The organism is Solidesulfovibrio sp., assembly GCF_029978005.1.
Lineage (GTDB): Bacteria > Desulfobacterota > Desulfovibrionia > Desulfovibrionales > Desulfovibrionaceae > Solidesulfovibrio.
The window spans coordinates 1-56570 of record NZ_JARKOZ010000084.1 but is presented as its reverse complement, the minus strand read 5'-3'; the positions used below and the strand labels follow the sequence as shown (position 1 = coordinate 56570).

Sequence of the window (56570 nt, the reverse complement as noted above, 5' to 3'; positions counted from 1 at the left end):
CGCCCTCCCCGGCCCCCGTTCGTCCTTGCTCCCCGCAATGCGGGAAAGCCGGCGCAAGCGCCCTCCCGGCCCCCCACCGCTTTCGCCTCGCCACCTTCAGAACCGCCCTTCCTTGCCGTCGCGCCCGGCCGCAAGCCGGCCAGGGTATAACTCATCGCCAGCACCGATTTTTTCGCGCCCCGGAAGCCCCCTGGAACGCCGGCTGGGCCAAGCCCCGCCCAAGCAGTGCCAAATCCGCCCATTCCCGCGCACGCGCCCTGGCCCGGCGCAACAAGGCGGCAGGCCGATACGGTTGGGCCAAGCTTGGCATGACCGGGAACGGCCAGCCGCCCCCATGGACCGGCCCGAGCGAACAAAATCAATCAACATACTGAAAATTAAAAATAATTTGCGAAATAATCTCCAGGCATGCGCCTTGCTCTTCGTCCACTGCACAGGAACCGAGTTCAGGCAGGCAGCGCAAGCAACCGATCGGCTGCCGCCGTGGACCCGGACGCATGAATCATGGCCGTGGCCTCACGAAAGCCACGACGCGACCGTACCGGCCGGCGGCCTTGAAAACAAAAACGGTATCGCTCTCGCCCGATCGCCCGACTGCGTCGTTTCCCCCGGCGACGCAGCGCACGAGGCAGTGGATTTTCTGGAACAACGCAGGTCAGGCTGACAATGCCGGACGCAACATCCCTAACGAGGATCTCCATGAGCAACCCAGACGCAGCGAAACAGCGACTCTACGGCCACCTGGTCGTAGCCGCCTCGTTTCTGGCCGTGTTCGTGCTTTTCGGATACCGTTCCACCTTCGCCATACTGAAGGACCCGATGCTCAAGGACATGGGCTGGACCAACGCCCAGACGACCATCGGTTATTCCATCATGATGACGATCTATGCCATATCGGCGTTTTTCTGCGGCATGATCCTGGACAAATGGGGCACCAAGCCCGTGTTCGCCATCTCGGCCGTCCTGGGAGCCCTGGGCTTTTACGTGACCGGCCAAATCACCAGCATGCCCGCCTACATCCTGGCCTACGGCCTGTTCGGCGGCATCGCCACGGGCATGTTGTGGGTGACGTCCACCATCTCCGTGCGCAAGTGGTACGTCGGCAAGAGCTACGCCACCATGTGGGGCTTCGCCTTCGCCGGCGCCCCGCTGGGCCAGCTCATCCTGACCTACTTCATCAAGAACGCGCTCTCGGAAGGCACCTCGTGGCGGTCCATCTACGAAGGCCTCGGCTATACGACCTTCGTCGTCCTGGCCATCGCCTTCTTCCTGGCCAAGCGCGGCCCCGAGTCCTACGGCCTGCACGCCGACGGCGCCATGCCCGCGGCGGGTGGCGCGGCTCCGGCCAAGGAATACGAGTGGACCATCGGCCAGGCCTTCAGCTCCTACCCCATCTGGGGCGCGATCCTCACCTTCGTGTTCAGCGTGCTGGCCGAGTTCCTGGTCTGGACGCAGGTGGTCAGCTACTGGCGCGTGGACCTCGGCATGGACATCAGCACGGCTTCGTACATGTACATGGTCATCGGCGTGGTCGGCATCTTCAGCATGCCCATCATGGGCATCGTGGCCGACTATACCGTCAAGGTCACGGGCTACGAACCGCTGGGCCGCAAGCGCATGCTCCAGCTCGGCCCCTCCATCGGCATCGTCGCCTGCGTCCTGCTCTTCCTCCAGCGCCAGTCCCTGTGGATCGGCGTGGTGTCCTGCGTGCTCTTCGCCGTCTACTGGGCCATCGTGCCGGGCGGCGTCGTCGGCTACAGCGGCTCGCTCTACGGCCGCAAGACCCTCGGCAAGATCTGGGGCCTGGCCACGCTGATCGTCATGGGCACCGGGCCGTTCACCGGTTCCTTCCTCGGCGGCTACCTCAAGGACGTCACGGGCAGCTACACGGCCTCCCTGGCCGTGGCCCTGGTGTCCTTCCTGCTGTCGCTGATCTTCGCCACCTCCTTGCCGCTGAGGCTCCTCAACCCCGAAGAGCGTCGCCTGGCCGCGCCCGCGGCGGCGACCACCTAGTCCCGCCACCCTCGGGGCTGGGCCGGACGACGCGGAGCCATGCCGCGTCACGGCCACCGGCCCAGCCCATTGCCGGCGGCTTTTCGCACTGCGGGAAGCCGCCTTTTTTGCGCCCCAGCCGCCGGCATCGGCCAACACGGCCGCAACGGCTTCGCACCCGCCAGCGCGCGGGTCAGGGCAGGCGCGCAATGGGACAAACTCGTCAACCGAAAACACATCTTTAATTACGGGATGTTACTGAAAACAGCTTCATTGCGCGGGACGCGGTTGGCCGGAGATCCCTGTAAAAGAGCCCGCTTTCGTCCACCCTCCCCCGCAGCAACGATGATTCGGGCATGGCATGTGACTTGCTTCGACAGCACAATCCCAATCCAACTATGGTCATACGGACGCCACGCTATGAAAATGCTCATCCTCCTCGGACTGCTCAGCGGCCTGCCCGCCCTTTCCACGGACATGTACCTGCCGGCCATCCCGACCCTGCAAACCCTGTGGGGCATTTCACTGGCCGAGGCCAACATCTCCGTGGTGGCCTTCTTCATCTGCTTCAGCCTCTGCCTGCTGGTGCACGGCCCCCTGTCCGACCGCATCGGCCGCAGACCGGTACTGCTCTGGGGGCTTGGCCTGTACGTGGCCAGTTGCTTCGCCTGCGCCTTGGCCGACTCCATCTGGGTGCTCATCGCCGGTCGGGCAACCCAGGCCGTGGGCGCGGCGGCGGCCGCCGCCCTGTCCCTGGCCCTGGCCAAGGACCTGTACAGCGGCGTCAGGCGGCAGCGGGTCCTGGCCTCCATCGGCGTCATCATGCCCCTTTGCCCCATGATCGCGCCCATGATCGGCGGCGAGCTGCTGCTCGTCATGTCCTGGCGGGGCATCTTCGTCTGTCAGGGAGCGACGGGGCTGTTGGTCTTTCTCGGCTGCCTGGGGCTCGAAGAGCCCCTGGACAGTTTCACCTCCGGCGGATTCTGGCCGGTGATCAAGCGCTACGGGGTGCTTTTCCGCAACACCCGCTTCATCATGCTCAACTTCGCCCTCACCTTCATGGGGCTTGGCTATTTCGGCTTCGTGGGCGGCTCGTCGTCGATCTACATCAACGGTTTCGGCGTCAGCGAACAGGCCTACGGCTTCCTGTTCGGGCTCAACGGGTTCGCCATCATGGCCGGTTCGCTCCTGAGCGCCCGCCTGTGCGCCAGCGTCACCGCCACGGCGCTGTTGCGCTGCTCCCTGGCGGGCATGGCGGCGGCCTCCACGGTGCTGGCGGCGACCGGCGGCCCCAACCCCACGGCCGTGGCCCTTTGCATGTTCGGCATCACCGTTTTTTACGGCATGAGCCGTCCGATCAGCAATCACCTGCTCCTGGAACTGGTCCAGCAGGACGTGGGCGCGGCCGCGGCGCTGATGACCTTTTCCCTGTTCGTCTGGGGGGCGGTGGCCATGCTGGTCATTTCCTGCAACTGGGAGTCCAAGGCCGGCATGCTCGGTTGGCTGGGGGTGCTGGGAGCCGGGGTGCCCCTTCTGGCGGTGCTGGCCATGCGCCGTCCCTGCGCGGAGCCGGCTGCGGACGTCGACGGCTAGGGTGACGTCCCTGAAAAGACGATAGTATTTTTGGAAAAACCATGACCGCTGCAGCACGTCATCCATGGAATACAGATGCCTGTATTTCGTGGACGTGACACAAGCGCCGCGCGCCCGGCGAGGGGGCCCGCGCCGCGAGCACCCGGCGGATGCCGGGCGGGCGCAAAAAAGGATGGCAACATAGCCATCCTTTTTTGCGTATGCGAAACCATGCAAGGGGTCCGGCCCGCCTTCCCCGGGGCCTATCCGACCCGGCCGCGAGGCGACCTCCGGCGGACGCGCAACCCTGACGGGGGGATGAGTGACTTAGGGGCTGGAGAGGAAGGGCAGAAGCTACAAGGCCGGGACAGGGCCGGGACAGATTCTGTCCCGGAAGTTTCTTTTGTGAAGGGTGAGAATTGTAAATATGAATGAAATCAGCTTGGTGCGAGAGGGGGGGCTCGAACCCCCATGCCTTGCGGCGCCAGATCCTAAGTCTGGTGCGTCTCCCAGTTCCGCCACTCTCGCACGGTCCGTCGTCGACGGGCGAATTTTCTTACGCGAAAGCGGGCCAGGCCACAATCATGGAAACCGTCGGCTGGCGAAAAACGCCGCCTGACCGGCCCGTTCAGGCTTTTCCCAGAAACGGTGCGAGGTGGTTGACCGGGCCGTCGCCGCCGCCCAGATCCCAGGCCGTTTCCAGGGCCAGCTGCAGATAGTCCCGGCCGGAGGCGACCGCCTCTTCCAGAGGCTCGCCCAGACTCAAGTGGGCCGCGATGGCCGCGGAGAGCGTGCAGCCCGTACCGTGGGTGTTGCGCGTGGCCACCCTCGGCCGAGCGTATTCCCGCACCAGGCCCTGACGGGTGAGGAGCACGTCCACGACCGCCTCGCCCGTCTGCCCCGAATCGGGCTCGAAATGCCCGCCCTTGACGAGCACCGCCCCCGCGCCGAGGTCGAGCAGTCGCCGCCCCGCTTCCATGGCGTCCTCGCGCGTGACGATGGCCATGTCGGCAAGGGCCTCGGCCTCCAGACGGTTGGGGGTGAGCAGGTCGGCCAGGGGCAACATGCAGGAGGTCAGCGCCGCCATGGCCTCGGGCAAAAGGAGCCTGGCCCCGGACTGGGCCACGCACACCGGATCGACCACCAGGGGAAAGTTCTTGCCGGCCAGCCCCCCGGCCACGGCCTCGATGATGGGAGCGGAAAAGAGCATGCCCGTCTTGGCCGCCCGGACGGGGAAATCCGAAAGCACCACGCGCAGTTGCTCGGCCACGAAGCCGGGCGTGGGGGCCTCGATGGCCGTGACGGCCCGGGTGTTCTGGGCGGTCAGGGCGGTGACCACGGAAAGGCCGTAGCAGCCCTGCATCATGAAGGTCTTGAGGTCGGCCTGGATGCCGGCCCCACCGCCGCTGTCGGACCCGGCCACGGTGAGCACACATGGCGGATGCATGGAGGACCTCCTCAGGCTTCTTCCAAGGCCTCTTCGCTGTGGCGTATCTTGCGCAGGCTCAGCCCGCTCTTGCCGAGGACCAAAAGCCCGGCCACGGTCACCGGGATGTACTGCACCATGTGCAGCACCAGCCCGGCGGCCAGGGCCTGGGAGCGGTCCACGCCGAAAAGCCCCAGGGAAAAGACCACCGCCGCCTCGAAGACGCCGAGGGCCCCCGGAGAGGACGGCATGGCCATGCCGAGCGAGGAAATGACGAAGACCGCTGCGGCGTGGCCGAAGGAAATCGGCATCTTGGCCACCCACATGAGCACCAGGAAGGTGGAGCTGGCGTAAAAGACCCAGCAGACCGCGGTGTACAGGCCAAGCAGGATCATAAACGACGGGGTCACGCCGTGGAGCACCTGCAGCTTCAGTTCGGCCAAAAACTCGGCCAGCCGGTTGGACGGCATCTTGTCGATGATGCGGCCGACGAAGTCCGGATAGGTGCGCACGACCCAAAGGGCCGCCCATATGCCGCCCACGGCCGCGGCCAGGGGCACGAAGGCCATCTTGAGCTTGAAGTGGAAAGCCACGACCAGGCCCATGGCCAGGATGGCGTTGAGGTCGAAAAAGCGCTCCCAGAAGACCATGGTGATGCTGCGCGACAGCGAAAAGCGGCATTCCCGGCGCAGGTAGAAGGCCTTGGCCAGCTCGCCGAGCTTGGCCGGCACGATGTTGTTGACGGCCATGGACATCAAAAACGCCTTGAAGCACAGCCAATTGCCCGCCACGAAACCGGAAAGGAAATTGAGCCGCAGGGCCATGACGGCGTAGCCGAAGAAGGAAAAGGCGGTCGTCCAGAAAAGGGCCAGATCATCGTAACGCAGGAGCGTGTCCCACAACTGGCTGAAATCGATGCCCCAGAAGGCGTAGACCAGGCAACCGCCGACGAGGAGGAGGCGCGCCAGCAGACCGGCGGCTTTTTTCATGAGCATGTCGAATCGTCCCGGAAAGCGGCCCCGTCGTGGCCGGCCGTGCAGCTACAGCGCATTGAAGAGCTCCCGAAGCCGATGGTTGAGATGGGTGTAGCGCCTGTCCCCGCCGGCGTTTCGCAGGCCGAGCATGAGGGCCCGCCGGCTGCCTATGATGACGGCCAGGCGTCTGGCCCTGGTCAGGGCGGTGTAGATCAGGTTGCGGCGCAACATGACGTAGTGTTGTGTCAAAATGGGGACGACCACGGCCGGATATTCGCTTCCCTGGGATTTGTGGATGCTCACGGCATAGGCCGGGGCCAGTTCGTCCAGTTCGGTGCGGTCGTAGGCCACGCTTCTGCCGTCGAAGGAGACCACCACCTCGCCCTCGCCGGGGTCGACCTCCACGATGTGGCCGAGATCGCCGTTGAAGACGTCCTTTTCATAATCGTTTTTGGTCTGCAACACCCGGTCGTTCTGGCGAAACCGCACCATGCCGCGCGCGACCTCCGGGCCCTTGGGATTGAGGCGCTCGCGCAGGGCCTCGTTGAGCGACTGGGTGCCGGCCTCGCCCTTGTGCATGGGCGAGAGCACCTGGACGTCGCGCATGGGGTCGAGGCCGTAGACCTCGGGGATGCGTTCGCAGACCAGGGCCGCGATCATGTCGCGCACCGTGGCCGGGTCGTCCTGCTCCACCCAGAAAAAATCCGCCTCCGGGGGCGGCCTGTCCGCGGCCTGGGGAAACTGCCCCTGGTTGACCCGGTGGGCGTTGACCACGATCATGCTCTGCTGGGCCTGGCGGAAGATCCGGCTCAGGCGGGCGCTGGCCACGGCCTGGCTGGCCAGCACGTCGGCCAGGACGTTGCCCGCGCCGACGGACGGCAACTGGTCGGCGTCGCCGACGAGCACGAGCCGGGCCGGGGCCGGCATGGCCCGCAGCATGTGGGCGCAGAGCCTGGCGTCGAGCATGCTGACCTCGTCCACGAGCAGCACGTCGGTCTTGAGTTTGTTGTCCTCGCACAAGGCGAAGCTGCCGTCCGGCGTGGATTGCAGCAGGCGGTGCAGCGTCGCCGCCGGCCAGCCCGTGGCCTCGGCCAGCCGCTTGGCCGCCCGGCCCGTCGGCGCGGCAAGTTTGACTTTTAAGCCCAGCTTGTCAAGGGCGGCCACCACCATGCGGGTGATGGTGGTCTTGCCCGTGCCCGGGCCGCCGGTGATGACGAAGACCTTCTCGGCGCAGGCGTCCACGGCGGCCTGGCGCTGTTCGGGCGAAAGCTGGATGCGCGCCTCGGATTCCAGGGCCGGCAGGAGCTTTTCCACCTTGCCGCGCAGGTCCGCGCCGGGGTGGGTGGCCAGGTCGTGCAGCCGGCGGGCGATCTCCACCTCCAGGGCGTAGTTGTGGCGCAGGTACACGGCGGATTCGACGCCCTGGGCGGGCAAGGCCTCGACCTTGACCCGCTTGAGGGTCTCCAGGTCGCCCAGGGCCTCGTCCAGGCGCTCCGGGGCCACGCCCTCGATCATGGCGGCAGTCTTTTCGAAGAGCACGTCGCGCGGCACGAACATGTGCCCCTGCTCGCCCATGGTGAAGAGCATGTAGACCAGGGCGGCTTGCAGGCGTTCGGGGCTGTCCGGGGCGAACCCCAGGCGCAACGCCATGGCGTCGGCGGTCTTAAACGCGATGCCGCGTATCTCGTAGGCCAACTCGTAGGGATTGGCCCGGATGCGGGCCTCGGCGCTGTTGCCGTAGAGCTTGAAGATCTTGCCGGCGTGGGTGGTGGCGATCTCGTGGGTCTGCAGGAACAGCATGAGCGAACGCACCTCGTGCTGCGCATTCCACGAGGCCACGATCTCCTTGAGCTTCTTTTTGCCGAGCCCTTCCACGGAAAGCAGTTTTTCCGGCTCGCTGTCGAGGATGTCGAGCACCTTCTCGCCGAAGGCGTCCACCATGCGCGTGGCCAGCACCCCGCCCACGCCCTTGATCATGCCCGAGGCCAGGTAGCGGCGGATGCCGTTGACCGTGGCCGGCATCTCCCGGTCGAAGGTGGCCACCTGGAACTGGCGGCCGTACTTGGGATGGGTGGCCCAGGAGCCGGTCAGGCGCAGCATCTCCCCGGGAGTCACCCGGTCCACGTAGCCGACGATGGAAAACGGCCCGGGCTCGTCCTTGGACCGGACCTTGGCGATGAGGTAGTTCGACCCTTCGTTGAAGAAGGTGACGGTCTGCACCTCGGCGGAGATTTCGGTCGTTTTCGCCTCGTCGGCCATGACGCGATGTCGTCCTACAGGTCCTGGCGGTAACGCAGGGATTGGGACAGGGTTTCCTTGTCCACGTATTTGACCTCGGCCCCGAGCGGAATGCCCTGGGCCAGGCGGGTGAGGCGCACGTTCGGGAACTCCCGGGCCAGGAGGTTTTTGATGTGCGAGGCCGTGGCCTCGGCGGCCAGCGTCGCGCCAAGGGCCAGGATGCACTCCGTGACCACGCCCTCGGCGAGCCTCGCGCGCAGGGCGTCCAGGCGCAACTGGCCGGCGGACACGCCTTCCAGGGGATCGAGGAGGCCGCCGAGGACCAGGTAGTAGCCACGAAACTGGGCTGTCTCCTCCAGGAGCATGACGGCGTCCCACTGGGCCACCAGGCACAGCTGCTCCGGAGCGCGGGTCGGGTCGGCGCAGACCGGGCAGACCGGGGTTTCGGAGAGTCCGGCGCAGCGCGAGCACAGGCACAGCCGCTCGCGCAGGCGCAAAATGGCCTCGCCCAGGGTTTCGGCCCGGCCGCGCGGCCATTCGAGCAGGGTCATGGCCGCCTTGAGCGCGGATTTGGGGCCAAGCCCGGGCAACCTGGCCAACTGCTCGACCAGCTCCGCCAGGGGAGCCGGCAATGTCGTCTGCACAGCCATTTATCCGTTCCCTCGTGGCCCCTGCCCCCCTTTGGGGAGGTCCAGGAGGGGCACTGCCCCTCCCGGCCGCCGGAGGCATCTTCCTCTTCGCTCTTAAAACATCCCCGGCATCTTGATGCCGCCGGTGATCTGGCCCATTTCGGCTTCCATCATGGCCTTGGCCTTCTTGAGGCCGTCGTTGACCGCGGCCAGGACCAGGTCCTGGAGCATGTCCACGTCGGCCGGGTCGACCACGGTCTTGTCGATGACGATGGATTTGAGCTCGTTGGCCCCGGACACCACGGCCGTGACCATGCCGCCGCCGGCCGAACCCTCGACGGTGCGAAGCTCAAGCTCTTCTTGAAGTTTCGACATTTTCTTTTGCATGATCTGGGCTTGGCGCACCAGTTCGTTCATTCCCTTCATGCATGGTCCTCCATGACCCGCCTTCAGCGGGGTTTTCGTTCGATGATCTCGGCGTCGAAGGCGGACATGGCCTGCCGCACCTCGGGCCGTTCGTCGATGTAGCGCTTGAGGTCGTCGGGCGACATCCGGTCGCCGCCTCCCCCTTCTGCGGCCTCGACGACGATTTCCACGGGCCGGCCGAAGTATTCGGCGGCCAGGGCCGTCAGCTGGCGCAGCTTGTCCGGGTGGCGCAACTGGTTGACGTGGAAGGCGTTGGCGCACACGAAACGCAGGACACCCGGCTCGGGATCGGGTGCGTAGACGCCCCTGGCCGCCTTGAGGCCCATGACCTCGCCGTTTTTGGAAGCGAACCGCTTGAAGCCGTCGAAGGTACGGGGCCCTGCCGGGATCGGGGCGGACGATGGAGCATGGCCCTGAACCGGCGCGGGCCGGGATGCGGCTGGGGCGGCCTCGGGCGGCCGCCAGCCGCCGGGGCGCGGGGCTCTTGGCGCGGCGGGCGCGGCCTGTGACTGGCCGACGGGCCGGCTCCCCTGGGCCGGGGCAGCCTGGCGCGGGGCGGGAGCCGGGCCGCCGGCCGGCGCGCCCCGGCCCGAAGGCCCGGACGACCCGGCCGGAGCGGAGCCGCCGCCGCCCGGCGGCATGGCGCAGGACGCGAGATTTTGCAGGGGCAGCAGGCGCGGCAGATAGGCGAGGTTTAAGAGCATGAGCTCCAGGGACAGGGCCGGTTCCAGGCTCGTGAGCACCCTTCGCTGGCCTTCCAGGGTCATCTGCCAGCAGGCATGGATGTGGGCCGCGTCGAAACGGCCGGCCCAGTCGAGCCACAGGCCCGTCTCCTCGGCCGGCAGGTCGACCACGGCCAGCCCCTTCTCGCCGGCCTGGCGCAACAGGAACAGGTTGCGCCACATGCCGGCCAGCTCGCGCAGGAAAAAGCCGATGTCCAGGCCCTTGTCCAGGACCTGGCGCAGCACGTCCACCACGGCCGGGCCGTCCTGGGCGTGGATGGCCTCGATGAGGCCGAAAAAGACATCCTGGCCGGCCAGGCCCAGGACGTTTCTGGCGTCGGCCTCGGTGAGGCCCTCGCCGCCCAGGGCCAAAACCTGGGCCAAAAGGGACATGGAGTCGCGCACGCTGCCCGCGCCGCGCCGGGCGATGAGCTTGACCGCGCTCGGCTCGAAGACGAGGTTCTCGCGCGAAAGCACCCCGGTCAGATGGGCTTCCAGTTCGGGCTGGGCCAGGCGCTTGAAGAGGTAGTGCTGGCAGCGGCTGATGATGGTGGCCGGAAACTTGTGGGCCTCGGTGGTGGCCAGGATGAAGGTGACGCGGGCCGGCGGCTCCTCCAGGGTCTTGAGCAGGGCGTTGAAGGCCGCCGTGGAGAGCATGTGGGCTTCGTCGATGATGAAGACCTTGTAGCGGCTGTTGAGCGGCGCGTAGCCCACGTCCTCCTTGAGCCGCCTGGCGTCCTCGACCTTGCCGTGGGTGGCGGCGTCGATCTCGATGACGTCGGGCGAGACCCCGGCGGTGATCTGCCGGCACTGGGAGCAGACGTTGCAGGGTTCGGCCGTGGGCGCGGTCTCGCAGTTGACGGCCTTGGCCAGGATGCGGGCCAGCGTGGTCTTGCCCACGCCCCGGGTGCCGCTGAAAAGATAGGCCGGCGCGATCTTGTCCTCGGCCGCCGCCCGGGACAGGATGCGCTTGACGGCCTCCTGGCCGGCCACGTCGGCGAAGCGTTGGGGCCGGTATTTGGCGGTAAGGCTGGTGGTGCTCATACGCGGTGTCCGGGCGGCCCCGCCTCCGGCCGGAGGGGCCGCCCGGGGCTTGTTACAGGCTGTAGCGGTGCAGCCAGCCGGCGTATTTCGGGTTTTCGCCCTTGACGACCTTGAAGAAGGCCTTCTGGAGCGCCTTGGCCACCGGTCCGGCATGGCCCTCGCCGATGACGCGGCGGTCCAGCGCGCGGATCGGGGTCAGTTCGGCGGCCGTGCCCGTGAAAAACGCCTCGTCGGCCACGTAGACCTCGTCGCGGGTGAAGAACTGCTCCACCACCTCGTACCCCATCTCCTTTGCCAAAGCGATGACGCTGTCGCGGGTGATGCCGGCGAGCACCGTGGTCAGGGGCGGGGTTTTGATCACGCCGTTTTTCACGATGTAGATGTTTTCTCCCGAACCCTCGGCCACGTAGCCGGAGGCGTCGAGCATCATGGCCTCGTCGTAGCCGTCGGCCAGGGCTTCGGTCTTGGCCAGCACGGAGTTGACGTAGTTGCCGGCCGACTTGGCCTTGCTCATCATCGAATTGACATGGAAGCGGGTGTAGCTCGAGGTGCGGATGCTGATGCCCTTTTCCAGCGCCTCGGCGCCGAGGTAGGCGCCCCACGGCCACACGGCGATGGCCACGCGGATGGGGTTGTCGGCGGGATTGACGCCCATGGAGCCGGAGCCCACGAACACCAGCGGCCGGATGTAGCCGGCGGGCATCTTGTTGGCTTGGAGCGTTTCCACGCAAGCGTCCGCAACCTGCTGTTGCGTGAAGGGAATGGCGATGCCCAGGATTTTCGCGGAACCGAACAGCCGGTCCACATGCTCCTTGAGCCGAAAGACCGCCGAGGAGCCGTCGACGCACTCGTATGCCCGGATGCCCTCGAACACGGCGTACCCGTAATGCAGGCCGTGGGTCAGGACATGCACGTTGGCCTGATCCCAAGGCGTGAGCGTACCATCCATCCAGATAAAGTCAGTACGTAACCCCATCTTCCTTCCCCCGTTGCTTATAACCGCGAGCGGACCCATCCCGGCGGCGGCGTTGTGTCGTACTTGCGTGACGTTTGGAACGTAAACGCAGCAGTGTAGGCGCTTCGGGGATGATGGTCAAGATGCCCGGGCAAAACACCGTGACAGGCCGCACCGCGGATCAGGCCGAAATCGCCGGACGACCCGAGCCGCCCAACTCCTCGATGAGCGCCCCGAGCTCCCGGGTCTGGCCGGCCAGACCGGCCACGGTCCGCGTGGAGAGTTCCATGGACCGGGCCGTGTCCTCGGACAGGCGGTTCACGGCGGCGACCGATCTCTCGATGGCCTCGGCCGCGGCCGACTGTTGCTGCGAGGCGGCGGCGATGGAGCGCACCTGGTCCGCGGCCGCCTCGACGAGGGACACGATGGCGGCAAGGGCCCGGCCGGACTCGTCGGCCAGGGCGGTGGCGGATTCGATGACGTCCACGGCCTCGCGCACGCCCGAGGCGCTTTGCCGCGTGCCTTCCTGGACGTCGCCGATGGCCCTGGCCACCTCGGAGGTGGCGGACATGGTCTTTTCGGCCAGCTTTCTCACCTCGTCGGCCACCACGGCGAAACCCCGGCCGGCCTCGCCGGCCCGGGCCGCCTCGATGGCGGCGTTTAAGGCCAGCAGGTTGGTCTGGTCGGCGATGTCCGTGATGACGCCGAGGATGCGGCCGATGCCGTCGGCCTTGCCGCCAAGGGCCGTCATGTCGTCGCTTAAGCGCATGGCCTTGTCCCTGGCCTGGCCGATGCCGGCCACGGCCCGGCGCACCACGTCCGCTCCGGAGGCGGCGCGCTCCCGGGCGGCGGCGGCCGTTTCCGAGGCCGTGGCGGCGTTTTGGGCCACATCCAGGACCGTGGCCCGCATCTGGCCCATGGAGGTCACGGTTTCGGACAGGCGCGACGACTGCTCGTCCGCGTCCCGGGCGGCCTGCTCGGCCCGGGAGGTCAGCTCGCCGGCGGCCCCAGTCAGGGCCTCGACCACGGCCGTGAGGCGCGTGGCGGCGTGGAGCATGCCCTCCTGCCGGGCCGATTCGGCGGCCTGCCGGTGTTCCTCGGCCGCGGCCTGGGCCTGGCGGGCCTTTTGGGCCTCGGCCGCGGCCTCCTCGCCGCGCTTCTCGGCGGCGGCGATGTTCTCCTTGAGCGCGGCCAGCATCTTGCGCAGGGCGTCGGCCAGTTCGCCGATCTCATCGCGGCTTTTGACGTCGAGCCTGGCCTGCATGTCCCCGTCGGCCACGGCCCTGGCGAAGGCCACGCCCCGGCGCAGGGGCCGCACGATGGACAGGGCCACGGCCGTGCCCAGCCCCAGGGACACGAGCAGGCAGACCCCGGCGGCCGCGACGAGGGTCAGGCCGCGTCTGTCGGCCTGCGCCCGCGCGTCGGCGGCCAGGGCCTCGGCCCGGGCGCGGCTCTCTTCCAGTAAAAAATTCACGGCGGCCGTGGCCGTGCGCAGGGAAATCATGGAGGTGCCGATGGACAGGGTCAAGGCGTTGCTGCGCTTGTTCTGGGAAACGAGTTCCAGCACCTTGGCGTTGGTCTTGCGCCAGTCCTCCAGGGCGGCGTCGAACTTCCGCCACTGCCCGACTTCCTCCTCGCCGGAAAAGCGCCCCTCCACCATGGCGCGCCCCTGGTCCACCAGGGCCAGGCCCTTTTCCAGGTTCTCGCGCTGGCGCTCGAACTCCTTGGAATTGGCCAGCTCCGGCACGAGGATGGTGCGCTCGGCCGACTGGGCGGCCAGCAGCCCCTCCTTGACCATGCCGAGCCCGGCCACCCGCGGCAGCGTGGCCCCGGCCACCTCGGCGGCGGCCGCGCCCGTGTCGCGCAGGCCCCGGTAGCCCACCACGGCGATGAGGATGGCGACAAGAGAGGCGACGCACACGGAAGCGAACAGCTTCACGCCGACCTTGAGACTGGGCATGGCACGACTCCTTGCTGACGCCGCGACGACGGGCCGGCTCGATGCGTCCAGCCCACTGCGTCCTTGGTCGGCGTTTTTCACCGGGAAAGGCACGATGTCAAACCCTGAAGGAACATACAAAGGGAAAAAACGGAAAAGTCCAGCAATACTGGATAGCACGAAAGAAGCGACGCCCGTGACATCGCCTCGTCCGGCGTCACTGCGGGGGCAATTCCGGCACGTCCTCGCCACGCAAGCGGGATTCGAGATAGGCCATGAAGGTCTTTCCTTCGGGGAAATCGGGGTTGAGCCGCAGGGCGCGAGCCAGCATCATCCTGGCGCTTTTCAAACGCCCCTTCTCGTACTGGGTCCGGGCGATGTTGTAGAGGAGGTGCTCGTCGGTGCGGCACAGCCGATAGGCCCGGGCGTAATAGCGCATGGCCTCGTCGAACATGCCGAGCTTGCGCATCTGGATGCCGAAGTCGTTGAAGAGGTGCTTGTGCTCCTCGGTGAAGGCCGCCTCGATGCGCATGATCTTGCGGAACACGATGTCGGCGTTTTGCTTCTCCTGGCGCTCCAGATAGGTCAGGCCCAGGCCGAACGTCGCCTTGACGTGGTCCTCGTCCAGCCGCAGTACGTTTTGGTATTCGAACTCGGCGGCGAAAAGCTCCCGGTTGGCCCGGTGCCTGTCGGCCACGGCCAGGGCGTCGTCGAGGCGGCGCATCACCGGCATCACCTTGTTGATGTAAATGCCCGGCTCGGGCACGTATTCGGCGAAGAGCCTCTCCTTTTGCAGAAACCGCTTCTGGCCGGTGGGGATGAAGTTGCGGCTTAAGCGCCACACAGCCACCCGGCCGTCCTCCTGCTCCTCGGCGTAGACGAACAGGCGCTGGGCGACGCGGCCGAGGCGGTGCTTGCCGAGGAACTGCTGGGCGTCGGTGGAGAACACGCCCTTGACGGGCCTGATTCCGGAGGAGGACTTGCTATGCGGCGTGGCGTGCGGTGCCATGGAATACCATTGTCGTCTTCCGACCTAGATAGCGACTGGGCGCGCCCAGGGCAAGACGGAAGGCGAAAAGAGATGGCAAAGGAACTGTCGGCGCGTGTTGACAGGCTTTTTCCCGGCCGCGTATGCTGAGGGTCGCCGCGGCGACAGGCCCGCCGCTCCTCGCGGCCGGCCCCCGGCGGCCAGCCCGGGATGACGCCCCATGCACATCGACGAATACCCCATCCTGATCGAACAGCTCTGCCCGGGGCTTTTCATCCGCATCGACGAACCGGGACTGCGCCATCCCTTTCCGCAAAAGGGCTTCAAGCTCGCAAGCGACGCCGACGTGGCCAAGGTCGTCGCCCTCGGCCTTTCCCACGTCCTTTGCCTGCCGGAGAAATCCGACCGCCTGCCCATCTCCCTGGAGGAGATCGACGGCACGGCCGGCAAGCGCCAGAAAGGGCCGTGGAGCACGGCCAAGACGCCGGTCTCGGCCGAACTGTCGTCGCTCAAGCGCGAGACCATCGAGCGCAACAAGGACCGCCTGGAGCGCTTCGCCGCCTGCGAACGCCGCTACGAGAAGGCCATGGACCAGGTGGTCGAGGCCATCAAGAAGGTCTCCTCGCCGAGCCCCGAAGTTCTCGAGGCGGCCGGCGAGGTGGTCGGCCCCATGGCCGAGACCTTCCTGTCCGACCTCGACGTGCTCATCAACGTCATGACCGCCAAGATGCGGGAGGAGGCCAGGCACTATCACGCCCTCAACGTGGCCGTGCTCTCCATGATGCTGGCCAAGGAGATGGGGCTGCAAAAGTCCGACATCGAGGAGGTCGGCCTGGGGTCGCTGTTTCACGACGTGGGCAAGGGACGCGTGCCCATCCAGCGGTTCACCAAGGGCAACATGGTGACCATGAACAAGGTGCTCAAGGAGTACTACATGGAGCACCCCAAGATCGGCGCGCGCATGCTCTCCGCAGTGCCCGGCTTTCCCCCGTCCGCCCAGGCGCTGGTCCTGCAGCACCACGAATACATCGACGGCTCGGGCTTTCCCGGCCGCCTGAGGGGCGAGGCCATCACCCTCGGCGGGCGCATCGCCGCCGTGGCCAACCTCTACGACCGCGTGCTCAATCCCAAGGAAGGGGCCGAGCCTCCCACCCCCCACGAGGCCATGAAGGCCCTCTACAAGCGCCGGGCGCTCTTCGACCCCAAGGCCGCGACCATGTTCATCCGCAAGCTCGGCGTCTACCCGCCGGGCTCCCTGGTGGCGCTCTCCAACGGCATGCAGGGCATGGTGGTCTCGGCCAACCTGCGCGACTCCATGCGCCCGAGCGTCAAGGTCTACCACCCGGACATCCCCAAGCGCGAAGCGCTCATCATCGACCTGTGCATCGAGACCGAACTGACCGTGGCCAAGGCGCTGAGGCCCTCGGAACTGGCCCCGGAGGTGCTCCAATACCTGAACCCCGGCAAGCAGGTCGCCTACTATGTCGACGTCGCGCCCAGGCCCTGACGTCCACCCCGCGTCGCGCCCCTTGAAGCCAGCGGCTCCATTCTTCAAGGACAAGCCCGGCCACGCAGCCATGTCGCCTTTGACGTCCTCCTCCGGCGCTTTCCGGGTCCGGGCACGGGGAAACGCCCGAGGCCTGCCGTGAAGCGGCCGGGCTCTCCGGCCCGGGCCATCATGCGGACCCTGCGCACGGGGCTGTCCCAGCCGCCCGGGTCCGATCTCACGTCCCTGGTCCCCCTGGCCAGGCAGACCCTGGCCTTCATCGACCGGGGCGCGGCCGACGACCCGGCCACGGCCGGCGAGGCCTCGGAGCTGGCCTTCCTCCTGGCCGCCCTGCTCGAAGCCGGCGACGAGGCCTTCGCCCGACAGGCCTTCGGCCTGCTCTTCCGCCTGGGCGTCGAGGGCGAGGTCCTTTCGGTCATCCACCTGGAAAAGATGCCCGAGGACCAGGCCTTAAGCCTTCTCGGCTGCCTCAAGGACGAGGAGAAGCTCCTTTTCGTCAACGCCTTCTTCCGCCGTCCCCGGCCGTCGCGGCCCAAGACCGCCGCCTTCGGCCTGTCGGTCCTGGCCGATCTGGTGGAGCGCACGCCGGACGAACTGCTCATCCTCCTCGACCTGCTCGCCAACCGCCATGAATACCCGGCCCTGCCCGTGCGCAACGCCCTGGTGCGCGGCCGGCTCGGCATGTGGCTGCACCAGCTCCTCCAGATGGACCTCTCCGCCGAGCAGACCCGCTACATGGCCCGGGTGGTCGGCCGGCTGCGCGAGCCCACCCTCGTCCAGCAACTGGCCGGACGACTGGGGGAGCTGGACGAGATCTCGGCCGAGACCGTGTGCCGCGCCCTGGCCGAGACTCCGGGCCTGGACCCGGCCGTGGTCGCCGGTCCGGTGGAGGCCCTTTGCGGCGCGACCGACCCGTCCCTGGCCGCCGCCGCCCTGAGCGCCCTGGCCCGCTGCGACGAGCCCCGGGCGGCCACGGTCGCGGCAGGCCTCCTGACCGCCAGCCCCGACCGGGCCGAGGAACTCGCCCCGTTCCTGGCCGGGCTGTCCCTGGCCGCGTTCGGCCAGGCCCTGCGCGGCCTGCCGACCGAACCCCGACGCCTGGCCCTCGGCGCGGTCTATGCCGTGCTGGCCGCCGCCGCGCCCGGCGCCATGGAGACCGCCGCCCGGGCCGTGGCCAAAACGGCCGCGGCCACGCCCGAACTGGCCCGGGCCATGGCCGGGGACCTGGCCCTGCGCTCCCGGGCCGCCTCACGCCCCTTCCCCCCTCGCGCCCCCCTGCCCGGCCCGGCGCAGGAGAGCCAGGAGCAAAAAGGCCTGTGGAAGCGCGTCAAGACCCTGGTTGCCGCGCCCGGCCCGGGACAGGACGGCGGCGACGAGGCCCTGCGCCGGGACCTGGCGCAAGGGGGGGAGCTCAACAGACGGCAGATTCTCTGGACCAGGCTCGAAGGGGCCGCCGTGACGGGGGTGGCGGCCACGCGCTGCGTGCTGCGGGCCGTGGACCTGTCCCAGGCCGCCTTTTCCGAGGCCACGTTCACGGACTGCCAGTTCACGGACGTCGCCTTCGACGCGGCGCGATTGCGCCGCGTCGCCTTCGCCGGCTGCCGCTTCGCCAACTGTCGCTTCAGCGGGACGGTCCTGGAGCAGGTACGCTTCGAGTCCTGCGAACTGCGCGGCTGCGCCTTCGACGCGGCCCGGGGCGAAGACGTGACACTTTCGGGCGTGGACGTGACCGAATGCGACTTCTTCGGCGCTTCCCTGGCCGGCTTTCGCCTGGAAACCTGCCGCTTCCGGGCGGTCAGCCTGGTGCGTGCCGCCTTCCACGACCTTGCCGCCCGGGGCGCGCTCTTTTCGGACTGCCTGTTCGAGATGGCCGCCTTTCCCAAGGCCGATCTCGCCGGCGTGCGCACCGAGGGCTGCTATTTCGCCGGGGCCCGGTTCGGCGGCGTCACCGACGAGCCGGACATCCTCGGAGCCATGGCCAAGGACGACGCCGTGGCCATGGCCGAAGCCGCCGTCTCCCCGCCCCTGCCCGCCGCCCTGCTCGAAGGCGGCGGCCCCAGGCTTTTGGCCGCCTGCCTGGACGCGGCGCTTTTCGCCCGCGACGTGGCCCGCCGCCGTCGGGCCATGCTGGCCAGCAACAAGCGGCGCGCCGCCTGGGCCCGGCGACGGCTCGGCGACACGGGCGCGGCCTTTCTCGACATGCTGTCCGGCCTCGTCGAGGCGGGCCTCTCCCGGGACGCCGACGGCAAGACCACTCCCGCGCCGGCCGCCCGGGTGGCCGGATTCCATCCCGACCTGTCCACCTGCCGCCTTCTCGCCCGACACTTCGGCCTGGCCCGGGACGCACCGCCGCGCCCCCCGGACGACGCCCTGCCCGTGGAAGCGGTCTACACCATCGGCAGCGTGGGCACCGTGGCCCAGGGCGCGGACTCGGACCTCGACGTCTGGGTCTGCCTCGGTCCCGCCGCGGCCCAAAGCCCCCATAGGGAGGCCTTCGCCGCCAAGCTCGAAGCGGCCAGCCGTGCCGCCATGCAGGAGGCGGGGCTCGAAATCCACTTCTTTTGCATGAGCGTGCAGGACGTGCGCGACAACGTCTTCGGCTACTCCGACGACGAGGGCTACGGCTCGGCCCAGGGAAGGCTGCTCAAGGAGGAGTTCTACCGCACGGCGCTGGTCGTCGGCGGCAGGAAGCCCGCCTGGTGGTGCCTGGCCCCGGGTGTGGGCCAGGAGGTCTACGACCGTGCCCTGGCCGCCATGGCCCGTGTCGCGCCCGAGGCCGACGCCGACAGCCTGGACTTCGGCTGCCTGCAACCCATCGCCGGGGACGAATACTTCGGGGCCTCGCTGTGGATGATCGTCAAGTCCCTGACCAGCCCCTTCAAGTCCATCATCAAGTTCGGGCTGCTCGAGAAGTACGCCGCCCAGCCCGGCGCGCCCGAACCCCTTTGCGACACCCTCAAGCAGCACGTCTTCGCCAACCAGGGCGGGCTGTGGCGCTGCGATCCTTATGCCCTGCTCTTTCGCGAGGTCACGCGCTTCTACCAGGAAGGCGGCCGGACCGGCGCCGTGGAGCTCCTGCGCCAGGCTTTTCTCCAGAAAACCGGCTTCGATCCCAGCGAGGAGTACGCCAGCCGCACGGGCGAGACGCTCCTGGACCACTATTTTCCCTACGCTCCGCCAGCGGCCGGGTTGCGCCCGCCGCCGCCCCGGCGCGAGGGCCAGGCCGACGAGGACGGCTTCGCCCAGGCGCAGGCCCTGGGCGAAGCCATCGCCGCCCATTTCCTGCGCGCCTACGAGCGGCTCAAGGAACGCAGCAAGGAACTGGCCAGCGGCGGCGGCCTCACCGAGCGCGACCAGACCATGCTCTCGCGGCGCATCGCCGCCAGCTTCGGGCGCAAGGTGGGAAAAATCATGCGCATGCCCTTCGTGCGACCCGGACGCGACCTGTTCGCCTCCCTGGAGATCGCCTACGAGGAGATCGCCCCGCGCGAAAAGGGCTTCACGGTGCGCGCCGAGCCGGCCGGCCCGGACCGCAAGGCGCGCCGGCGCGAGACCGTGCGCCAGGACGCCAGCCTGCCGCGCCTTTGCGCCTGGCTCGTGGCCAACGAGATCTACCGGCCGGGCATGCACCTCAAGGCCGCCGCCCTGCCCGCGCCCCTGACCCTGCCCGACGTGACCGGCCTGCTCGACGCCGTGTACGAAGCCTTTCCGGTCAAGGACACCTTCGCCCCGCCGCTGTCGCTCGGGCTCTCCAAGGAGCGGATCACGACGGCGCTTTGCGCGGTCAACCTGCTCTCGCCGCGCGAGGACCGGCGCACCCTGACCGTGGACGCCCTGTACGCCACGACCTGGGGCGAGCTCTTCCATCTGGAACGCGCCGCGGACCTCGACGTCTTCGACGGATCGCCGCCGCTTTTCCTCAAGGAATCGACGACGCTCGGCCTGGACCACGCCCTGCGCCTGACCCTCTACGCCCCGGCCAAGTCCCAATGCCCCACCGCCCGCGACATGCGGCGATAGGGGAGGAGAAGGGAAGAGAGAAGAGGAAGATGCCTCCGGCGGCCAGGAGGGGGTCACCCCCTCCTGGACCTCCCCGATAGGGGGAGGGATGGGGCGGAAAACGGGGAGAGGGAGCTAGTTTTTGGGGCTGGCGGCGCGGGCGGCGGCCAGGGTTCCGGGAGGCACGCGGTAGAGGCGGTTGCCGTCGAAGCCGTTGAGAGCCCGAAACCACAGCCAGTAGAACGACGGCTGCACGATGTGGCGGTTGCCCACCCAGTCGAGGAGCATATGCCCCGAGACGCCGATGGTCAGCCCCACGCCCCAGGGCGCGGCGATGCCGAAGCCCACCAGCAGCCACAGGAAGATCACGAACTCGAAGGAATGGAAGATCAGGTAGAGCCGGTCGAGCTTGCCTTCCTCACAGCTTTTGAAGAAATCCTGCACACCGCCCCAGCCGCGGTTGTAGAGCACGTAATCGGTGACATGGTCGAGGTCGATGAGCACGCTGGAAAAACCGGCGGCGAAGGCCGCCGCCCAGCTGCCGCCGGCGGCGGCGTAGCCGGCCGCGGCCAGGGGGATGGCGCTCAAGCAATGTTGTGCAAGCTTCACGTCGATTCTTTCCTTGCGGCCAGCCGGCCGGCTTCGGTCAACCGGCCGCTGTAGGCCGAAATGTCGTATTCGTAGTACCCAGCGGCGAAAAGCGCCCGAAAGAGCCCCCAGGCCCGCCTTGGCGACAACCCCAGCCCCACCGCCACCTCGCCCGGCATGACCCTCCCGGGAAACGGCGCTTCCCGCACCGCCGCCAACACGGCGAGCAACCGCCGCGCCTCCCCGTCCAGGCCGTCTTCCATAATCCCCGCCTCCCCCGGCCGCAACCCCCCATGGAGGAGGTCCAGGAGGGGGTCACCCCCCTCCTGGCCGCCGGAGGCATCTCCCCCTCTCTCCCCTACACCCCGGCCGCCTTGAAGGCGGCGTCCACGATCTCCCGGGCCTCGGCCTGCAGGGCCTGCAAGTGTTCGCGGCCGTTGAAGCTCTCGGCGTAAATTTTGTAGACGTCCTCGGTGCCTGAGGGCCGGGCGGCGAACCAGCCGTTTTTCGTGACCACCTTGAGCCCGCCGATGGGGGCGTCGTTGCCCGGGGCGCGGGTGAGCTTGGCCGTTATGGCCTCGCCGGCCAGGGAGGAGGCCGCGACCATGTCCGGCGACAGCTTGGCCAGAGCGGCCTTTTGCGCCTTGGTGGCCGGGGCGTCCAGGCGTTCGTAGAGGGGCTCGCCGAAGCGGGCGGTCAGTTCCGCATAGCGCTCGGCCGGGTCCTTGCCGGTTGCGGCCGTGATCTCGCAGGCGAGCAGGTCCATGATGATGCCGTCCTTGTCCGTGGTCCAGACCGTGCCGTCCTTGCGCAGGTAGGACGCCCCGGCGCTCTCCTCGCCGCCGAAGCCGAAGGAGCCGTCGATGAGCCCGGAGACGAACCATTTGAAGCCCACCGGCACCTCGCACAGCCGCCGGCCGAGCAAAGCGGCCACCCGGTCGATCATGGCGCTCGACACCACGGTCTTGCCCACGGCGGCGTCGGCGCGCCAGCCGGTTCGGGTCGTGAACAGGTAGTCGACGGCCACGGCGAGGTAGCTGTTGGGATTGAGCAGGCCCGCGCCCCTGGTGACGATGCCGTGGCGGTCGTAGTCCGGGTCGTTGCCGAAGGCGATGTCGTAGGAGGCGCGGTGCTCGATGAGCCGGGCCATGGCGTAGGGCGAGGAGCAGTCCATGCGGATCTTGCCGTCCTTGTCCACGGTCATGAATGAAAAGGTCGGGTCCACCACGTCGCTGATGAGCGAAAGGTCGAGGCCGTAGCGCTCGGCCATGGGCTCCCAGAAGGCGATGCCCGAGCCGCCCAGGGGATCGACGCCGATGCGAAGCCCGGCGCCCCGGATGGCGGCCATGTCCACGATGTTGCCGAGATCGGCCACATAGGGCCCGACGTAGTCGTATTCCTCCACGCAGCCCGCGCGAAGGGCGGCCTCGTAGGGCATGCGCCTGACCCCGGCGAGCTTTTTCTCCAGGTAGGCGTTGGCCATGTCCTGGACGACGCGGGTGACGTCGGTGTCGGCCGGACCGCCCGAGGGAGGATTGTACTTGAAGCCGCCGTCGGCCGGGGGATTGTGGGAGGGCGTGATGACGACGCCATCGGCGCGGGCGTTCGCGTGGTCGCGGTTGAAGGTCAGGATGGCGTGGGAGACGACAGGTGTGGGCGTGTAGCCCCGGCCCGTCTGGATGCGTGTGGCCACGCCGTTGGCGGCCAGCACTTCCAGGGCGGAAATGAACGCCGGCTCGGACAGGGCGTGGGTGTCCATGCCGAGGAAAAGCGGCCCGGCGATATCCTGCCCGGCCCGGTAGTCGCAGATGGCCTGGGTCGTGGCCAGGATGTGGTCCTCGTTGAAGGAGCCGTCGAAGGAGCTGCCGCGATGGCCCGAAGTGCCGAAGGCGACGCGCTGGAGCGGATCGGCCGGGTCCGGGGTGATGGAATAGTAGGAGGCGACGAGCCGGGGCACGTTGACGAGCAGGGAACGCGGGGCCGGTTTGCCGGCCAGCGGGCTTGCGGGCATGGGGGGTCCTCCTTGGGATGCGCCTGGAGCATAGTGGCCCAAAGGGGCCGCGTCGTCCATATTTGGCGACGGTTCAAGGGAAAATCGGGGAGGTTCGAGGCGCGTCGACCGGCAGACCGGACATTTTCCGGGCTTGGCCAGCCGGTCGCGCTTGGAAAAGACGTGGCCGCAGGCCAGGCAGCGGGCCGGATGCAGGCGAAGCGGCCAGGACGTGCGCCGCAAGGACAGGCGCAGGTGGGCAAGGGCCTCGAGCACGGCCTTTTCGCCGTAGCCGGCCAAGTGGGAGAGTTCCAGGGCCGTGAGCGGGACGTCGCTGGCCCCGAGCAGGTCGGCCAGGGCGCGGGCAGGCGTCTTGTCGCGCCTGGCCGGGACCGGGGCGTTGTCACGGGGCATGGGGCGAAACCGCCGGAAGCGCCGCGTCCTAGGCCAGGACGCGCCAGACGTCGTGGACCGTGGCGTAGAGCATGAGCGCGATAAGCGCCAGCCAGCCGCAGGCCGTGACGGGCAGGTAGTACCGGGCCAGGCCGGCGCGGCAACGCACCAGGACGTCGCAAACGATCTTGCCGCCGTCAAGCGGCGGCAGGGGCAGCAGGTTGCACACCGCCAGACTCACGGAAACGTAGCCGCCGAGCATGAGGAGCCGCGAGGCGCTTTTGCCCACGAACCTGCCGCCCTCGGCCACGATGCCGACCAGGCTGCTCAGGTTTTCCGCCTGGCCGAAGAGCTGTCCCAGGGCCGCGACCATGGCCGCGACGTTGCCGGCGGTCCAGGCCAGAGGGGTGAGGCAGGCCTCGACAAAGGAGGGCTCGGCAGCGTTCGCGACGTAATAGGCGGCGTAGCAGCCCAGGGCGAAGAGGAGATTGGCGGCCGGGCCGGCCAGGCTGAAGATGAGGCGCCGCCACAGCGGCAAGGCGAGGTAGTCGGCCTCGCCGGAAAGGGCGAGCAACACGTAGCCGCCGAAAGGCACGGCGGACAGGCAGCAGCGCGTGCCGCCCCACTTGCGGCTCCACACCACCGGCCCGAAGCCCAGAGAGAATCGGGCCACGGGCAGGCCCACGGCCTTGGCGGCCAGGAAGTGCCCCAGTTCGTGCACGAGGATCACAAGGCCCAAAAGCAGCGCGACCGCGACGTACGTCACATAAGGCATGGGATTGCCTCGCGTGTCGGCCGGGAGGCCGGCCGACGATTCGGACTAGAGAAAATCCGGGTCCACCGCCGCCTTGCCGCCGGCCAGCATCACCTTGACGAAGCGCACCGAGCGCTCGTCCACGGGTACGATGGGAAACCGGCCCCGGCAGGCGTCGCAGGCGATCATGGTCGGCTTGACCGGCGCGACCACCGGCACCTCGCGGTGGCAAAACGGGCAGGGATAAAGAAACACCAGTTCCACGCCCACGGGTTTGGCCGGCGTGAGGGGTTTTCGCTGTTCGTTGCCCATGTCGCCCTACTCCGCCAAAAGACAGGTTCCGGTCATGGCCGCCGGCACGGGCAGGCCGGCCAGACACAGGATGGTCGGGGCGATGTCGCCGAGCTTGCCCGGCAGCAGCTTCGCGCCCTTTCGCGCCGCGTCGACGAGGATGAAGCGCACCGGGTTGAGGGTGTGGGCGGTCATGGGGCCGCCGTCCGGGGCGATCATCTCCTCGGCGTTGCCGTGGTCGGCCGTCACGCAAAGCCGCCAGCCGGCGGCCAGGGCGGCCTTCGCGATGCGCCCGACGCACGCGTCGACGGTCTCCACGGCGGTGACGGCCGCCGGCAGCACGCCGGTGTGGCCGACCATGTCGCAGTTGGCCAGGTTGACCACGGCCAGGGCATGGCCTTTTGGCAGCGATTCCAGAAAGGCGTCGGTCACGGCCGCCGCGCTCATCTGCGGCTTGAGGTCGTAGGTGGCGACATCGCGCGGCGAGGGGATGAGGATGCGCTCCTCGCCGGGGAAAGGCTCCTCGCGGCCGCAGTTCATGAAATAGGTGACGTGGGCGTATTTCTCGGTCTCGGCCAGGCGCAGTTGGCTGTGCCCGGCCCGGGAGTAGATTTCGCCCAGCACGTCCGAGACGCTTTCCGGGGCGAAGGCCGCGGGCAGGCCGAAGGAGCCGTCGTATTCGGTCATGGTGGCGAAGCCGGAGAGTTTGGGGCGCGCCTTTCGGGCGAAGCCGTCGAAATCGTCGCGGGTGAGCGCCGCCGTGAGCTCCCGGGCCCGGTCGGCCCGGAAGTTGAAGAAAAAGACGGCGTCGCCGTCGCGGATCACCCCGTCGCCCCCGGCCAGTACCCGCGGCTTGACGAATTCGTCCGTCTGCCCGGCGGCGTAGGCCGCTTCCACGGCGGGAACGGGGTCGGCGAAAGCCTCGCCCGCGCCTTCGGTCAGGGCGGCGTAGGCCTCGGCCACGCGCTCGTAGCGCTTGTCGCGGTCCATGGCGTAGAACCGGCCCGTCAGCGAGGCGATGCGGCCGACGCCGGTTGCATGCAGGAATTTGTCCAGGTCGGCCACGTAGCCCGCGCCGCTTTGGGGCGGCGTGTCGCGGCCGTCGAGGAAGGCGTGGACGAGTACGTCCTTCTGGCCCAGGGCGGCCAGGGCCGCGACGAGGGCCTTGAGGTGATTGAGGTGGCTGTGCACTCCGCCGTCGGAAACCAGGCCCATGAGATGCACCCGGCCGCCGGCGGCCAGCGATGCGGCGACCAGATCGGCCAGCACCGGGTTTTTGGCCAGCTCCCCCTCCTCCACGGCCATGTCGATGCGGGTCATGTCCTGGTAGACCACCCGGCCCGCGCCGATGTTCATGTGGCCGACCTCGGAGTTGCCCATGAAGCCGTCCGGCAGCCCCACGGACCGGCCCGAACAGGCCAGCGTGGTGGAGGGATGGCCGGCCAGCAACCGGTCGAGGTTCGGGGTCCTGGCCAGGGTCACGGCGTTGCCGGGCCCGGCCGGGGCCAGGCCCCAGCCGTCGAGGATGAGGAGCAGGGTCGGGGTCATGCGTCGCTCGGGTCCGGTTCGGGAGTCGCCGGGGCTTTGGCCGGGGCGGGCGGCAAGGAAATGCGCTTGCCCTCGGACCACAGGCCTTCGATATTGTAGAAGGGGCGCAGGTCTTCCTGGAAGATGTGGACCATGACGTCGTTGAGGTCGAGAAGCACCCACTGGCCGTGGCGGTAGCCCTCCATGCCGAGGTAGGAAAACCCCTCCTCGCCGCAGCGTTCGAGCACGTGGTCGGCCAGGGCCTTGGCCTGGCGCAGACTCACGGCCGAGGCCACGACCATGGCCTCGCATACGGGGTTGATGGAGGCCACGTCCAGGGCCAGGATGTCCTTGGCCTTCTTCTCGGCCAGCCAGCCGGCCACGATGACGGCCTTGGCGACGGCGGACAGATTCTTGTCGGATTTCTTGTGGGGCATCGTCTCTCCGGGAAATGCTGGCGCTCCCCTTTCATCGGGGAGACGCCGGACCTCTATCCGATTTGGGGCCGGCCCGCAAACGCCGCCGGGAAAGCCCTTTTTTCCGGACCCTCTCTTGACGTGGCGGTCGGCTTTCGGGCAGGTATCGCCTTTGGACGCGCCACGACGTCATGGGAGGAAGCCGCATGATTTTCGATATGGATATCGAAACCCTGCCCAGGGAAGAACTGGAGGCCTTGCAGCTCAAGCGCCTCAAAGGCCTTTGCGAACGGGTCTACGCCAATGTCGCCTTCTACAGGAAGGCCTTCGACGAGCTCGGCGTCAAGCCCTCCGACATCAAGAGCCTGGCCGACGTGCGCTACCTGCCTTTTACCGAGAAGCAGGACCTGCGCAACCACTATCCCTTCGGCCTCTTCGCCGTGCCCAAGGACAATGTGGTGCGCATCCACGCCTCCTCCGGCACCACGGGCAGGGCCACCGTCGCCGGCTACACCCAGCGCGACGTCAACAACTGGGCCACCATGATGGCCCGATCCCTGACCGCGGCCGGAGCCTCGCGGCGCGACATCATCCACGTGGCCTATGGTTATGGCCTCTTTACCGGCGGCCTCGGGGCCCATTACGGGGCCGAGCGCCTGGGCGCGACCACGGTGCCGGTCTCGGGCGGCGGCACCCGGCGGCAGGCCATGCTGCTGCGCGACTTCGGGGCTACCGTGCTTTGCTGCACGCCGTCCTACAGCCTGGTGCTCTACGAGACGGCGCTGGAAGCCGGCATCGACCTCAAGGAGCTGCCCCTTCGCATCGGCGTGTTCGGGGCCGAGCCCTGGACCGACGAAATGCGCCGGGAGATCGAAAAAAAGATGGGCATCAAGGCCATCGACATCTACGGCCTGTCCGAGGTCATGGGACCGGGCGTGGGCATCGAGTGCGTCGAGGCCCAAAACGGGGCCCACCTCCAGGAGGACCATTTCCTGTGCGAGGTCATCGACCCCGAGACCAAGGAGCCGGTCAAGCCGGGCGAGGTCGGCGAGCTGGTCATCACCACCCTGACCAAGGAAGCCCAGCCGCTGATCCGCTACCGCACCCGAGACATCACCCGCCTGGAGACCGTGCCCTGCAAGTGCGGCCGCACCACCGCCCGCATGGTGCGCGTCCAGGGCAGAAGCGACGACATGCTCATCATCCGGGGCGTCAACGTCTTCCCGTCCCAGATCGAGAGCATCCTGCTCGAGACCGAGGGCCTCACCCCCTACTACCAGCTGGTGGTCGAGCGCGAGGGCAACCTCGACACGCTCACGGTCCAGGTCGAGGTCGACGAGAAGATCTTCTCCGACGAGGTCAGGAAGCTCCAGCGCCTGGAAGGCAAGATCCAGAAGAACATCAAGGAATTCCTGGGCGTCACCGCCCTGGTCAAGCTGGTCGAGCCCCGGGCCATCCAGCGTTCCGAGGGCAAGGCCAAGCGCGTCCTCGATCTGCGCCACGCCTAACGGTCCCAACGTCATCCGGAGGGAAACGCCATGAAAGCCGAACAGATTTCCATCTTCCTGGAAAACCGGGCCGGCCGCCTGGAGGAAGTGACCCGCGTCCTGGCCGAGGCCGACATCAGCATCCGGGCCCTGTCCCTGGCCGACACCTCGGATTTCGGCATCCTGCGCCTGATCGTCAGCGACCACGAAAAAGCCAAGGTCGCGCTCAAGGAACACGGCTTCACCGTGGGCCGCAACGCCGTGGTGGCCGTGGAAGTGCCCGACGCGCCGGGCGGCCTGCACTCCATCCTCAAGCTCCTGTGCGCCGGCGGCATCAACGTCGAGTACATGTACGCCTTCGTGCACCAGTGCGAGAAGTCGGCGGTCATCATCGTGCGCTTCGACCGCACCGACCAGGCCATCGAACTGCTCCAGAAAAACAACATCCCCATCATCCCCGGGGAACAGCTCTACAAGATCTGAAACCGACACGACGCGGGCGGCCGGAGACATTCCGGCCGCTCGCCACCAGTCCCCGGCCGCCGTCTCCCGCCCGGAATCCGGGCCCCTTCCGCCTTGTCCCCCCGGCCGGGCCGCCGCTGGCCCCATGACGCCCATGCACGCCTTCCTCCACCACCAGTCCCGCCGTGGCGGGCATCGCCGCGCTGCCCGCCTGCTTATCCTCGTGGCCGCCCTGTACCTGGCCCTGGTCGGGCTCGACGCCTTCGTCTACCGTGTCCTGCCCAGGCTCGACCGCTTTTCCGAAAAACACCGCGAACTGCTCTACTCTTACGGCGTCTACGACCCGGCGACCAATCCCCTGTACCGGCCCTGGCTGCACGGCTACGTCAACGCCCCGGGCCTGCCGCCGTGCCGCGGCACGGCCGACGACGCCTACCGGGCCTACGGCGTGGCCCTGCCCGATCCCCCGGCCGTGGAGGTGTCCGGCACCGACGCCCTGGGCTGGTGGAACGGCCGGACGCCGAGCCAGGCCGAGACGCTTTTCATCGGCGACTCCTTTTGCTACGGCGCGGGCTCGGGCACGGCCCAGAGCATCCCGGCCCTGTACGAAAAGCGCAGCGGCAAACCCGTGTACGCCGCCTGCAAGAACGGCTACGGCCTGCCCCAGTACCGCGACATTCTGCGCCGCCTGACCGAGGGGGCCCCGGCCGGCTCGTCGGAACGTTTCGCCGGCCGCGAGGTCGTCGTGCTCGTCTACGTGGGCAACGACCTGGCGGCGGACCTCTTCGTCTACCGCCATCGCCAGGCCGAAGAGCGGCTGGGGGTCTCGCGCCATTTCCGCCTCGCCTCGCTCGGCCGCCTGTACCGGTACCTGCGCGACGCCGACGCCGGCCAGGGACAGGCCCTGGCCGCCCCGCCCCCGGCCGCCGTGGACACGCAGGGCTATTATCCCGTGCCGCTCACCGTGCCTACAGAGCGGGGCCTGCCCTTCGCCTTCCATCCCTTCTACCGCAGCTTCATCGACGCCTCCTGGTTCGGCGCGGCCGAGGAGAACGAGGTGCGCCAAGCGCTTTCCGACCTGCGCGCCCTGGCCCAAAGGGCCGGCCTGTCCCTTCGGGTCGTCGTGCTGCCCACGGCCCTGCAGGTCCTTTATCCGCGCATCGACTTCACCGCCGTGCCCCGGCGCTCGGAATTCGCGGCCAAGGCCGCCGACGCCGCGCGCAATCTCAACGCCCTGACGGCCACGCTCCTGGCCATGCTGCGTACGCTCGGCATCGCCACCGTGGACATGGAGCCCGCGCTCATGGACGCGCCCGACGCTGGCCGCTGCTACTGGCCCACGGACACTCACCTCACTCCCCTCGGCAACGCCGTGGTGGCGAAAGCCCTTCTCCCGGCCGATTTCTCCCCCGCCCCCCCGGCTGCGCCTTGACAATCCTCGCCCCTTCCGGGCTACGATGCGGGGATGACGAGGACCGCCCGGGCGAAGCGACCGCCGCCCGGCGGAAAAGGAAAAGATATGGCGCGGCAAGGCCTGACGCGACGCGATGCGTTTTCCTGGGAGCTGCCCCGGACCGGGACCATGCGCGTCCCGGCCCGGGTCTTCGGTTCGCCGGCGGCCGTCGCGGCCATGGAGGACGGCGTGTTCGCCCAGTTGCGCAACGTCGCCTCCCTGCCGGGCGTCGTCTCGCCCGTGACGGCCATGCCCGACGCCCATGCCGGCTACGGCTTCCCCATCGGCTGCGTGGCCGCTTTCGACCCGGGAGAAGGCGGCGTGGTCAGCGCCGGGGGTGTGGGTTTCGACATCGCCTGCGGCGTGCGCACGCTCGTTTCCGACCTGGACAAGGAAGACGTGGAGCCCCTGCGCGAAGCCCTGGCCGACGCCCTTTTCGCCCTGGTGCCGGCCGGGCTCGGCGCGCCGGGCAATCTGCGCCTTTCCGCCAGGGACATGGACGCCATGCTCGCCGGCGGCGCGGTCTGGGCCGTGGAGGCGGGTTTCGGCGAGAAAGAGGATCTTGCGCGCATCGAGGACGGCGGCCGCCTGGCCGGGGCCGACCCGGACGCGGTCTCGCCCAGGGCCAAGGAGCGCCAGCGCGACGCCCTGGGAACCCTCGGGTCCGGTAACCACTATCTGGAGGTCCAGTACGTGGAGGAGGTGCGCGACGCCCGCGTCGCCACGGCTCTGGGTCTGCGCCCGGGGCAGGTGGGGGTGTCCGTGCACTGCGGCTCCCGGGGCCTGGGCCATCAAACAGCCACGGACCACATGGAGGCCATGCTGCGGGCCGCATCCAAGCACGGCCTGATCCTGCCCGACCGCGAACTGGCCTGCGCCCCGGCCGATTCCGACGAGACCAGGCGCTACCTCGGGGCCATGCGCGCCGCCGCCAACTGCGCCCTGGCCGGCCGTCAGGTCGTCACGCACCTGTGTCGCGAGGCCTTCGCCGGTCTTTTTCCCGGTTCACGCCTGCGCCTGCTCTACGACGTCTCCCACAACCTGTGCCGGGCCGAGCGCCATATGGTCGGCGGTCGGGAAAAGACGCTTTTCGTCCACCGCAAGGGCGCGACCCGGGCCCTGGGTCCAAGCCATCCCGACCTGCCGGCGGCCTTCGCCGGCCTCGGCCAGCCCGTCATCGTCGGCGGCAGCATGGGCACGGCCTCGGCCATCCTGACCGGAACCGACGCCGCCGAGGCGCTGGCCTTTTCCTCGGCCTGCCACGGGGCCGGCCGGGCCATGAGCCGCAAGCAGGCCCTCAAACGCTTCAAGGGGCGCGACGTGCTGGATTCCCTGGCCGCCCGGGGCATTTCCGTGCGCGCCCACGACCTGCGCGGCCTGGGGGAGGAAGCTCCCGGAGCCTACAAGGACATCGAGGACGTGACGGCCGCCGTCCACGCCTCGGGACTGGCCATGCCAGCCGCCCGGCTGCGCCCCCTGGCCTGCATCAAAGGATGACAGCCATGCTCAAGCGCCTGATACGGGACACCGAGGCCATGGCCGCGCTGACCGGCGACGCCCTGCTGCTTCTGGACAACGACGGCATCATCATCCACGCCACGGGCGAGGCCGGGAGCATGCTCGCCACGACGCCGAACCAGCTGCGCGGCACGGTCTTCGGCATCCCCCTGGCCGGCGAGGGGCCAACCGAGGTGCGCCTGGCCGCCAGCGGCCGCCGGGCCGTCCTGCGCTTCGAACGCCTCAGCGACCAGGGACTGCCCCTGACCAGGGTGCTCCTTCGCGACGTCAGCGCCCATCGCCGGGCGGCGGACGAGCTGGCCACGGCCAAGAAGGCGGCCCTGGCCGGCGAACGGGCCAAGAGCCACTTCCTGGCCAACATCACCCACGAGATACGCACGCCCATGATCGGCATCCTGGGCATGACCGAGCTGACCCTGGCCACGGAGTTGACGGACAAGCAGCGGGAATACCTGGAGATGGCCAGGCACTCGGCCAAGTCCCTGCTCACGGTGCTCAACGACATCGTGGATTACGCCCGCATCGAGGTGGGGGCGCTGGAGCTGGCCCGCACCCCCTTCGACCTGCACGAGACCGTGGAGGAAGCGGTCAGCGTGTTCCGGCCCCTGGCCGCGAAAAAGGGCCTGGCGCTGGAAAGCCGGCTCCTTGGCGACGTGCCGGCCATCCTGGTCGGCGACGCCAGCCGGCTGCGCCAGATCCTGATCAATCTGGTCGGCAACGCGGTCAAGTTCACCGATTCCGGCAGTGTGATCCTGGCCGTGTCCTTCGCCGACGACGGGCGCGACCCGGATGCCGTCCGCCTGCGCTTCGCCGTGCGGGACACAGGCATCGGCATTCCCCGCGACAAGATACAGGCCATCTTCGACAGCTTCACCCAGGCCGACGTTTCCCCGGCCCGGCGCTACCAGGGAGCTGGGTTGGGGCTCGCCATCGTGCGCCACCTTGTTGCCATGCAGGGCGGCGACTACGGCGTGGAAAGCGAGGAAGGCCAGGGGAGCGTGTTCACCTTCACCCTCGAATTCGCCCTGCCCGCCGGTCATGCCGAGGACGGCCCGGCCCCGCTCGTGCCCGGGGAGGCGGCGCATGCACGTCCCCTGACCGTGCTCCTGGCCGAGGACAACCCCATCAACCAGCTCTACGCCAAGGAACTTCTGGAAACCGACGGCCACCGCGTGGTCACGGCCCACACCGGACGCCGCGCCCTGGAGATCCTGCGACGTCGGCATTTCGACGTCATCCTCATGGACATCCAGATGCCCGAAATGGACGGCCTGGAGGCCACACGGGCCATCAGAGCCGACGAGACCGGCGACTTCGATCCCGACATCCCCATCGTGGCCCTGACCGCCCATGCCTTAAAGGGCGACCGGGAGACGTTTTTGCGCGCCGGCATGAACGAATACCTGAGCAAGCCCGTAAGCCCCGAGGCCCTGGCCGCGGCCCTGGCCCGGGCCACGGGCGCCACCGTCGCGGCCACCCCGGCCGCGCCCTGGACAGACGAGTCGGACGCGCCCGCGCCCGACGTCCTGAACTGGTCGGAACTGCTCACCAAGGCGCGCGGCAACACGGGCTTTCTCATGAAGCTGTTCGCGGCCTTCGTGGCCGACAGCCCGGCAACCTGGAAGTCATCCGCGAGGCCCGGGCCCGGGGCGATCACGGCCAGTTGGCCTTCCTGGCCCACACCCTCAAGGGGGCCGCCGCCACCATGTGCGCCCCGCGCCTGCGCCAGGCCAGCCACGACCTGGAACGCGCCGCCAAGGACCGCGACCCCGCCCTGTCGGCGGCGACCTTCGAAACCATGGAGTCGGCCATGCGGGAAGTGATGCAGGCCATGCGGGAGAAGCTCGACGAAGAGGCGGCCGGAAGCCAGGCGAAATGAGGCGGCGCGGCCAGCCTCCCGCCCGCGCCGCCGGCCGTGCGGAATTTCAGGAAAGCATGTCGGCCATGGCGTAGAGCTTGCCGGCCGGCTGCTTCCTGAGCCAGGCCGCGGCGCGCAGCGCCCCCTGGGCGAAGGTCTCGCGGTTGCCCACCCGGTGGGTCACCTCGATGCGCTCGCCCGGGCCGAAGAAATACACCGTGTGGTCGCCCACCACGTCGCCGCCGCGAAGCGCCGCCACGCCGATCTCCTCGCCAGTGCGCGGGCCGATGATGCCGTCGCGCGTATGGCGCTTGACCGTGTCGTAGTCCGCGCCCCGGGCCTCGGCCAGGCACTGGCCGAGCTTGATGGCCGTGCCGCTCGGCGCATCGGCCTTCTTGTTGTGGTGGATCTCCATGATCTCCAGGTTGTAGGCCGGGCCGAGCCGCCGGACGAGGTCGGGCAGCACCGTGAGCAGGACGTTTAAGCCCACGCTCATGTTGGGCGCGAAAAAGACCGGGGTCTTTTTCGCCGCCTCGGCCAGGGCGGCGGTCTGGTCCGGGGTCAGCCCCGTGGTGCCGACGACGATGGGATTGCCGGCGGCGGCCGCCGCGGCCGCCGAGGCCACGGAGTTCGCCGGGGCCGTGAAATCGATGACCACCGCGCCGGGGCATTTGGCCAGCACCGTGGGCAGGTCGTCGCCCACCACGCATTCGAGGCCGGAAAGCCCGGCTGTGCAGCCGCTGCGCTCCAACGCTCCGGCCAGCCGGTAGTGGTCCGGATCGGCCTTGGCCAGCCGGGCCAGGGTCGCGCCCATGCGCCCCAAGGCGCCCATGATCACCACATCGCACACGCTCATGTCCGCGCTCCCTTTGCCGTAAAATGTTGTCTTCCCAACGACCTAGCAGATGCGGGGCAACTGCTCGCCCTCAAGCATGCCGAGCAGCCGCTTGCCGCCCAGGGGCGTGACCAGGGCGACCTTGCCCTGGTGCTGCGCCACCACGCGCCCGATCACCGCCGCGCCAGCGCCCAGGGGATCGGCCCGCAGGACCGCCAGGGCCGCCTGGGCCTTGGCTTCGGGCAGGATGCAGATGCACTTGCCCTCGTTGGCCAGGTACAGCGGGTCGAGCCCGAGCACGGCGCAGCCGCCGGCCACGGCGGGGTCCACCGGAATGGCCTGCTCGGTCAGTTCGATGCCCACCCCGGACTGGCCGGCGATCTCGTTGAGGGTGGTGGCCAGCCCTCCCCGGGTGGGGTCGCGCAGCACGTGCACGTCCCCCACGGCGGCCAGCAGCTTTTCCACCAGCCCGCCCAGGGCGGCGCTGTCGCTTCTGACCGGCGAGTCGAAGGACAGGCCCTGGCGCGTGGACAGGATGGCCAGGCCGTGGTCGCCCATGGTGCCGCTGACGAGGACGGCGTCGCCTACCTCGGCCCGGTGGCCGCTCGGCGCGGGATCGACCAGCACCTGGCCCACGCCCGTGGTGTTGATGAAGATCTTGTCCGCAGCGCCGCGGGGCACCACCTTGGTGTCGCCGGCCACCACGCGCACGCCGGCCCGGCGCGCCGCCTCGCCCATGGAGGCGACCACGCGCTCGAGGTCGTCCATGGGCAGCCCCTCCTCCAGGATGAAGCCGCAGGTCAGAAAAAGCGGCCGCGCGCCCATCATGGCCACGTCGTTGACCGTGCCGTGCACGGCCAGGGAGCCGATGTCGCCCCCCGGAAAGAAGATGGGGTCCACCACGAAGCTGTCCGTGCTGACGGCCACCGCTCCACGAAGGGAGACCACGGCCGCGTCGTCCATGCGGGCCAGGATGTCGTTGCCGAGGTGGCGGAAGAAGAGGTCGTTGACGAAGCGGTGGGAGGCCCGGCCCCCGCTGCCGTAATCGAGGAGTACCTTGTCCATGCTGCGAATCCTTCAGGCGGACGAATGCGGACGCCGCCGACCCCGCCGGCGAGGCGGCCGTGGGCCGGCGCGCGGGCCCAGGCCCGCTCCCCTGCCGGAAGGCTCTTATAGGCGCAATCGCGCGTTCCATCCAGAGGTTTGGGCCGACGATGCCCTTCGAAAAAGACGCCGGGCCGACGCGACGCCGCCGGTCGCGCGGCTCGCCCGGCCGCCGTCGCTGCGGGCCGGCCGCGCGACCGGCGGGCCGCTCATTTTCGGAAAACGTCGGCTAGTTGGAACAGAACCGCACCACTTCGTGGGCGATGTGCGAAAGGGGCATGATCTTGTCCACGCCGCCGAGCTTGATGGCTTCCTGGGGCATGCCGAAGACCACGCAGGAGGCCTCGTCCTGCGCGATGGTGTAGGCCCCGGTCTCGTGCATCTCCTGCATGCCGGCCGCGCCGTCGTCGCCCATGCCGGTCATGATGACGCCCACGGCGTTTTTCCCGGCGTAGCGGGCGGCGGACCGGAAGAGCACGTCCACGCTCGGCCGGTGGCGGCGCACCAGGGGGCCGTCCTTGACCTCCACGAAATAGCGCGCGCCGCTGCGCTTGAGCAGCATGTGGCGGTTGCCCGGGGCGATGAGCGCCTGGCCGCGCAGGATCGTGTCGTTGTCCCTGGCCTCCTTGACGGTGATGCGGCAGATGCCGTCCAGGCGCTTGGCGAAGGCGGCGGTGAACTGCTCGGGCATGTGCTGCACGATGACGATGCCCGGGCAGTCCTGGGGCATGGCTTCGAGGAATTCGCGCAACGCCTCGGTGCCGCCCGTGGACGCGCCCACGGCCACGACCCGCTCGGTGGTCTGGAACATGGCCTTGCCCGTGGGGCCGGGCAGCACGGCGTCGGCCGAGAGTTTGGGCGTGACCTTCATGGGCGCGACGGGCATGAGCTTTTTCATCTTGGCCCGGGCCGCCGCCTTGACCGCGTCCACCACCCGGATGCGCGACTCCTCCAGGAATTGCCGCGTGCCGAGCTTGGGCTTGAGGATGATGTCCATGGCCCCGTATTCCATGGCCCTCAGCGTGGTCTCCGAGCCGGATTCGGTCAGGGTCGAGCAGATGACCACCGGAATGGGGTGCTGGGACATGATCTTGCGCAGAAAGGTCAGGCCGTCCATGCGCGGCATCTCGATGTCCAGGGTGATGACGTCCGGGGCCTGCGTTTCCATGCGCTTGACCGCGGCGTAGGGATCGCCGGCCGAGCCGATGACCTCGATCTCGGGGTCCGAGGACAGGATGTCGGTCAGGGTCTGCCGGACCAAGGCGGAATCGTCCACCACCAGAACCTTGATGCGATTGCTCACGGGCTACCTCTGCGCGGAGATTGGAACGGCGGGTTAGATTTTCCTATAAACCGTGGGAGCGTGCTGGCGCAAGGGCAAGTCCATGCCGGTGAGGCTTTCGGAGTGGCCGATGAACAGGTGGCCCCCGGAGCGCAGCTGGAAGCAGAACTTCTGGAGAAGCTGCTCCTGGGTGGCCCGGTCGAAATAGATCATGACGTTGCGGCAGAAGATGGTGTCCATAGGCTCCGGAAAGCTGAAGGACTCCATGAAGTTGAGGCGGCGGAAGTCGATGGCCCCGCGCAGTTCGGGCACAAGCCGCACGAGCTTTCGCGACTTGTCCTTGCTGCGCAGGAAATACCGCCGCTTGAGCTCCATGGACATCTTGGCCAGTCGTTCCTCGGGATAGACGCCGTTTTTGGCCAGGGACAGCACACGGGTGGAGATGTCCGTGGCCATGATGGAAAACCGGAAGCCCGAGACGCGCGAGGCGAATTCCGAGAGCACGATGGACAGGGTATAGGGCTCCTCCCCGGTGGAGCAGCCGGCGCTCCACAGGCGAAAGGGCCGGGCCGGACCGTTGGCGGAGCGCCAGGCCGGCAGCACGTCCTGGGTCAGAACCTCGAAGTGGCGCGGCTCCCGGAAGAATTCCGTGGTGTTGGTGGTGATGACGTCGATGAGGTGGACGAGTTCCTCGTCCAGGCCCTGGGGGCTGAAGAGGTACTCGTAGTACTGGCGGTAGCCCGCCATGCCGAGGGTGCGCAGGCGCTTTTGCAGCCTGGCCTCCACCATGACCTTCTTGGACAGGGGCAGCTTGATGCCGACCTCGGCATGGATGAACTCGCTTAACCGCTTGAATTCCTTTTCCGACATGGTGGCCAGGCCGCTGGCCCGCGCCGGAGCGCCCGCACCCGCCATGGGCATCAGGCCTCCGCGTTCTCGGGCGCGGCCTCGCCCAGGGTCTGGGCCAGGCCGGCCAATTCCAGGGAGGTGAAGACCTTGTTGATGTCCAGGATGATGATGAACTGGTCTCCGGACTTGCCCATGCCCCGGATGAAATCGGACTTGATGGGCGTGCCCATCCGCGGCGTGGGCTCGATCTGGGAGCTTTCCATCTCGTAGACCTCCTGGACCGAATCGGCCAGGGCTCCGAGGACCGTGGCCTCGCCTTCCAGGTTGACCTCCACGATGATGATGCAGGTGTTGACCGTGCGTTCGGTGGCGCCCATGCCGAACTTGAGCTTGAGGTCCACCACGGGCACGGCCCGGCCGCGCAGGTTGATCACGCCCCGGATGTAGTCCGGCGTGCGGGGCACGCGCGTGATGTTGACCAGTTCGAGGACCTCGCGCACCGAGCCGATGTCCAGGGCGAAGAGTTCCCGTTCCAGGGTGAAGGTCAGGTACTGGTTGTCGTTGCTGTTTGCGGCCTCGGCCATGGCTGTCGTCCTCCCGATCCCCGGCGGTTGGCGCGGGATGCGGCGCGATTGGCGGTTTTCACTTGGCAAAAAGGGCCGGATGCGATCCGTCCGGGTCGGCCGCCCGGCGCACCAGCGCCGCCACGTCCAGGATCAGGGCCATGCGGCCGTCTCCCCGGATGGTGGCGCCGGAAAATTCCTCGATGTCGCGGTACAGCGGGCCCAGGCTCTTGATGACGGTCTGGTGCTCGCCCACCACCCTGTCCACGGCCAGGCCGACCCTGGCTCCGTCCACGGTGACCACCACGATGGGCTCGATGACCGGGCGATCCCCGTCTATGGCGAAGGCCTCACGCAGGCGCAGGCAGGGCACGACCTGGCCGCGCATGTTGAGCATCCCGGGCTCCGTCCCGTCGCCGCCGCGGGCCCTCTCCACGCACTCCTCCACGAGTCCCAGCGGAACGACGTAATACTCCGCGCCCACCTGGATCTGCAAGCCGTCGATGATGGCCAGGGTCAGGGGCAGGCGCACGGTGATGGTCGCGCCGCGTCCGGGCTGCGAATCGATCTCCACCGAGCCGCGCAGGGCGTCGATGGCCCGCTTGACCACGTCCATGCCCACGCCGCGCCCGGAAATGCTGGTGACGGCTTTGGCCGTGGAAAAGCCGGGCAGGAAGATGAGGTTGTAGAGCTCCTTGGCCGTCATCTCCGCCCCGGCGGGGATCAGCCCGCGCTCCTCGGCCCGCTTGCGGATGGCCTGGGCGCTCAGGCCCGCGCCGTCGTCGGCCACGGTGATGACCACCTCGCCGCCGGAATGGGCGGCGCTTAAGCGAATGACGCCCGCGGGCGGCTTTCCCGCCGCCTTGCGGACGTCGGGAAACTCGATGCCGTGGTCGATGCTGTTGCGCAGCAGGTGGACCAGCGGATCGCCCAGCCGCTCGATGACGGTCTTGTCGAGTTCCGTCTCCTCGCCCTGGGTGACCAGATCGATCTCCTTGCCGAGTTCGGCGGTCAGGTCGCGCACCAGGCGGCGGAATCGGGCGAAGGTTGCCCCGATGGGCAGCATGCGGATGGACAGCGTCGAATCGCGCAGGCTCTCGGCCAGGCGTTCCAGGTGCTCGGCCAGGCCGCGCAGGGCCGGATCGCCCCGATCCTCCACGGCCTGGCGGATCTGGGCCTGGACGATGACCAGTTCGCCCACCAGATCGACCAGATCGTCGAGCTTGTCGGCCGCCACGCGGATGCTCGAGGCCTTGTCGCTGCGATCGCAGGTCCTCTGGGACAGCTCCTGCACGGCCTGCTGCTCGGACAGGGCCGAGGCCACCGTGCCGGGGCTGACCAGGCCCGTGTCGGACAGGATATCGCCGAGACGCCGCTGGGCGGCCAGGGCGGCCTCCAGATCCTCCTCCCTGATGTCGCCGCGCGAGACCAGTATTTCGCCCAGGCGGCGGTGGACGGCCTCGCCGTCTCCGGCGCAGCCGTCGTCGAGCACGTCGAGGCGCAGCTCGCAGTCGTCCTCGACGAAGACGAACACGTCCGCAACGGCCGCGGCCTCGGCTTCGGTGCGCAGCACGCAGTCCCACCAGACGAGGCAGGATTCGGGATCGAGGTCCTCGAGGGCGGGGACGTCCTCGGTGTGGACGTAGCAGCGGCAGTCGCCGAGCGCCGCCAAGTCCTCCAGGAGAAGCAGGGGATTGTTGCCGCTGGCCAGCATGTCGCCGTGGGGCCGGAAGCGCAGCCGGCAGATGCGGGATACGCCGGGCCGCGACTTCTCGGACGCAGACGTCTCGGCCGGCCGTGCCGGGGAAGGTTCGACCGCCCCGGCCACGGCCCGGAAGCCGGCCAGGAGCTCGGCCCCCGTGGCGGCCAGTTCCGCCTCCTGTTCCTCCCGGGGATCGAGCAGGGCGCGGATGTGGTCGCAGGCCCGAAGCGACAGGTCGAGCAGCCGGCGGTCCACGCCGAGCAGCCCGTTGCGCACCCGGTCGAAAACCGATTCCACGTCGTGGGTGAAGGCCGCGATGTCGTCGAAGCCGAACATCGCGCCCGAGCCCTTGACGGTGTGCAGGCCGCGAAAGATCTTGTGCAGGAGGTCGACGTCGCCGGGGCTGTGCTCCAGTTCCAGGAGCGAGGCCTCGAGTTCGGCCAGCAGGTCCCTGGCCTCCTCGACGTAGGCGGCGCGGTGGGCGTCTTCCTGGTTCTTCATCGGCGTGACGGCCTCCCTGCCGGTTCACGGCCGGACGCGTCAGAACAGTTCGACATTGTCACCGAACTCTCCGGAGTCCTCGGACGCCGGCCCTGCCGCCGGCGCCGCCGCTCCCGACCCTGCCTGGCCGAAGGCGGCCTCGTGCACGGCCCGTTCGGCTTCCATGGTATAGCGGTCGTAGAGCTGGCGCAGCCGGGCGCTGCGGCCGCTGCCTCCTTCCGGGGCGACCTTCCTGGCCAGGGACACCTGATCGGCCAGGGCGCGCCGGATGGCCCCCAGGCGCGCGCCGATGTCCCGGTCGAAGTCGATGCCCGCGCCCACCTTGGCGGCCCGCTCGCCCACGGAGGCGCTGGAACGCTGCAGGGATTCGAAAAGATCGAGGCAACGCCCGGAAGAGGCGCTGGCGTCGGAGAGCACGGCGTCGAGCTCGCCGATGACGCGCCAGGATTCGGTCTGGTCGTTGCAGCGTCCGGCGTTGTCCTGCAGCGTGCGCGACGCCTTGGAAATCTCCCGCAGGATGCCGGCCACGGCGTCGGTCTGGCGGATGGCGTCCACGGAGAGGCGCTGGATGGCCAGGGCCAGCACGCCGAGCGCCGCGCCGGCCGCGCCGGTGTGGGCGGCCTTGATGCTGGCGTTGATGGCGATCAGTTCGATCTCGGCCCCGACCTCCTCGATGGCCTCGATGGAACCGCCCATGTCCGTGATGGTGCCGGCCACGGAATCCATGATGCCGCCGAGGGCCTCGCCCTGGGCGGCGAAGCCGCCGAGCTCCTCCTTGACCATGGCGATGCCGGATTCGACCCGGGCCAGGGAGTTGTCCTTGCCCTGGCCGCCGATGGCCGAGGTGATGGCCTCGCCGATGTTCCGGATGCGGGCGGCGAGCGAATCCAGGGCGCCGCGCAGTCGGTCGGCGGCCTGGGCGAAATGCTCGTCGGCGCTTTTGAGCTGCGAATCCTGCAGGGTCAGCACGTCGGCCACGAAGGCGGCCAGGTCCACGGCGTCCTCTTCGCCCGCCCGGCCGCCGTCCTCGTCGAGGACGTGGGCCACCTCGGCCAGGGCGTGCTCGGCGTGCTCGATCTGCTGGCGCACGATGTCGTGGGATTGCAGGGAACGCACGGCCTGGCCGATTTCGGCGCGGATGCTTTCGGCGTTTCGCGCCAGCTCGACCGACAGCTCGGCCGAGCTGGCGGACATGGCGGCCAGTCCGGCGATGTTGGCCGACAGCTCCCTGGAAACCAGCTCGAAGCACTGCTCCTGAGCGTGGATGATGCCGAGCGTCCGCTCCCGCGCCGAGGCGACGTGGCCGCGCAGGGCCTCGACCTTGGCCGCGATGCCGGCGCAGTGGTCCACGATGAGGTGGGCGAGCTTTTCCACGTCGTCGGCCAGGGTGGAGAAGCCGCGCCCGTCCCCGCCCAGGCGGGCGCTTTCGATGCGGGTGGCGATGCCGAGCATGGAGAGGTGTTTGACGATGCGCGAAAAGGCCGAGAGGATGCCGGCGAGTTCCTCGACGATGCCGGCCACGGCCTCGATGTCGCGCAGGCTCGCCCGCCCGGCCTCCACGGTCGCGCCGCCGGTCAGTCCGGCCAGCTGTCCGGAAAACCGTTCCAGGGCGACGTGCAGGTTCTGGCCCGTGGCGCAGGACGTCAGTTCGTCGGCCTGGCGTGAGATGTCGCCGCACGAGGACTCCAGCTCCATCAGGCTTTCCCCGAGGGCCAGAAAATCTTTTTCGCGCCCGTGCACGACGGAAGTCAGCCCCTGCCCCATGCCGCCAAGAGCTCTTCTGCACTCGCGCAGCGCCGCGTTCGCCTCGCGCGCCCGGTGGGTGGTGTCGGCCATTGTCCCGTCCCCGCCGCGATACGCGCGGCGCGTGCTCGAAGCGCGGGCACGACAGCGCTTCGCCCCATTCGCCCCGGACAAGTCGGGGCCATGGATTGCCTACACTTTTTTTCGCAAAAGACAAAGGCCTTTGTCGTCCGGCCTGGACGGGGCCAAACGGGCGCGCGCCGGCCGGGACGGACGCGTCAGCGCCGCCGCAGGCGCTTGACCACCCATACCGCCGCGACCACGGCCACGGCCAGGCCCAGGACGAGCATCTCCGCGTTGTGAACGTTGTCGATGACCCGGGTCAGAACGTTTTCGAGCAGGCTGCCGAAGGCGTAGCCGATGAGCGCGAAGGCCACGGCCCAGACCAGTGCGCCCACGGCGTTCAAGACGAAGAACTTGCGCACGGTGATGTCGGCCGTGCCCAGGACGAAGGGCGTGAGGTTGCGCAAGCCGTAGAAGAACCGGAAGGACAGGATGAGTACCTCGTGGTACTTGGCCAGCATGCGGTGGACCCGCTCGGCCCTTTCCCGCCATTTCTCGCTGCGCGCCACGAGCCTGCGCCCGTAGTGGCGGCCGACGAAGAAGGCCGTCTGGTCGCCGGCCAGGCTGCCGGCGAAGGCGGACAGGATCACCCAGCGCAGGTCCAGGCCGAACTGGGGCGAATGGGCGGCGAACCCCGCCAGAAGCAGGATGGTCTCCCCTTCCAGGAACGTGCCTATGAAAAGCGCCAGATAGCCGTACTGCTCGATGACGTGCTTGAGGAATTCAATGGACATCGCCCGCTCCGTTTGGCCGACTGCCTCGCGATCCTTGCTCGTTTGAAAGCCGAGGCAACGTATTCGCTTGCGCGGCTTCTGTCCACAGCCGACAGACACGACGAGAGCGTCCGGCTTGTCCTGGCCGGCGTTTCCGGCTAGTTTGCCGCCTCGGACGCACGCCCGCGTCCCCCATCCCGAAGCCTCAGCCAGGAAGCGCCACGGAACACGGTTCATGGAGATCATCGTCAGCATCTCCGACATGAAGGTCACGAGCAGGGCCAAGGACGTGCTTGTCACCCACGCCCTGGGCTCCTGCCTGGGGCTGGCCGCCTACGACCCCGAGGCGGGCGTGGCCGGGCTCATCCATTGCCTGCTGCCGGTGGCCCGCGACGGCAAGGGGCCGGTCAAAAACCCCTTCATGTACGTCAACCTCGGCGTGCCGCAGATGATGCGCGCCCTGTTCAATCGCGGGGCCACGCGGGAAAGCCTCGTGCTCAAGGCCGCCGGCTGCGGCCGTATGATGCACATCTCCAACCAGTTCGACACCGGCGCCAACAATTTCGCGGCCCTCAAAAAGCTCTTGCAAGTCAACGACATGCGCCTCGCCGCCGAAGACGTCGGCGGCACCATCCCGCGCACCATGCGCCTTTACGCGGAAACGGGCCGGGTCGTGATTTCGTCATGCGGGAGGTCCTGGGATTTATGAGCCGACGCGAGGAAATCATCCAGAAGGCCCTGGCCATCCCCCAGATGCCCATGCCCGTGCAGAAGGTGCTGGCCTACATCGGCAATCCCGAAGCCGACCTGCGCCAGCTCGCCCGCATCATCGAGTACGACCCGGGACTCACGGTCAACGTGCTGCGCATGGCCAACTCGTCGTTCTTCGGCGGCGGCGGCAAGGTGACCTCCGTGCGCGAGGCGCTCATGCGCCTGGGGCTCAACCGGGTCTACCAGCTGGTCATCGCCTCGGGCGTGGCCCCCATGACCCGCTACGAGATCAAGGGCTACGGCCTGCGTCCGGGGGAACTTCTCGAACACTCCGTGGCCGTGGCCACGGCCTCGGAAACCCTGGCCCGGGAACTCGGCCTCGTCGCGCCGCCCCACACCTTCACGGCCGGGCTGCTCGTCAACATCGGCAAGACCGCCCTGGGTTCCTTCCTGGAGGTTGACGCCGGCCCCATCCTGACCCTGGCCCACGAACGGCAGATCCCCTTCGAGAAGGCCGAGCAGGAGATCCTCGGCATCGACCACGCCGAACTGGGGGCCATCCTCCTCGAACGCTGGTCCATCCCCACCCCCATCGTCAACGTGGTCCGCTACCGGCTGCGGCCCGACGACTGCCCGGAGCCCGACCTGGCCCTGGATCTCGTGCACGTGGGCGACGTCATCGCCAAGATGACCGGCATCGGCATGGGCATCGACGGCATGCAGTACACGCCCTCGGCGGCGGTGTTCGCCCGCCTCGACGTCACCCCCGAACAGATGGAGGCCGTCATGGAGACGATCCTCGAACAGATCGCCGAGGTTCGCGAAATCCTCATGGAAAGCACGTTTTGACGCGCGCCTCCCATCCCCTGCGCGCCCGGGACCTGGGCTACGCCCAGCGGGTCTGCGTGGCCAAGGCCGGCAAGCTCATGATGGAAACCGGCCAGCTCGCCCCCCGGGCCCGGGTGGGCCTGGCCGTGTCCGGCGGCGTGGACAGCCTGGTCATGCTGGCCGTGATGCACGTGCGCCGGCGCATCGTCCCCTTTCCGGTGGAGCTCATGCTGCTGCACCTCAACCCCGGCTTCGACACGACCAACCACGCCCCCCTGGCGGGACTCTGCGCCGACCTCGGCATCGCCGCCCACATCGAGGTCACGGATTTCGGCCCAAGGGCCTTCTCCGACGAAAACAAGAAGAAATCAGCCTGCTTCTACTGCGCCTGGCTGCGGCGCAAACGGCTTTTCGACCTGTGCGCCGCCTACGGGCTCAGCCACCTGGCCTTCGGCCACAACGCCGACGACCTGGCCGCCACCTTCTTTCTCAACATGTTCCAGAACGGCCGCGTGGACGGGCTGTCCTGCCGGGAATCCTTCTTCGGCGGCCGCCTGACGGTCATCCGCCCGCTTTTGCTCGTGGACAAGAAGACCATCGTGCGGGCGGCCAAGGCCTGGGAGCTGCCCGTGTTCGCCAATCCCTGCCCCATGGCCGGGAAATCCATGCGCCACGAGGCCGAGACCTGGATCCGGGACATCTGCGCCGGCGGGAAAAAGCGCGCCGTCAACCTCCATAACGCCCTGGGGCGCTGGCAGGGCGCGCGCGACGCGCAGTCCGACGGGGCGGCGGCAAGGGACCGGGATGTTTAAGAACTACCAGATCGTCATCTTCCGGGACCAGCACGGCTCCTGCCGCAAGCTGCGCTTTCGGGGCTGGCTTTTCGCCCTGATCCTGGCGGTCCTGGCGGCCCTGGTGGCCGTGGACGCCTATCTGGTGCGATTTTATTACAATTATAAACGCATGGAGCGCGAGGCCGCCTCCTTCGAACAGCAGGCCAAGGACCAGAACGCGCAGATCCTCGGCCTTGGCGACAAGATCAAGGCCCTGGAGTCGGACCTGTCGCGGCTGCGCGTCTTCGATGCCAAGCTGCGCCAGATGGTGGGCCTGGAACAGGCCCCCCGGGAGGTCTCCCCGTCCGGCGGCGACGAGCAGGACTTCGAGAAGAAGTACCTGCCGCTCTACCGCCAGGAAATGCTCACCCGCAAGCTCCATCAGTTCCTGGACGCCCTGGGCGAGGGCGCGGCCCGGGAGCGCCTGCGCCAGGGCGAACTCCTGGACGCCCTGGCCGCGGACAAGGCCCGCCTGGCGGCCATGCCCGCCTCCTGGCCCGTGGAAGGCTGGATCGCCTCCCCCTTCGGAGAGCGGGTGTCGCCGTTCACCGGGAAAAAGGAGTTCCACAAGGGCATGGACATCGCCGCGCCCCTGGGCACCCCGGTGGTCGCCCCGGGAGCCGGCGTGGTCACCTACGCCGGCGAATCGGACGGCGGGGGATCCGGCTTGGTCCTCGACCACCAGGGGGGGCTGGTCACCACCTACGGCCACATGCGCGACGTGGTCGTGACCAAGGGGCAGGCCGTGTCCAGGGGACAACTGCTCGGCCATGTGGGCGACGTCGGCCAGGGCTCGGGGCCGCACCTGCGCTACGAGACGCGCCTGGGCGGGGTGCCCGTCAACCCCATGCGCTACATCCTGGAATAGCCTCCCGGCCCGTGGCCCGGGTTTTGCTTGCGCTGCCGCATGAACCTGTTCCAGTTCGATCCGAACGTGGTTTTCGGCTTCTTCCTGACGCTCATGCGGATGAGCGTGCTGCTGTTCATGCTGCCGTTTTTCGGGGCGACCCTGGTTCCCAATTCCGTCAAGGGCGCGCTGTGCATCGTGATGGCCCTGGCCGTGTACCCCATGCTGTCCTTTCCCGGCACGCTCATGCCGGCCAACCCCTGGATGATCGCCCTCATGTTCCTTGGCGAGGTGATCATGGGGCTTCTGCTCAACATCCTGGTATCGTTTCTTTTCGCCGCCGTGCAAAGCGCCGGCGCGGTCATGGGCTTCTCCATGGGGTTCACGCTCATGAACAGCATCGACCCCATGACGGGTGCCTCGGAATCGGGCCTGGGCCACCTGATGAACCAGGTGACCACCATGCTGTTCCTGAGCCTCAACGGCCACCTGATCCTCATCGGCGCCCTGGCCCAGAGCTTCGAGCTGGTGCCTCCCGGCGGCCTGCTCGTCAATGCCGCCCTGGGCGAGCACCTCATATCCTTCTCCAGTCAGATTCTCGTCATGGCCGTCAAGATCGCCGCTCCGATCATGGCCTCGATCTTCCTGGTGGACCTCGCGTTGGCCCTGGTGGCCCGGGCCGCGCCGCAAATGAACGTGCTCTTCATCGGCTTCCCGCTCAAGATCGGCGTGGGCTTCCTCTTCATGACCCTGGTCTTCGCCGCCCTGGTCATCTACGTGGGCCAGTTCATCGACGAACTCGTCCCCATGTACAGGCTCGTGCTCAAGGCCTCGGGATAACGCGGGGAAAGGACGCCGGTCATGGCGAGAGATCCGAGCAAGACAGAAAAAGCCACCACCAAACGACGCGGCAAGGCGCGCGAGAAGGGGTCCGTCCCCCGCAGCCAGGAGCTGCCCAAGCTCACCGTGCTCATGGCCGGGCTCATCGCCATCCGCTTCGTCATCGTCGGGCTCGGCGACGACCTCAAGGCCGTCTTCGTCCAGTTCCTCGGCCAGAACCTGCGCTTCGAGGCCACCACCGACGGGGTCACCGCCCTCCTGTGGATGCTCTCCCAGAAGCTGGCCCTGATGCTCTTGCCGATCCTTCTGGTCATGGCCGTGGTGGCCTACGTCACCCAGCGGCTGCAGGTGGGCGAAGTCTGGTACTCCAAGCTCTTCAACCCGGACTTCAGCAACCTGTTCAACCCCATGGGGGCCGTGCAGAAGCTGCTCATCAACCCCAGGACCCTGGTCCAGCTCGGCAAGCAGGTGGCCATGGCCGCCGCCATCGCCATCGCGCCCTACATCATCCTCAAACGCAAATTCAACGAATTCCTGCCCCTTTTCTACCAGACGACGGAAGCCCTGATCGTCTTCATCCTGCAAAACGGCTTCACGCTGGTGCTCTACACCATGGGCCCCATGCTCGTCATCGCCATCCTCGACGTCTGGTACACGCGCTGGGACTACGAAGAAAACCTCAAGATGACCAAGGACGAGATCAAGGACGAAACCAAGCAGGCCCTGGGCGACCCGGTCATCAAGCGGAAGCAGAAGCAGAAGATGATGGAGGTCATGCAGCGGCGCATGTTCCAGGAGGTTCCCAAGGCCGACGTGGTCATCACCAACCCGACCCACCTGGCCTGCGCCCTGCGCTACGATCCCAAGGAGACGCCCGCCCCCATGCTTCTGGCCAAGGGCGCGGACCATGTGGCCGAGAAGATCAAGGAAATCGCCCGGGAGCATCGCATTCCCATCCGCGAGAACAAGCCCCTGGCACAGGCCTTGTATAAGAGCGTCGAGATCGGCCAGGTCATCCCCGAGGATCTCTACCAGGCGGTGGCCTCGATCCTGGCCCAACTCGACAAGTTCAAGCGTCCCGGCGGTCCCCGCTGATCGGGAGGCAAACGGGAAGGGGCGTCAAAATCATGGCGAAGCAAGCGAACCCGGTCAAATTCAATTACGAGCAGTTCACTCGCCAGGGCGACATCATGCTCGCCGCCGGCGTGGTGGTCATCCTGTTCGTGATGCTCGTGCCCATCCCCCCGGCCTTCATCGACCTGATGCTCACCTTCTCCATCTCCATCAGCCTCGTGGTGCTCATCACCAGCATGTTCATGGGCTCGCCCCTGGAATTCTCCATCTACCCGTCGTTGCTGCTCGTCACCACCATGCTGCGCCTGTCCATGAACGTGGCCTCCACCCGCCTCATCCTGCTGCACGGCGACGAGGGCCCCTCGGCCGCCGGCCACGTGATCCAGGCCTTCGGCCAGTTCGTCGTCGGCGGCAACTACGTGGTCGGCTGCGTCATCTTCCTGGTGCTCTTCGCCATCAACAAGAAGGTCATCGTGGCCGGCACCACCCGCATCGCCGAGGTGGCCGCCCGCTTCACCCTGGACGCCATGCCGGGCAAGCAGATGGCCATCGAAGCCGACCTCAACGCCGGCCTCATCAACGAAAAGCAGGCCACCGACCGCCGCGAGGCCATCCGCAAGGAGGCCGACTTCTACGGCGCCATGGACGGCGCGGGCAAGTTCGTCTCCGGAGACGTCACCGCCACCATCATCATCACCGCCATCAACATCTTCGGCGGCTTCCTGATCGGCGTCATGCAAAAGGGCATGGACTGGAAGGACGCCGCCCAGACCTACACCCTGCTGACCATCGGCGACGGCCTGGTCTCCATCATCCCCTCCATCATCATCTCCACGTCCGCCGGCCTCATCGTCTCCCGAGCCGCGGCCGAGGCCAAGATGGGCGAGGAATTCCTGGCCCAGCTGACCTTCCACCCCAGGGCTCTGCGCCTGGTGTCGGGCATGCTGCTGCTCTTCGGCCTGGTGCCGGGGCTGCCGACCCTGCCCTTCCTGGTCATGTCCGCCCTGCTCTTCTTCGTCAGCCGCCTGTCGGCCAGGCAGCAGGAAATGCTCCAGGCCGAGGCCGACACCAAGGACAAGAAGCCCGCGCCGGAACTCGAAACCCCGGAGGAGGTCCAGACGCTCCTGCCGCTGGACGCCCTGGAGCTCGAGGTCGGCTACGGCCTGATCCCGCTCGTGGACGAGGAGCAAAACGGCAACCTGCTCTCGCGCATCCGCTCCATCCGCCGCCAGTTCGCCCTGGACATGGGCGTGGTCATTCCCTCGCTGCACCTGCGCGACAACCTCCAGTTGCGCCCCGGCCAGTACGTGGTGCTGATAAAAGGCAACGAGGTGGCCACGGCCGAGATCCTCATCGACCACTACCTGGCCATGGACCCCGGCGACGCCAAGCACCGCATCAAGGGCGTGGAAACCCGCGAGCCCGCCTTCAACCTGCCCGCCCTGTGGGTGCCGGAGCTCCAGAAGGACGAGGCCATGCTGGCCGGCTACACCGTCGTCGATCCGGCCACGGTCATCGCCACCCACCTGACCGAGGTCTTCAAGCGCCACCTGCACGAGTTCCTGGGCCGCCAGGAAGTGCAGGTCCTGCTCGACAACCTGGCCAAGCGCGCGCCCAAGGCCGTGGAGGACCTGGTGCCCGGCGCCATGACGCTTGGCGGCGTGCAGAAGGTGCTGCAAAACCTGGTCAAGGAAGGCGTGTCCATCCGCGACCTGCTCACCGTGGCCGAGACCATGGCCGACTACGGCTCCTCGGTGAAGGACCCGGACCAGCTCACGGAATACGTGCGCTCCCGCATGGGCCGCACCATCGTCAAACCCTACCTGACCAGCGACGGGGCCCTGCCCATCCTCAACCTCACGCCCAAGGTCGAGGGAGCCATCCAGGAAAGCGTGCGCCAGACCGACCACGGGGCCTACCTGGCCATGGAGCCCGGCCTGGCCCAGCGCATCATCCAGGCCATCCAGCGGGCCATGGACAAGGCGCTCGTCAGCGACGGCCAGCCCGTGCTCCTGACCACTCCCCTGGTGCGTCCCCATCTGGCCCAGCTTCTGGCCCGGTTCATCCCCAATCTGCCGGTCATCTCCCAGGCCGAGATCCCGGCCGAGATCAAACTGCAATCCGTCGCCAACATAGGACTGTCCAATGCGGGTTAAGACCTTTCGCGGCGAGTCCATGGCGGCCTGCCTGGGGCAGATCCGCCAGGAGCTCGGAAAAGAGGCCGTGATCCTCGGCAGCCAGAGCGTGCGCGAGGACGGGCGCAGCCTGTGCGAGGTCATGGCCGCCCTGGAGCAGCCCGATTCCCCCCTGCGGCCCGCGCCGCCAAAGACCGCGTCCCCGGGCGGCGGCAACGGCAACGTCCCGGCCGGCGGCCAGGCCAAGGGAAACGGCCAGCCCGCGACAGGCGACTGGAACCGGGAATGGGGCGAGATCAAGGGACACCTGCTGGCGCTTCTGCGCCCGCGCATGGATTTTTCCGCCCTGTCCCCGCGCCAGCGCCTGGCGCTCGAATACCTGGAGCGCGAGGGCGTGGACGAGGCCTCGGTGCTGGCCGTCTTCCGCTCCATCATGGACCGGGGCGAGGACACGGTCATCCCGGCCCTGTCGCGCCTGGTTCGCGTCAAACCCCTGACGGAAGCCGAATGGCCCGGCGCGGCCCACATGTTCGTGGGCCCAAGCGGCGTCGGCAAGACCTCGGTCCTGCTGCGCCTGGCCCTGGCCGCCCGGGCGGCCGACCCCGGCCGGCGCGTCGTGGTGGTCAACGCCGACAGCGGCCGGGGCAAGGGGAGGCTGCTGCTGCGCCACTACGCCGAGCTTTCCGGCCTGACCTACGCCGAGGCCGACGGGCCCGAGGATTTCCGCCGGATTCTTGACGAGGCCGACGCCGGCGCGGCGGTCTTCATCGACACGCCGAGCCTTCGCGGCGAAGGGGCCATGGACGGCTGGTGCGCCTCCATGGGCCTGACCGGCCGGGAACGGCTGCGCGCCCATCTGGTGCTCTCGCCCCTTTTCGCCGCCAACCAGTTGGAGCACTCCCTGCGGGTGTACCGCTGCCCGCCCCTTTCCAGTCTCGTCTGGACGAAGCTCGACGAAGCCTGTAATTACGGAAGCCTTGTCAACATGGCGCACGCCTCGTCCCTGCCCGTTTCGGCCCTGGGCCACGGGCCGGAGCTGACCCAGGGCATGACGCCGGCTTCGGGCAAGGCTGTTTGGAAACTGCTCTTCAAACACCAGTTGCCCGGCGAATGACGCGATCCCACGCCGGAGCCTAAGGACGACGCATGCCAAGCCGTTTCGCCGCAACACCCGCAACCGCCCGCCCAGCGACGGAAATCCCTCAGGTGCTGTCCGTCACCTCGGGCAAGGGAGGCGTGGGCAAGACCAACCTGTCGGTCAACCTGGCCTATTGCCTGTCCCGCCTGGGGCGCAAGGTCGTGCTGCTCGACGCCGACCTGGGCCTGGCCAACGTCGACATCCTGCTCGGGCTTACCCCCAAGATGAACCTGTTCCACCTGTTCCACGAGGGCGTGGACCTCAAGCAGGTGCTCATGGAAACGCCTTTCGGCTTTTCCATCCTGCCGGCCTCCTCGGGCGTGAGCGACATGCTGGCCCTTTCCACCGGCCAGAAGCTCGACCTGCTCGAGGCCATGGACTACCTGGAGGGCCGCATCAACTATTTGATTGTGGACACCGGGGCCGGAATCAATGACAATGTGATTTACTTCAACTTGGCGGCCCGGGAACGGCTGCTGGTCCTGACGACCGAGCCCACCTCCCTGACCGACGCGTATGCGCTCATCAAGGTCATGCACTTGCAGCACGACGTGCACCGCTTCCGGGTGGTGGTCAACATGGCCCCGAGCGTCAAAGCCGCCAAGGCGGTCTACGAGAAGCTGTCCACGGCCTGCGACCATTTCCTGTCGGGCATCTCCCTGGACTTCACCGGGGTCGTGCCCGCCGATCCGGCCGTGAAAAACGCGGTCATCCGCCAAAAACCCTTCTGCTTCCTGAGCCCGGACGCTCCGGCCAGCAGGAAGCTCATGGAACTGGCCCAAACGATCGATTCCTGGGACGTGGACGCCAAGCTCGATGGAAACATCAAATTTTTCTGGAAAAAGCTCCTCTTCCAGGAACAGCCCCTGGCTTAGGCTCGAATCCGGCGACGCCCGTTGGGAGGAGTTCGACGCGCGCGATCGACAGGAGATCGTGCGCCATTACTCGCCCAAGATCAAAATCGTGGCCTCCCGCCTCAAGGCCAAGCTGCCCCAGTCCGTGGAACTCGGCGAACTGCTGAGCGCCGGGGCCATGGGCCTGCTCGAGGCCCTGGGCCGGTTCCGGCCGGAACTGGGCATCAAGTTCGAGACCTACGCCGAATCGCGCATCAAGGGGGCCATGCTCGACGACCTGCGGCGCATGGACTGGTTCTCCCGCGGCCAGCGCCACCGGGTGCGCACCCTGGAGGAGGCCTCGCGGCGCATCGAGGGCGACTCGGGCAAGCCGGCCACCGTGGAGCAGCTGGCCGAAGCCACGGGGCTCACCGAACGCGAGGTGTCCCAGGGGCTCGAGGCGCTCCAGAACCAGCTGTGCCTGAGCCTCGACGCCATCACCGAGAACATTTCCTCCTACCAGAAGAACCAGCTGGAAAACGAGCCCTACAAATCGGCCGAATTCAAGGAGCTGGTCGACAAGCTGGCCTCTCTCATCGATGATTTGACTCCCCGGGAAAAGCTGGTATTGTCGCTCTATTACGGTGAGGAATTGAACATGCGGGAAACTTCCGAGGTCATGGGAATCACCGAGGGGCGCGTGTCGCAGCTGCATTCCCAGGCGTTGGCCCGGCTGCGGCAGAAGTTCAAAGCCCAGTTCAACATCGAGCAGCACTGATTTGGCGGCGGGCCTTCCCCAGGGAGCGGGCCGCCCGGCCGGACAGGCTGATGACCACTCTGGAACAACAGGAGAAGAGCCATGGCCGCCAATAAGGAAATGCGCATCCTGGTCGTCGACGACTTTTCCACCATGCGCAGGATCATAAAGAACATCCTCAGGCAACTGGGCTTCAACAACATCATCGAGGCCGACGACGGCAGCACCGCCTGGGAGACCCTCAACAAGGACAAGATCGACTTCATCATCTCCGACTGGAACATGCCGAACATGCCGGGCATCGAACTGCTGCGCAAGGTGCGCTCCAGCGAGGAGTTCGCCAACCTGCCCTTCCTCATGGTCACGGCCGAAGCCCAACAGGAGAACATCATCGAAGCCGTCCAGGCCAAGGTGTCCAACTACATCGTCAAGCCCTTCACGGCCGAGACTCTCGGCCAGAAGATCGACAAGATTTTCGACAAATAGCGGCGCCGCCGCCTGTCGGAGCCCGGACACGGTCCGGGAGCACGGGGCGGGCCGCGGCGGCGGCCGGCCCCGTTTCCTTTCCCCGAGGACCCGGACGGCCGGACGACGCGCCGCCGGCTCATTTCACGGAAGCGTGACGCAGCGTCGCCTTCCCGCGGCGCGACCGGGACGTCGCCGTGTCCGTCGACCGTTACGAGGCAGCCATGGTCGCCGACGACAATCTCGATTTCCAGGTCAAGGCCAAGCTTGACGACAGCGAGTTGTCCGACGACCTGCCGAAGGCCCTGCAGAAGGTCGACCTCGACCTCGACGACGCCCCCTTCCTCGAGGACGAGGTCGAGGAGGAGGCCCCGCCCCAGGCCGAGGCAGCCGCCAGCCCCTTCGCCGAGCCCGCGCAAGAGGCGGCCAAACCCTCCCGCAAGAAGCTCTTCATCCTCATCGGCGCGGCGGCCCTTCTCCTTGTCGCCGGCGTGGCCGCCTATTTCCTGTTCCTGAAAAAACCCGCCCCGCCTCCGGAGCCCGTCGAGGAGGCCGCGCCACCGCCCGTCGAGGAGGCCGCGCCGACGCCCATCGCGCCGACGCCGCCACCGCCCGAACCGCCCGCGCCCAAGCGCGAGATCGTCATCCCCATGGACCCGTTCCTGGTGGAGCTCACCGATCCCAAGGGCCGCACCCGCTTCCTGACCATCCGGTTCACGGCCGTCACCCAGGAGCCCCCGGTGGAGCTGGAACTCAAGCGCAACCTCATTGTCGTGCGCGACGCCGTGTATTATTATCTGAAGAATAAGAATATGGAGTTTCTGACCGATAAGAACAACACCGAGGCGATAAAAAAGGACGTCCTGTCGGTCATCAACCAGTTCGTCGGGGCCCAACCGCTGGATAACCTGCTTATCGAGGATTTCCTGGTGAAGTAGATGTCCATCGATTTGACCACCATCTTCCAGACCATGCCCTACGCCCAGAACGTGGCCCATGCCGAGCTCGTGCAACCCGAGGCCGCCCTGGCCGCCTCCCAGGAAATGGCCCGCCAGGCCCTGGCCGACCAGGCCAAGCAGCCCCAGCGCATCGAGCAGCAGGACGCCATGGATTCCGTGGGCGACCAGAAGGAGCGCCAGTCCCCGGGCCAGTTCCAGCAGCGTCGCCGCCGCCGGGCCGCCCCCGAGCCCGAGGAGACCCAGGCCAGCAACCCCTCGCCCTTCGCCGGCCACATCATCGACCGCAAGATCTGATTCCGCGTCCGCCCCCGGCCGTCCCATGGCCTCACCAGGCTTCTCCCTTTTCCGCGCCGTCGTCAGGGCCAAGCCCCTTGCCTTGGAGCGCTCTCGCGGCGTATGCATCGGCCACCAACCATGAACGGCTATTCCCTTCTCGTCATCTTCCTCACCGTGTGCGAGCTGGTGCTCTTGCTGCTCGTGGTGCTCTTCTTCTCGCGCCTGCGCCGCTCCGAGGATTTGCTCGCGAAGCTCCAGAAAAACCAGGACGCACTGCTGAGAAAGCTCGATTTCAACGCCAAGCTCGAGCAGGAGCTGGTGGGCAGCTTCACCCGCCGCCAGGCCGAGCTGGCCGAACTCGACCAGAAGCTCGAACAGCGCCGGGCCGAGTTGGAGAAGCTGGTCAAGAAGGCCAAGGAATACAGCCGGTCCCCGGAATTCCTGCGCCAGATCATCGTCAACGGCTCCCGGCGCGGCCAGAGTCCTCAGGCCCTGGCCAAGGCCACGGGCCTGTCCCTGGACGAGGTGGAGCTCATCCTCGCCCAGAACCCCGGACTCCCCGGGGCCTAAGCCCAACCCTTTTCCCGGGACCTTCCCGGCGCGCGGCGGACGGGCGGCATGCGGATTTCCGGTCAGGGAGGCGGCGGCGGGCAGACGCCCGGCGGCAAGGACCGCTCCGATCCCGAGGCCTTCCGACGCGGCCGCCGGGTCGGCCAGACCGTGCGCGGCCGGCTGCTCGGGCCCGGGCCGGGCGGACTGTACTGGGTGGTCGTGGCCGGGCACAAGCTGCTGGCCCTGCTGGAGCACGAGCCCGTGCCCGGCCGGGAGCTCGTCTTTCGCATCGAGCGCCTGGAGCCGGAACTGGTGCTGCGAGACGTCACGCCCCCGCCTTCGGCCGCCGCCGACCCGTCCCTGCTCCTGGCCGGCCTGACCGAGGCCCGCTCCCGCTTCGAACGCCGCCTGGCCCGGGTTTCCCTGCCCGCGCCGCCGCCCCTGGACCTTTCGGCCGCGCGCCGGCGCTTCGCCGCCTTCCTGGCCGCCGATCCCGCCGCCCGGGCCGATTTCGCGGCCGTGGCCGAGCTTTTCGCCGCCGCCCGGGCCTTTCTGCCGGCCGACGCCGGCCGGCCCCGCTACGTGCCCTGGGCCTTTCCGGGGCTGGCCCAGTCCGAACTGCTGGAGGCGCGCCTTTCCGCGGCCGAGGGCGGGCCCGGCTGGTCGCTTCGCGTCAGCGGCCGACTGGAGGAGGCGGGCGTCGTGGCCGCCGTGATCTCCTGGCGGCCCGGCCGCATCCTCTACCGCCTCATGTGCGAGCGCGAAAAGGAAGCCGGGGCGATCCTGCGCGCCCTGGCGAGCGTGCGCTTCGGCCGGTCCGAACTCGCCCCGGCCTGCCAGAACGCAGGCCCGCTGCCCCCCGCCCTGGCCTCGGGCTTTCTGGCCGGGCGACTCGCCGCCACGGCCCGGCCCTTTACGGGGCTGCGGCTTCGGGTATAAAGCCGGGGACCGGCCTCGTCGCCGCCAGAGACCGTCCGCTTGGAGCATTCCCGATGGCATACAAGGACTTGCAGGAATTTCTGAAACTTCTGGAGAAAAAAGGGGAGCTCAAGCGCATCGGCGCGCCCCTTTCCCCCTACCTGGAGATCGCCGAGGTCACGGACCGGGTGTCCAAAGCCACGGGGCCGGCGCTTCTGTTCGAGAAACCCCAGGGCGCGCGCTTTCCGGTGCTCACCAACATGTTCGGCTCGTACCCGCGCATGCACCTGGCGCTCGAGTGCGAAGACCTCGACGCCCTGGGCCGGCGCATCGACGCCGTGCTCGAGATGGAAAAACCCGACACCCTCATCGACAAGCTCAAGCTCCTGCCCAAGCTGGCCAAGATGGCCGGCATCTTCCCCAAGACCGTGGGGAGCGGCCGCTGCCAGGACGTGGTCCTGACCGGCGACGACGTGGACCTGTCCATCCTGCCGGTGCTGACCACCTGGCCGGGCGACGCCGGGCCGTTCATCACCTTTCCCGTGGTCGTGACCAGGGACCCGGTCACGGGCAAGCGCAACGTGGGCATGTACCGCATGCAGGTCTACGACAGAAACACCACCGGCATGCACTGGCACCGCCACAAGGGCGGGGCGCACCATTACAAGCTCTCCCAAAAAGCCGGCGAGCGCCTGCCCGTGGCCGTGGCCCTGGGCCCGGACCCGGCCTGCACCTACGCCGCCACCGCCCCCCTGCCCGACGACATCGACGAATTCCTCTTCGCCGGCTTCCTGCGCCAGGCTCCGGTGGAGCTCGTGCAGTGCAAGACCGTGGACCTGCA

50 protein-coding genes, 1 tRNA gene and 1 pseudogene are annotated in these 56570 nt (G+C 68.1%); 27 read left to right on the top strand and 25 right to left on the bottom strand.

The annotated features are described in order from the left end of the window. The first annotated feature begins 334 nt into the window (after nucleotides 1-334). The 3 genes from Q1K70_RS10095 to Q1K70_RS10085 all read left to right on the top strand — a co-directional run bounded on the left by Q1K70_RS10095 (nucleotide 335) and on the right by Q1K70_RS10085 (nucleotide 3585). Nucleotides 335-664 (top strand): hypothetical protein, encoded by a 330-nt coding sequence (locus Q1K70_RS10095; protein ID WP_300158610.1) that lies wholly within the window; start codon nucleotides 335-337, stop codon nucleotides 662-664. 35 nt (nucleotides 665-699) lie between these two features. Further along, nucleotides 700-2013, top strand: coding sequence for an MFS transporter (locus Q1K70_RS10090; RefSeq protein ID WP_300158607.1), 1314 nt, complete (start codon nucleotides 700-702; stop codon nucleotides 2011-2013). A 399-nt stretch (nucleotides 2014-2412) separates the two neighbouring features. Further along, the gene (locus Q1K70_RS10085; protein WP_300158604.1) at nucleotides 2413-3585 is read left to right on the top strand and encodes an MFS transporter; all 1173 of its coding nucleotides are present in this window, start codon (nucleotides 2413-2415) and stop codon (nucleotides 3583-3585) included. Between the two features lie 422 nt (nucleotides 3586-4007). Here the strand turns inward: Q1K70_RS10085 and Q1K70_RS10080 are convergent. The 10 genes from Q1K70_RS10080 to Q1K70_RS10035 form a co-directional block, all read right to left on the bottom strand. Further along, a tRNA-Leu gene (locus Q1K70_RS10080) sits at nucleotides 4008-4092 on the bottom strand. A gap of 100 nt (nucleotides 4093-4192) precedes the next feature. Next, nucleotides 4193-5011 carry a bifunctional hydroxymethylpyrimidine kinase/phosphomethylpyrimidine kinase gene (gene thiD / locus Q1K70_RS10075; protein ID WP_300158601.1) on the bottom strand — a complete coding sequence of 273 codons (819 nt, stop codon included), beginning with the start codon at nucleotides 5009-5011 and terminating at the stop codon, nucleotides 4193-4195. A gap of 11 nt (nucleotides 5012-5022) precedes the next feature. Continuing rightward, the gene (locus Q1K70_RS10070) at nucleotides 5023-5985 is read right to left on the bottom strand and encodes a lysylphosphatidylglycerol synthase transmembrane domain-containing protein (RefSeq protein WP_300158598.1); all 963 of its coding nucleotides are present in this window, start codon (nucleotides 5983-5985) and stop codon (nucleotides 5023-5025) included. Nucleotides 5986-6030: 45 nt separating this feature from the next. Continuing rightward, complete coding sequence (locus Q1K70_RS10065) at nucleotides 6031-8223, bottom strand: ATP-dependent RecD-like DNA helicase (RefSeq protein WP_300158595.1); 2193 nt, start codon at nucleotides 8221-8223, stop codon at nucleotides 6031-6033. Nucleotides 8224-8237: 14 nt separating this feature from the next. Further along, the gene (recR, locus tag Q1K70_RS10060; RefSeq protein WP_300158592.1) at nucleotides 8238-8852 is read right to left on the bottom strand and encodes a recombination mediator RecR; all 615 of its coding nucleotides are present in this window, start codon (nucleotides 8850-8852) and stop codon (nucleotides 8238-8240) included. Nucleotides 8853-8945: 93 nt separating this feature from the next. Continuing rightward, entirely contained in the window at nucleotides 8946-9257 is a 312-nt protein-coding gene (locus Q1K70_RS10055) for a YbaB/EbfC family nucleoid-associated protein (RefSeq protein ID WP_300158589.1), read from the bottom strand. A 23-nt stretch (nucleotides 9258-9280) separates the two neighbouring features. Next, the gene (dnaX, locus tag Q1K70_RS10050) at nucleotides 9281-11023 is read right to left on the bottom strand and encodes a DNA polymerase III subunit gamma/tau (RefSeq protein ID WP_300158586.1); all 1743 of its coding nucleotides are present in this window, start codon (nucleotides 11021-11023) and stop codon (nucleotides 9281-9283) included. Nucleotides 11024-11075: 52 nt separating this feature from the next. Beyond that, complete coding sequence (locus tag Q1K70_RS10045) at nucleotides 11076-11999, bottom strand: branched-chain amino acid transaminase (RefSeq protein ID WP_300158583.1); 924 nt, start codon at nucleotides 11997-11999, stop codon at nucleotides 11076-11078. 160 nt (nucleotides 12000-12159) lie between these two features. Next, the gene (locus tag Q1K70_RS10040; RefSeq protein WP_300158580.1) at nucleotides 12160-13938 is read right to left on the bottom strand and encodes a methyl-accepting chemotaxis protein; all 1779 of its coding nucleotides are present in this window, start codon (nucleotides 13936-13938) and stop codon (nucleotides 12160-12162) included. Between the two features lie 196 nt (nucleotides 13939-14134). Further along, on the bottom strand, nucleotides 14135-14926 hold the full coding sequence (locus Q1K70_RS10035; protein WP_300158577.1) for a tetratricopeptide repeat protein: 792 nt from the start codon (nucleotides 14924-14926) through the stop codon (nucleotides 14135-14137). Nucleotides 14927-15125: 199 nt separating this feature from the next. Here Q1K70_RS10035 and Q1K70_RS10030 point away from each other — a divergent pair, with 199 nt between their 5' ends. Both Q1K70_RS10030 and Q1K70_RS10025 read left to right on the top strand, forming a co-directional pair. Next, entirely contained in the window at nucleotides 15126-16412 is a 1287-nt protein-coding gene (locus Q1K70_RS10030; RefSeq protein ID WP_300158574.1) for an HD-GYP domain-containing protein, read from the top strand. A gap of 138 nt (nucleotides 16413-16550) precedes the next feature. Next, nucleotides 16551-20432 carry a class I adenylate cyclase gene (locus Q1K70_RS10025; protein WP_300158571.1) on the top strand — a complete coding sequence of 1294 codons (3882 nt, stop codon included), beginning with the start codon at nucleotides 16551-16553 and terminating at the stop codon, nucleotides 20430-20432. Nucleotides 20433-20546: 114 nt separating this feature from the next. Here Q1K70_RS10025 and Q1K70_RS10020 read toward each other — a convergent pair whose 3' ends face one another. The 7 genes from Q1K70_RS10020 to rsfS form a co-directional block, all read right to left on the bottom strand. Beyond that, complete coding sequence (locus tag Q1K70_RS10020; protein WP_300158568.1) at nucleotides 20547-21020, bottom strand: hypothetical protein; 474 nt, start codon at nucleotides 21018-21020, stop codon at nucleotides 20547-20549. Then, entirely contained in the window at nucleotides 21017-21262 is a 246-nt protein-coding gene (locus Q1K70_RS10015; RefSeq protein WP_300158565.1) for a hypothetical protein, read from the bottom strand. The genes Q1K70_RS10020 and Q1K70_RS10015 overlap by 4 nt, the downstream gene beginning before the upstream one ends. Before the next feature lie 95 nt (nucleotides 21263-21357). Further along, nucleotides 21358-23010 carry a phosphoglucomutase (alpha-D-glucose-1,6-bisphosphate-dependent) gene (gene pgm, locus Q1K70_RS10010; RefSeq protein WP_300158636.1) on the bottom strand — a complete coding sequence of 551 codons (1653 nt, stop codon included), beginning with the start codon at nucleotides 23008-23010 and terminating at the stop codon, nucleotides 21358-21360. Between the two features lie 421 nt (nucleotides 23011-23431). Beyond that, a complete protein-coding gene (locus tag Q1K70_RS10005; RefSeq protein WP_300158562.1) occupies nucleotides 23432-24157 on the bottom strand; it encodes a site-2 protease family protein in 726 nt (241 codons plus the stop codon). A 45-nt stretch (nucleotides 24158-24202) separates the two neighbouring features. After that, nucleotides 24203-24448 carry a hypothetical protein gene (locus tag Q1K70_RS10000; RefSeq protein ID WP_300158560.1) on the bottom strand — a complete coding sequence of 82 codons (246 nt, stop codon included), beginning with the start codon at nucleotides 24446-24448 and terminating at the stop codon, nucleotides 24203-24205. A 6-nt stretch (nucleotides 24449-24454) separates the two neighbouring features. Beyond that, nucleotides 24455-25975 (bottom strand): 2,3-bisphosphoglycerate-independent phosphoglycerate mutase, encoded by a 1521-nt coding sequence (gpmI, locus tag Q1K70_RS09995; RefSeq protein ID WP_300158557.1) that lies wholly within the window; start codon nucleotides 25973-25975, stop codon nucleotides 24455-24457. Continuing rightward, nucleotides 25972-26391, bottom strand: a complete 420-nt coding sequence (rsfS, locus tag Q1K70_RS09990; protein WP_300158554.1) for a ribosome silencing factor — start codon at nucleotides 26389-26391, stop codon at nucleotides 25972-25974. Before rsfS ends, gpmI begins: the two co-directional genes overlap by 4 nt. Nucleotides 26392-26576: 185 nt before the next feature. Here rsfS and Q1K70_RS09985 point away from each other — a divergent pair, with 185 nt between their 5' ends. The 6 genes and pseudogenes from Q1K70_RS09985 to Q1K70_RS09960 all read left to right on the top strand — a co-directional run bounded on the left by Q1K70_RS09985 (nucleotide 26577) and on the right by Q1K70_RS09960 (nucleotide 33169). Next, nucleotides 26577-27878: a phenylacetate--CoA ligase gene (locus Q1K70_RS09985; RefSeq protein ID WP_300158550.1), complete on the top strand. Its 1302-nt coding sequence runs from the start codon at nucleotides 26577-26579 to the stop codon at nucleotides 27876-27878. 30 nt (nucleotides 27879-27908) lie between these two features. After that, nucleotides 27909-28340, top strand: coding sequence for an ACT domain-containing protein (locus tag Q1K70_RS09980; RefSeq protein ID WP_300158547.1), 432 nt, complete (start codon nucleotides 27909-27911; stop codon nucleotides 28338-28340). A gap of 124 nt (nucleotides 28341-28464) precedes the next feature. Beyond that, nucleotides 28465-29751 carry a GDSL-type esterase/lipase family protein gene (locus Q1K70_RS09975; protein ID WP_300158544.1) on the top strand — a complete coding sequence of 429 codons (1287 nt, stop codon included), beginning with the start codon at nucleotides 28465-28467 and terminating at the stop codon, nucleotides 29749-29751. Nucleotides 29752-29838: 87 nt separating this feature from the next. Continuing rightward, the gene (locus Q1K70_RS09970; RefSeq protein WP_300158541.1) at nucleotides 29839-31269 is read left to right on the top strand and encodes an RtcB family protein; all 1431 of its coding nucleotides are present in this window, start codon (nucleotides 29839-29841) and stop codon (nucleotides 31267-31269) included. Next, nucleotides 31266-32675, top strand: a pseudogene (locus Q1K70_RS09965) (ATP-binding protein); the annotation flags it as partial. The gene Q1K70_RS09970 and the pseudogene Q1K70_RS09965, both read left to right, overlap by 4 nt. Before the next feature lie 278 nt (nucleotides 32676-32953). Continuing rightward, a complete protein-coding gene (locus tag Q1K70_RS09960) occupies nucleotides 32954-33169 on the top strand; it encodes an Hpt domain-containing protein (protein WP_300158538.1) in 216 nt (71 codons plus the stop codon). A 46-nt stretch (nucleotides 33170-33215) separates the two neighbouring features. Here the strand turns inward: Q1K70_RS09960 and dapB are convergent, their stop codons facing one another. From dapB to Q1K70_RS09920, 8 genes are all read right to left on the bottom strand, one after another. After that, nucleotides 33216-34004: a 4-hydroxy-tetrahydrodipicolinate reductase gene (dapB, locus tag Q1K70_RS09955; RefSeq protein ID WP_300158534.1), complete on the bottom strand. Its 789-nt coding sequence runs from the start codon at nucleotides 34002-34004 to the stop codon at nucleotides 33216-33218. 42 nt (nucleotides 34005-34046) lie between these two features. Continuing rightward, nucleotides 34047-35048 carry a hydrogenase expression/formation protein HypE gene (gene hypE, locus Q1K70_RS09950; RefSeq protein ID WP_300158531.1) on the bottom strand — a complete coding sequence of 334 codons (1002 nt, stop codon included), beginning with the start codon at nucleotides 35046-35048 and terminating at the stop codon, nucleotides 34047-34049. A gap of 268 nt (nucleotides 35049-35316) precedes the next feature. Further along, nucleotides 35317-36390, bottom strand: coding sequence for a chemotaxis response regulator protein-glutamate methylesterase (locus Q1K70_RS09945; RefSeq protein WP_300158528.1), 1074 nt, complete (start codon nucleotides 36388-36390; stop codon nucleotides 35317-35319). A gap of 33 nt (nucleotides 36391-36423) precedes the next feature. Beyond that, entirely contained in the window at nucleotides 36424-37284 is an 861-nt protein-coding gene (locus Q1K70_RS09940; RefSeq protein WP_300158633.1) for a protein-glutamate O-methyltransferase, read from the bottom strand. A gap of 5 nt (nucleotides 37285-37289) precedes the next feature. Further along, the gene (locus Q1K70_RS09935) at nucleotides 37290-37802 is read right to left on the bottom strand and encodes a chemotaxis protein CheW (protein ID WP_300158525.1); all 513 of its coding nucleotides are present in this window, start codon (nucleotides 37800-37802) and stop codon (nucleotides 37290-37292) included. 58 nt (nucleotides 37803-37860) lie between these two features. Beyond that, nucleotides 37861-39984: a chemotaxis protein CheA gene (locus tag Q1K70_RS09930; RefSeq protein WP_300158522.1), complete on the bottom strand. Its 2124-nt coding sequence runs from the start codon at nucleotides 39982-39984 to the stop codon at nucleotides 37861-37863. Between the two features lie 39 nt (nucleotides 39985-40023). Next, complete coding sequence (locus Q1K70_RS09925) at nucleotides 40024-41820, bottom strand: methyl-accepting chemotaxis protein (protein ID WP_300158519.1); 1797 nt, start codon at nucleotides 41818-41820, stop codon at nucleotides 40024-40026. Nucleotides 41821-42005: 185 nt separating this feature from the next. After that, nucleotides 42006-42584, bottom strand: a complete 579-nt coding sequence (locus tag Q1K70_RS09920) for a DedA family protein (RefSeq protein WP_300158516.1) — start codon at nucleotides 42582-42584, stop codon at nucleotides 42006-42008. A 214-nt stretch (nucleotides 42585-42798) separates the two neighbouring features. Here Q1K70_RS09920 and Q1K70_RS09915 point away from each other — a divergent pair, with 214 nt between their 5' ends. The 16 genes from Q1K70_RS09915 to Q1K70_RS09840 all read left to right on the top strand — a co-directional run. Continuing rightward, nucleotides 42799-43272: a chemotaxis protein CheD gene (locus Q1K70_RS09915; protein ID WP_300158513.1), complete on the top strand. Its 474-nt coding sequence runs from the start codon at nucleotides 42799-42801 to the stop codon at nucleotides 43270-43272. Further along, a complete protein-coding gene (locus Q1K70_RS09910) occupies nucleotides 43269-44123 on the top strand; it encodes an HDOD domain-containing protein (protein WP_300158510.1) in 855 nt (284 codons plus the stop codon). The genes Q1K70_RS09915 and Q1K70_RS09910 overlap by 4 nt, the downstream gene beginning before the upstream one ends. After that, nucleotides 44120-44914 carry a tRNA 2-thiocytidine biosynthesis TtcA family protein gene (locus Q1K70_RS09905; RefSeq protein WP_300158507.1) on the top strand — a complete coding sequence of 265 codons (795 nt, stop codon included), beginning with the start codon at nucleotides 44120-44122 and terminating at the stop codon, nucleotides 44912-44914. The genes Q1K70_RS09910 and Q1K70_RS09905 overlap by 4 nt, the downstream gene beginning before the upstream one ends. Then, a complete protein-coding gene (locus Q1K70_RS09900; protein WP_300158504.1) occupies nucleotides 44907-45803 on the top strand; it encodes a M23 family metallopeptidase in 897 nt (298 codons plus the stop codon). The genes Q1K70_RS09905 and Q1K70_RS09900 overlap by 8 nt, the downstream gene beginning before the upstream one ends. Before the next feature lie 39 nt (nucleotides 45804-45842). Beyond that, a complete protein-coding gene (gene fliR / locus Q1K70_RS09895) occupies nucleotides 45843-46622 on the top strand; it encodes a flagellar biosynthetic protein FliR (RefSeq protein WP_300158630.1) in 780 nt (259 codons plus the stop codon). Nucleotides 46623-46643: 21 nt separating this feature from the next. Beyond that, nucleotides 46644-47717: a flagellar type III secretion system protein FlhB gene (locus tag Q1K70_RS09890; RefSeq protein WP_300158501.1), complete on the top strand. Its 1074-nt coding sequence runs from the start codon at nucleotides 46644-46646 to the stop codon at nucleotides 47715-47717. Between the two features lie 32 nt (nucleotides 47718-47749). Further along, complete coding sequence (gene flhA / locus Q1K70_RS09885; RefSeq protein WP_300158498.1) at nucleotides 47750-49852, top strand: flagellar biosynthesis protein FlhA; 2103 nt, start codon at nucleotides 47750-47752, stop codon at nucleotides 49850-49852. Then, a complete protein-coding gene (locus tag Q1K70_RS09880) occupies nucleotides 49842-50945 on the top strand; it encodes a flagellar biosynthesis protein FlhF (RefSeq protein ID WP_300158495.1) in 1104 nt (367 codons plus the stop codon). Before flhA ends, Q1K70_RS09880 begins: the two co-directional genes overlap by 11 nt. A 32-nt stretch (nucleotides 50946-50977) precedes the next feature. Next, nucleotides 50978-51844, top strand: a complete 867-nt coding sequence (locus Q1K70_RS09875; protein WP_300158492.1) for a MinD/ParA family protein — start codon at nucleotides 50978-50980, stop codon at nucleotides 51842-51844. Further along, the gene (locus Q1K70_RS09870; protein WP_300158489.1) at nucleotides 51786-52580 is read left to right on the top strand and encodes a FliA/WhiG family RNA polymerase sigma factor; all 795 of its coding nucleotides are present in this window, start codon (nucleotides 51786-51788) and stop codon (nucleotides 52578-52580) included. Before Q1K70_RS09875 ends, Q1K70_RS09870 begins: the two co-directional genes overlap by 59 nt. An 81-nt stretch (nucleotides 52581-52661) precedes the next feature. Then, complete coding sequence (locus Q1K70_RS09865; RefSeq protein ID WP_300158486.1) at nucleotides 52662-53045, top strand: chemotaxis response regulator CheY; 384 nt, start codon at nucleotides 52662-52664, stop codon at nucleotides 53043-53045. Between the two features lie 176 nt (nucleotides 53046-53221). Next, nucleotides 53222-53962: a flagellar basal body-associated FliL family protein gene (locus tag Q1K70_RS09860; protein WP_300158483.1), complete on the top strand. Its 741-nt coding sequence runs from the start codon at nucleotides 53222-53224 to the stop codon at nucleotides 53960-53962. Further along, on the top strand, nucleotides 53963-54277 hold the full coding sequence (locus Q1K70_RS09855) for a hypothetical protein (RefSeq protein ID WP_300158480.1): 315 nt from the start codon (nucleotides 53963-53965) through the stop codon (nucleotides 54275-54277). 120 nt (nucleotides 54278-54397) lie between these two features. Then, a complete protein-coding gene (locus Q1K70_RS09850) occupies nucleotides 54398-54829 on the top strand; it encodes a hypothetical protein (protein WP_300158477.1) in 432 nt (143 codons plus the stop codon). Between the two features lie 48 nt (nucleotides 54830-54877). Then, on the top strand, nucleotides 54878-55750 hold the full coding sequence (locus tag Q1K70_RS09845) for a hypothetical protein (protein WP_300158474.1): 873 nt from the start codon (nucleotides 54878-54880) through the stop codon (nucleotides 55748-55750). Nucleotides 55751-55803: 53 nt separating this feature from the next. Then, a partial coding sequence (locus Q1K70_RS09840) for a UbiD family decarboxylase (RefSeq protein ID WP_300158471.1) occupies nucleotides 55804-56570 on the top strand: 767 nt, incomplete at its 3' end.

Bases quoted from the DNA above. Each gene is read 5' to 3' on its own strand.
- Q1K70_RS10095 (WP_300158610.1), top strand. From the start codon at position 335: ATGGACCGGCCCGAGCGAACAAAATCAATCAACATACTGAAAATTAAA.
- Q1K70_RS10090 (WP_300158607.1), top strand. From the start codon at position 700: ATGAGCAACCCAGACGCAGCGAAACAGCGACTCTACGGCCACCTGGTC.
- Q1K70_RS10085 (WP_300158604.1), top strand. From the start codon at position 2,413: ATGAAAATGCTCATCCTCCTCGGACTGCTCAGCGGCCTGCCCGCCCTT.
- thiD (WP_300158601.1), bottom strand. From the start codon at position 5,011: ATGCATCCGCCATGTGTGCTCACCGTGGCCGGGTCCGACAGCGGCGGT.
- Q1K70_RS10070 (WP_300158598.1), bottom strand. From the start codon at position 5,985: ATGCTCATGAAAAAAGCCGCCGGTCTGCTGGCGCGCCTCCTCCTCGTC.
- Q1K70_RS10065 (WP_300158595.1), bottom strand. From the start codon at position 8,223: ATGGCCGACGAGGCGAAAACGACCGAAATCTCCGCCGAGGTGCAGACC.
- recR (WP_300158592.1), bottom strand. From the start codon at position 8,852: ATGGCTGTGCAGACGACATTGCCGGCTCCCCTGGCGGAGCTGGTCGAG.
- Q1K70_RS10055 (WP_300158589.1), bottom strand. From the start codon at position 9,257: ATGAAGGGAATGAACGAACTGGTGCGCCAAGCCCAGATCATGCAAAAG.
- dnaX (WP_300158586.1), bottom strand. From the start codon at position 11,023: ATGAGCACCACCAGCCTTACCGCCAAATACCGGCCCCAACGCTTCGCC.
- Q1K70_RS10045 (WP_300158583.1), bottom strand. From the start codon at position 11,999: ATGGGGTTACGTACTGACTTTATCTGGATGGATGGTACGCTCACGCCT.
- Q1K70_RS10040 (WP_300158580.1), bottom strand. From the start codon at position 13,938: ATGCCCAGTCTCAAGGTCGGCGTGAAGCTGTTCGCTTCCGTGTGCGTC.
- Q1K70_RS10035 (WP_300158577.1), bottom strand. From the start codon at position 14,926: ATGGCACCGCACGCCACGCCGCATAGCAAGTCCTCCTCCGGAATCAGG.
- Q1K70_RS10030 (WP_300158574.1), top strand. From the start codon at position 15,126: ATGCACATCGACGAATACCCCATCCTGATCGAACAGCTCTGCCCGGGG.
- Q1K70_RS10015 (WP_300158565.1), bottom strand. From the start codon at position 21,262: ATGGAAGACGGCCTGGACGGGGAGGCGCGGCGGTTGCTCGCCGTGTTG.
- pgm (WP_300158636.1), bottom strand. From the start codon at position 23,010: ATGCCCGCAAGCCCGCTGGCCGGCAAACCGGCCCCGCGTTCCCTGCTC.
- Q1K70_RS10005 (WP_300158562.1), bottom strand. From the start codon at position 24,157: ATGCCTTATGTGACGTACGTCGCGGTCGCGCTGCTTTTGGGCCTTGTG.
- Q1K70_RS10000 (WP_300158560.1), bottom strand. From the start codon at position 24,448: ATGGGCAACGAACAGCGAAAACCCCTCACGCCGGCCAAACCCGTGGGC.
- gpmI (WP_300158557.1), bottom strand. From the start codon at position 25,975: ATGACCCCGACCCTGCTCCTCATCCTCGACGGCTGGGGCCTGGCCCCG.
- rsfS (WP_300158554.1), bottom strand. From the start codon at position 26,391: ATGCCCCACAAGAAATCCGACAAGAATCTGTCCGCCGTCGCCAAGGCC.
- Q1K70_RS09985 (WP_300158550.1), top strand. From the start codon at position 26,577: ATGATTTTCGATATGGATATCGAAACCCTGCCCAGGGAAGAACTGGAG.
- Q1K70_RS09980 (WP_300158547.1), top strand. From the start codon at position 27,909: ATGAAAGCCGAACAGATTTCCATCTTCCTGGAAAACCGGGCCGGCCGC.
- Q1K70_RS09975 (WP_300158544.1), top strand. From the start codon at position 28,465: ATGACGCCCATGCACGCCTTCCTCCACCACCAGTCCCGCCGTGGCGGG.
- Q1K70_RS09970 (WP_300158541.1), top strand. From the start codon at position 29,839: ATGGCGCGGCAAGGCCTGACGCGACGCGATGCGTTTTCCTGGGAGCTG.
- dapB (WP_300158534.1), bottom strand. From the start codon at position 34,004: ATGAGCGTGTGCGATGTGGTGATCATGGGCGCCTTGGGGCGCATGGGC.
- hypE (WP_300158531.1), bottom strand. From the start codon at position 35,048: ATGGACAAGGTACTCCTCGATTACGGCAGCGGGGGCCGGGCCTCCCAC.
- Q1K70_RS09940 (WP_300158633.1), bottom strand. From the start codon at position 37,284: ATGGCGGGTGCGGGCGCTCCGGCGCGGGCCAGCGGCCTGGCCACCATG.
- Q1K70_RS09935 (WP_300158525.1), bottom strand. From the start codon at position 37,802: ATGGCCGAGGCCGCAAACAGCAACGACAACCAGTACCTGACCTTCACC.
- Q1K70_RS09930 (WP_300158522.1), bottom strand. From the start codon at position 39,984: ATGAAGAACCAGGAAGACGCCCACCGCGCCGCCTACGTCGAGGAGGCC.
- Q1K70_RS09925 (WP_300158519.1), bottom strand. From the start codon at position 41,820: ATGGCCGACACCACCCACCGGGCGCGCGAGGCGAACGCGGCGCTGCGC.
- Q1K70_RS09920 (WP_300158516.1), bottom strand. From the start codon at position 42,584: ATGTCCATTGAATTCCTCAAGCACGTCATCGAGCAGTACGGCTATCTG.
- Q1K70_RS09915 (WP_300158513.1), top strand. From the start codon at position 42,799: ATGGAGATCATCGTCAGCATCTCCGACATGAAGGTCACGAGCAGGGCC.
- Q1K70_RS09910 (WP_300158510.1), top strand. From the start codon at position 43,269: ATGAGCCGACGCGAGGAAATCATCCAGAAGGCCCTGGCCATCCCCCAG.
- Q1K70_RS09900 (WP_300158504.1), top strand. From the start codon at position 44,907: ATGTTTAAGAACTACCAGATCGTCATCTTCCGGGACCAGCACGGCTCC.
- fliR (WP_300158630.1), top strand. From the start codon at position 45,843: ATGAACCTGTTCCAGTTCGATCCGAACGTGGTTTTCGGCTTCTTCCTG.
- Q1K70_RS09890 (WP_300158501.1), top strand. From the start codon at position 46,644: ATGGCGAGAGATCCGAGCAAGACAGAAAAAGCCACCACCAAACGACGC.
- flhA (WP_300158498.1), top strand. From the start codon at position 47,750: ATGGCGAAGCAAGCGAACCCGGTCAAATTCAATTACGAGCAGTTCACT.
- Q1K70_RS09880 (WP_300158495.1), top strand. From the start codon at position 49,842: ATGCGGGTTAAGACCTTTCGCGGCGAGTCCATGGCGGCCTGCCTGGGG.
- Q1K70_RS09875 (WP_300158492.1), top strand. From the start codon at position 50,978: ATGCCAAGCCGTTTCGCCGCAACACCCGCAACCGCCCGCCCAGCGACG.
- Q1K70_RS09870 (WP_300158489.1), top strand. From the start codon at position 51,786: ATGGAAACATCAAATTTTTCTGGAAAAAGCTCCTCTTCCAGGAACAGC.
- Q1K70_RS09865 (WP_300158486.1), top strand. From the start codon at position 52,662: ATGGCCGCCAATAAGGAAATGCGCATCCTGGTCGTCGACGACTTTTCC.
- Q1K70_RS09855 (WP_300158480.1), top strand. From the start codon at position 53,963: ATGTCCATCGATTTGACCACCATCTTCCAGACCATGCCCTACGCCCAG.
- Q1K70_RS09850 (WP_300158477.1), top strand. From the start codon at position 54,398: ATGAACGGCTATTCCCTTCTCGTCATCTTCCTCACCGTGTGCGAGCTG.
- Q1K70_RS09845 (WP_300158474.1), top strand. From the start codon at position 54,878: ATGCGGATTTCCGGTCAGGGAGGCGGCGGCGGGCAGACGCCCGGCGGC.